The organism is Pseudomonas typographi (assembly GCF_014694385.1).
Classification (GTDB): domain Bacteria; phylum Pseudomonadota; class Gammaproteobacteria; order Pseudomonadales; family Pseudomonadaceae; genus Aquipseudomonas; species Aquipseudomonas typographi.
Genome location: NZ_JAAOCA010000026.1, coordinates 52,255 through 92,964 on the forward strand (window position 1 = coordinate 52,255; position 40,710 = coordinate 92,964).

At 63.6% G+C, this 40,710-nt stretch carries 36 protein-coding genes (1 of these 36 only partly in view); 15 read left to right on the forward strand and 21 right to left on the reverse strand.

The features are described from left to right. The 3 genes from uvrC to HAQ05_RS19630 form a co-directional block, all read right to left on the reverse strand. Positions 1–112 carry the beginning of an excinuclease ABC subunit UvrC gene (gene uvrC, locus HAQ05_RS19620; protein WP_190423621.1) on the reverse strand. The gene continues 1,712 nt to the left of window position 1, outside the view, so only the first 112 of its 1,824 coding nucleotides appear in the window; the start codon lies at positions 110–112; its stop codon lies off the left edge, out of view. Between the two features lies 1 nt (position 113). Beyond that, the gene (gacA, locus tag HAQ05_RS19625) at positions 114–758 is read right to left on the reverse strand and encodes a response regulator transcription factor GacA (protein WP_190423623.1); all 645 of its coding nucleotides are present in this window, start codon (positions 756–758) and stop codon (positions 114–116) included. Positions 759–822: 64 nt separating this feature from the next. Continuing rightward, the gene (locus HAQ05_RS19630) at positions 823–1,149 is read right to left on the reverse strand and encodes a helix-turn-helix domain-containing protein (protein ID WP_190423625.1); all 327 of its coding nucleotides are present in this window, start codon (positions 1,147–1,149) and stop codon (positions 823–825) included. Positions 1,150–1,230: 81 nt separating this feature from the next. Here HAQ05_RS19630 and HAQ05_RS19635 point away from each other — a divergent pair, with 81 nt between their 5' ends. After that, on the forward strand, positions 1,231–1,446 hold the full coding sequence (locus HAQ05_RS19635; protein ID WP_190423627.1) for a DNA-binding protein: 216 nt from the start codon (positions 1,231–1,233) through the stop codon (positions 1,444–1,446). A 148-nt stretch (positions 1,447–1,594) separates the two neighbouring features. Here HAQ05_RS19635 and HAQ05_RS19640 read toward each other — a convergent pair whose 3' ends face one another. Both HAQ05_RS19640 and HAQ05_RS28770 read right to left on the reverse strand, forming a co-directional pair. Continuing rightward, a complete protein-coding gene (locus HAQ05_RS19640) occupies positions 1,595–1,876 on the reverse strand; it encodes a GNAT family N-acetyltransferase (RefSeq protein ID WP_338050266.1) in 282 nt (93 codons plus the stop codon). Continuing rightward, positions 1,858–2,043: a hypothetical protein gene (locus HAQ05_RS28770; protein WP_238936551.1), complete on the reverse strand. Its 186-nt coding sequence runs from the start codon at positions 2,041–2,043 to the stop codon at positions 1,858–1,860. The genes HAQ05_RS19640 and HAQ05_RS28770 overlap by 19 nt, the downstream gene beginning before the upstream one ends. 330 nt (positions 2,044–2,373) lie before the next feature. Here HAQ05_RS28770 and HAQ05_RS19645 point away from each other — a divergent pair, with 330 nt between their 5' ends. The 3 genes from HAQ05_RS19645 to zapE all read left to right on the forward strand — a co-directional run bounded on the left by HAQ05_RS19645 (position 2,374) and on the right by zapE (position 4,970). Next, positions 2,374–2,532 carry a hypothetical protein gene (locus HAQ05_RS19645; RefSeq protein WP_190423629.1) on the forward strand — a complete coding sequence of 53 codons (159 nt, stop codon included), beginning with the start codon at positions 2,374–2,376 and terminating at the stop codon, positions 2,530–2,532. 30 nt (positions 2,533–2,562) lie between these two features. Continuing rightward, positions 2,563–3,648 (forward strand): 3-deoxy-7-phosphoheptulonate synthase, encoded by a 1,086-nt coding sequence (locus tag HAQ05_RS19650; RefSeq protein WP_190423630.1) that lies wholly within the window; start codon positions 2,563–2,565, stop codon positions 3,646–3,648. Between the two features lie 281 nt (positions 3,649–3,929). After that, complete coding sequence (gene zapE / locus HAQ05_RS19655) at positions 3,930–4,970, forward strand: cell division protein ZapE (RefSeq protein WP_190423633.1); 1,041 nt, start codon at positions 3,930–3,932, stop codon at positions 4,968–4,970. A gap of 87 nt (positions 4,971–5,057) precedes the next feature. Here zapE and HAQ05_RS19660 read toward each other — a convergent pair whose 3' ends face one another. From HAQ05_RS19660 to tpx, 8 genes are all read right to left on the reverse strand, one after another. Continuing rightward, entirely contained in the window at positions 5,058–7,430 is a 2,373-nt protein-coding gene (locus tag HAQ05_RS19660; RefSeq protein ID WP_190423635.1) for a DNA polymerase II, read from the reverse strand. Between the two features lie 73 nt (positions 7,431–7,503). After that, positions 7,504–9,381: a glycoside hydrolase gene (locus HAQ05_RS19665; protein WP_190423637.1), complete on the reverse strand. Its 1,878-nt coding sequence runs from the start codon at positions 9,379–9,381 to the stop codon at positions 7,504–7,506. Between the two features lie 102 nt (positions 9,382–9,483). Continuing rightward, positions 9,484–9,606 (reverse strand): hypothetical protein, encoded by a 123-nt coding sequence (locus HAQ05_RS29090; protein ID WP_274601991.1) that lies wholly within the window; start codon positions 9,604–9,606, stop codon positions 9,484–9,486. Between the two features lie 114 nt (positions 9,607–9,720). After that, positions 9,721–11,160, reverse strand: coding sequence for an efflux transporter outer membrane subunit (locus HAQ05_RS19670; RefSeq protein WP_190423639.1), 1,440 nt, complete (start codon positions 11,158–11,160; stop codon positions 9,721–9,723). Further along, complete coding sequence (locus HAQ05_RS19675; RefSeq protein WP_190423641.1) at positions 11,157–14,264, reverse strand: efflux RND transporter permease subunit; 3,108 nt, start codon at positions 14,262–14,264, stop codon at positions 11,157–11,159. The genes HAQ05_RS19670 and HAQ05_RS19675 overlap by 4 nt, the downstream gene beginning before the upstream one ends. A gap of 88 nt (positions 14,265–14,352) precedes the next feature. After that, complete coding sequence (locus tag HAQ05_RS19680; protein ID WP_190423643.1) at positions 14,353–17,550, reverse strand: efflux RND transporter permease subunit; 3,198 nt, start codon at positions 17,548–17,550, stop codon at positions 14,353–14,355. Next, the gene (locus HAQ05_RS19685) at positions 17,547–18,845 is read right to left on the reverse strand and encodes an MdtA/MuxA family multidrug efflux RND transporter periplasmic adaptor subunit (RefSeq protein ID WP_190423645.1); all 1,299 of its coding nucleotides are present in this window, start codon (positions 18,843–18,845) and stop codon (positions 17,547–17,549) included. Before HAQ05_RS19685 ends, HAQ05_RS19680 begins: the two co-directional genes overlap by 4 nt. Positions 18,846–19,264: 419 nt before the next feature. Next, complete coding sequence (gene tpx, locus HAQ05_RS19690; protein ID WP_190423647.1) at positions 19,265–19,765, reverse strand: thiol peroxidase; 501 nt, start codon at positions 19,763–19,765, stop codon at positions 19,265–19,267. 154 nt (positions 19,766–19,919) lie between these two features. Between tpx and HAQ05_RS19695 the strand changes: the two genes are divergently transcribed. From HAQ05_RS19695 to moaA, 3 genes are all read left to right on the forward strand, one after another. Continuing rightward, entirely contained in the window at positions 19,920–21,449 is a 1,530-nt protein-coding gene (locus HAQ05_RS19695) for an FAD-dependent oxidoreductase (protein ID WP_190423649.1), read from the forward strand. Positions 21,450–21,710: 261 nt separating this feature from the next. Further along, positions 21,711–22,511, forward strand: coding sequence for a formate/nitrite transporter family protein (locus HAQ05_RS19700; protein WP_190423651.1), 801 nt, complete (start codon positions 21,711–21,713; stop codon positions 22,509–22,511). Further along, entirely contained in the window at positions 22,512–23,510 is a 999-nt protein-coding gene (gene moaA, locus HAQ05_RS19705; RefSeq protein ID WP_190423653.1) for a GTP 3',8-cyclase MoaA, read from the forward strand. It abuts the gene before it with no gap. A gap of 13 nt (positions 23,511–23,523) precedes the next feature. Here moaA and ligD read toward each other — a convergent pair whose 3' ends face one another. Continuing rightward, positions 23,524–26,145, reverse strand: coding sequence for a DNA ligase D (gene ligD / locus HAQ05_RS19710; RefSeq protein WP_190423655.1), 2,622 nt, complete (start codon positions 26,143–26,145; stop codon positions 23,524–23,526). Between the two features lie 192 nt (positions 26,146–26,337). Between ligD and HAQ05_RS19715 the strand changes: the two genes are divergently transcribed. From HAQ05_RS19715 to HAQ05_RS19725, 3 genes are all read left to right on the forward strand, one after another. Beyond that, a complete protein-coding gene (locus tag HAQ05_RS19715) occupies positions 26,338–26,967 on the forward strand; it encodes a 2Fe-2S iron-sulfur cluster-binding protein (protein WP_190423657.1) in 630 nt (209 codons plus the stop codon). Between the two features lie 79 nt (positions 26,968–27,046). After that, complete coding sequence (locus tag HAQ05_RS19720) at positions 27,047–28,030, forward strand: FAD binding domain-containing protein (protein ID WP_190423659.1); 984 nt, start codon at positions 27,047–27,049, stop codon at positions 28,028–28,030. A gap of 13 nt (positions 28,031–28,043) precedes the next feature. Next, positions 28,044–30,269, forward strand: coding sequence for a xanthine dehydrogenase family protein molybdopterin-binding subunit (locus tag HAQ05_RS19725; protein ID WP_190423661.1), 2,226 nt, complete (start codon positions 28,044–28,046; stop codon positions 30,267–30,269). Positions 30,270–30,323: 54 nt separating this feature from the next. Here the strand turns inward: HAQ05_RS19725 and HAQ05_RS19730 are convergent, their stop codons facing one another. Continuing rightward, complete coding sequence (locus HAQ05_RS19730; RefSeq protein ID WP_190423663.1) at positions 30,324–31,589, reverse strand: 3-phosphoshikimate 1-carboxyvinyltransferase; 1,266 nt, start codon at positions 31,587–31,589, stop codon at positions 30,324–30,326. A 457-nt stretch (positions 31,590–32,046) separates the two neighbouring features. Between HAQ05_RS19730 and HAQ05_RS19735 the strand changes: the two genes are divergently transcribed. Together HAQ05_RS19735 and HAQ05_RS19740 are read left to right on the forward strand one after the other, a co-directional pair. Then, on the forward strand, positions 32,047–32,703 hold the full coding sequence (locus HAQ05_RS19735) for a glycosyltransferase family 2 protein (RefSeq protein ID WP_190423664.1): 657 nt from the start codon (positions 32,047–32,049) through the stop codon (positions 32,701–32,703). Then, positions 32,700–33,545: a galactosyltransferase-related protein gene (locus HAQ05_RS19740; RefSeq protein ID WP_190423667.1), complete on the forward strand. Its 846-nt coding sequence runs from the start codon at positions 32,700–32,702 to the stop codon at positions 33,543–33,545. The genes HAQ05_RS19735 and HAQ05_RS19740 overlap by 4 nt, the downstream gene beginning before the upstream one ends. 18 nt (positions 33,546–33,563) lie before the next feature. Here the strand turns inward: HAQ05_RS19740 and HAQ05_RS19745 are convergent, their stop codons facing one another. From HAQ05_RS19745 to HAQ05_RS19755, 3 genes are all read right to left on the reverse strand, one after another. Continuing rightward, positions 33,564–34,268, reverse strand: coding sequence for a YebC/PmpR family DNA-binding transcriptional regulator (locus HAQ05_RS19745; RefSeq protein ID WP_190423669.1), 705 nt, complete (start codon positions 34,266–34,268; stop codon positions 33,564–33,566). Between the two features lie 99 nt (positions 34,269–34,367). Then, a complete protein-coding gene (locus tag HAQ05_RS19750; RefSeq protein WP_190423685.1) occupies positions 34,368–35,222 on the reverse strand; it encodes a LysR substrate-binding domain-containing protein in 855 nt (284 codons plus the stop codon). 180 nt (positions 35,223–35,402) lie between these two features. Then, the gene (locus tag HAQ05_RS19755; RefSeq protein ID WP_190423671.1) at positions 35,403–36,707 is read right to left on the reverse strand and encodes an MFS transporter; all 1,305 of its coding nucleotides are present in this window, start codon (positions 36,705–36,707) and stop codon (positions 35,403–35,405) included. A 726-nt stretch (positions 36,708–37,433) separates the two neighbouring features. On the opposite strand from HAQ05_RS19755, the gene HAQ05_RS19760 reads away from it, so the two are divergent. Further along, positions 37,434–37,895 (forward strand): LEA/WHy family protein, encoded by a 462-nt coding sequence (locus HAQ05_RS19760; RefSeq protein ID WP_190423673.1) that lies wholly within the window; start codon positions 37,434–37,436, stop codon positions 37,893–37,895. Between the two features lie 4 nt (positions 37,896–37,899). Here the strand turns inward: HAQ05_RS19760 and HAQ05_RS19765 are convergent, their stop codons facing one another. Beyond that, positions 37,900–38,154 (reverse strand): hypothetical protein, encoded by a 255-nt coding sequence (locus HAQ05_RS19765; protein ID WP_190423675.1) that lies wholly within the window; start codon positions 38,152–38,154, stop codon positions 37,900–37,902. A 114-nt stretch (positions 38,155–38,268) separates the two neighbouring features. Between HAQ05_RS19765 and HAQ05_RS19770 the strand changes: the two genes are divergently transcribed. Beyond that, positions 38,269–38,586 (forward strand): ElaB/YgaM/YqjD family protein, encoded by a 318-nt coding sequence (locus HAQ05_RS19770; protein ID WP_190423677.1) that lies wholly within the window; start codon positions 38,269–38,271, stop codon positions 38,584–38,586. A gap of 148 nt (positions 38,587–38,734) precedes the next feature. On the opposite strand, the gene HAQ05_RS19775 is transcribed toward HAQ05_RS19770, so the two are convergent. Then, the gene (locus HAQ05_RS19775) at positions 38,735–39,739 is read right to left on the reverse strand and encodes an Ldh family oxidoreductase (protein WP_190423679.1); all 1,005 of its coding nucleotides are present in this window, start codon (positions 39,737–39,739) and stop codon (positions 38,735–38,737) included. 189 nt (positions 39,740–39,928) lie between these two features. On the opposite strand from HAQ05_RS19775, the gene HAQ05_RS19780 reads away from it, so the two are divergent. Next, positions 39,929–40,291 (forward strand): fe2+ zn2+ uptake regulation protein, encoded by a 363-nt coding sequence (locus tag HAQ05_RS19780; protein ID WP_190423681.1) that lies wholly within the window; start codon positions 39,929–39,931, stop codon positions 40,289–40,291. A gap of 3 nt (positions 40,292–40,294) precedes the next feature. Here the strand turns inward: HAQ05_RS19780 and HAQ05_RS19785 are convergent, their stop codons facing one another. Then, positions 40,295–40,483: a hypothetical protein gene (locus HAQ05_RS19785; protein ID WP_190423683.1), complete on the reverse strand. Its 189-nt coding sequence runs from the start codon at positions 40,481–40,483 to the stop codon at positions 40,295–40,297. Between the last annotated feature and the right edge of the window lie 227 nt (positions 40,484–40,710).

Sequence of the window (40,710 nt, forward strand, 5' to 3'; positions counted from 1 at the left end):
TCTTGGCCTTGCCCACATACAGCAGGCGCGCGCCCTCGTCGAACATGCGGTATACGCCGGGGCGCCCGCTGCAGGTGGCGAGAAACGCCGCCGGGTCGAAAAGGTCGCTCATATCAAGAAGTGGCGTCGACCATGCCGTGGCGGACGGCCAGTAGGGCAAGCTCGACGTCGCTGGTAATGGAAAGCTTCTCGAATATCCGGTAACGGTAGGTGTTCACCGTTTTGGGCGACAGGCACAAGGTGTCGGAAATGTGCTGCACCTTTTGGCAGCCGACGATCATCAGGGCGATCTGGATCTCACGCTCGGACAACAGGTCGAACGGCGAGCCGCTGGTTTGCGGCTGGAATGATTTGAGCGCCATTTGCTGGGCGATCTGCGGGCTGATGTAACGCTGCCCGGCAAAGACCAGGCGAATCGCCTGGACCATTTCTTCAAGCCCCGCGCCTTTGGTGAGATACCCGGCCGCACCGGCTTGCAGCAGGCGGGTCGGGAATGGGTCTTCTTCGTGTACCGTGACCACCACCACCTTGATCTCGGGGAAACTGCGCTGCAGTTTACGCGTCGCTTCAAGGCCGCCGATACCGGGCATTTTAACGTCCATCAGGATCACGTCGGGCCTTAGGTCGCGGGCGCATTGCAGCGCCTGTTCGCCCGATTGAGCCGCACCGATCACCTGGAAGCCGTCGATGTCCTCCAGCATGCGGGTAATGCCGGTGCGCACCAGATCGTGGTCGTCGACCACCAAGACCTTAATCAAGCGGACACCTCTCGTTACGCATTTGCCATCGGATGGCTACATTAACAAACATCCCGGCGCGAACCTAGCTACCACTGGCCCTTAGCGCCTGCGCCACCCGCAGCACCACGGCCTGGTCGGCCGGCGCCAGGGCGCGGTAGTCCACCAGCAAGCCGTTTTCGTCGGAGGCCAGTTGGTCCGAGGGTTGCGGGGTACGTTTGCCGGCCAACACGTACAGCACATCCACCCCCGCCTGGGCCACCGCTTCCAGATAATCGGCCTTGGGAAAGCGTTCGCCGCTTTCGTATTTACCCTGCGCGTTCGGTTCGACCCCACCGATTTCACCAAATCGGCGCTGGGTCATCGCCAACCGCTCACGTTCTTTTCGAAGACGTAAACCTATTGATTCCATTTGAATATGTGATCCATACTATGAACCCTCAAAAAGGTGATACCTAACACTTAAATGAGTCACTCGACACGGATTTGAACTATGCACGGGATACGGACCGCCGCACAAGCCAGAGCTTGGTTGGAGCGCCAAGGCAAATCGGTACAGCAATTTGCCCGCGAACATGGAGTAGACCCCGCCACCACCTACCAGGTGCTGTCGGGGCGGAAAAAAGGCCGCCGCGGCGAAGCCCATAAGGTCGCAGTACTGTTGGGGATGAAAGACGGCATTATCCTCGATTCACCACCATTAACCTAGCGTGGGGCCCCAGAAGTTGACCACCGCATTTTGACGGTAGCTTTTGTTGTTGCCGGGCGCGGCGCTACAGCCCAACTATGACGTGTCTCGTCACGGCCGTGCCCGGTAACGCTATAAGGCGCCAATGCATATGCGAACTTCCGAGGTATCACACTGGGACCGGGCACTCCATTTGCCAGAAGCACCCCTCCTCGCCTACCGTCGCAAAGCCCGAACGGGCATAGAGGCGCTGGGCGGGGTTGTTCTTGAACACCGTCAGGCGTACCGCCGCGAGGTGCCGCCGGCGCGCCTCGGCAAACACGGCGCGGAGGATACAACCACCATGGCCGCGGCCACGGGCGCCCTCAAGCAAATGCAATTCACGCACATAGAGCGCGAGGCCATCTTGGCTAACGCTGAGGCTAAGGAACCCTACCTGTTGGCCAGCCACATATAAGCCGTAGTTTTCTCGCAGTGCCAGCCGGCATCGAAGTCTTCGTCCCGCCACATCAAGCCATGGTGGGTGTAATACGGCTCCATCGTGCGGCGCGCCAGCCCCCTGGCGAATACCAGGTCGCCCACCCCGCTTGCCGGCGACCATTGTACTTCGGTCGGCATGTTCACTCCAAAAGCAAAAGGCCATTGCCAGCGCCGCCGCGGCTGAAGTAAGCTCGGCCCCACTGGTCAAGAGACATTATCATGTCGCACACCCTTCGCGCCCGCCACCCCAACGCCGCTGCCTGCCGTTTGCCGGTTGCAGTTGCGCGCGCGCACGCGGCTGCAGCTTATTTTTATTATGGGTACTGGTTTAGCCACTGGCGCGCCTAACCCCGAGCAGGCGCCCAGTTCCAGGGTCGCCGCCACAGTTTTTCTCGAAACCCCCGGTCGGCCTCCCGACCGGGGGTTTTGTTTTTTGGCCCTTTCAACCCACTGCACAGGAGCATCACCATGTATCACACCTACTACCGCGACTACCGCCGCTATGCCTGGCGATTTACCGCCCTGAGCTCGGGCCCGCGCGCCATCTCCGAGTGCTCCCATACCGATGGCGAACCCTATTCCATGGCCTTGTGCCGAACATCATCATTACCCCGCCTGCGCGGCTAAGCCGCAGCGGGGGTATTAAGGACACCCCCAATGAACGCTTCACTCAACACGGCCACCTTGGCCCCGGCCACACCCTCCGCACAGCCCCGTATCGTCAGCGGCCAACGCCTGCCCACGGCTTACGCCCTCAAGCAACAATTGCCCCTGCCTACCCGCCTCGCCGTCCAGGTTCAGGCTGACCGCCAGGCCGTTCGGGGCATCCTTCATGGCCATGACCCACGCCTGCTAGTAATCGCCGGCCCCTGCTCGCTGCATGACCCGCAAGCCGCCCTCGACTACGCCAAGCGCCTGAGCGCCTTGGCCCGGGAAACGGCCGACCAGTTGTTGATCGTGATGCGTGCCTATGTGGAAAAACCCCGCACCACCGTGGGCTGGAAGGGCCTCGCCTACGACCCACACCTGGACGGCAGCGACGACATGCTCACCGGCCTTGCGCTGTCTCGCGAGTTGATGTTGGGCATCCTCGCCACCGGCCTGCCGCTGGCCACGGAGCTGCTACAACCGATGGCCGCAGGCTACTTCGACGACTTGCTGGCCTGGGCAGCGGTAGGCGCGCGCACCACCGAATCGCAGATCCACCGGGAAATGGCCAGCGGCCTGGCCTTGCCGGTTGGCTTCAAGAACGGCACCGATGGCTCGACGGGGGTTGCCTGCGATGCGATCCGTAGCGCCGCGCACGGCCATCGCCATTTCGGCCTCGATGCCCATGGTCACCCGGCGATCGTCTGCACGCAGGGCAACCCTGATGGCCACCTGGTGCTACGCGGTGGGCATCGGGGCCCGAACTATGACCCTGCCAGCGTGGCAGCCGCCCGCGCGCAACTGCAAAAAGCCGGCATACTGCCGCGGATGGTGGTCGATTGCAGCCACGCCAACAGCGGCAAAGACCCGCTGCGCCAGCCTGCGGTGTTGCGCGAAGTGTTGGCCCTGCGCCGCCAGGGCGAGTGCAGCGTGGTCGGGATAATGCTCGAAAGCAACCTGTTCGAAGGCTGCCAAGCCGTGGGCCCGAATTTGCGCTATGGGGTGTCGATCACCGACGGCTGCCTGGGTTGGGAGGCGACCGAGGCGGTATTAAGGGAAGCTGCGAACAGTGAACAACGACGCGTGTGCGACTAGTGGGCGTTTCGTCGTCGGGCAAGGCGCCGTTGCGGGCCATAGCAGGGCTATGGTGAGGCGGGGCAACGGCGCCCGGCAACAAACAGCACCGCCAACATTATGCAGCCAACGTTTTGAAATACCCTGCCACAAAGCGTTGCCGCTGTTTGCCCCCGGTTTGCGGCCTATAATCGTGGGCCCCGATGAACGAGACGCCCGACGTGCCCTTCAAGCTTCCATGGCGCGGCAAAACTCGCCCTGCCCCATTGCCTCCCGTGCCAGCCGATGGCCCGGGGCGGGCGATGATCGTACATTTCGAGCGCAAGGCCGCGCAGCAACACTACACCCTAAGTAGCGGCCAATGGCAGGTGATCGATGCCCTGGCCCGGCGCACCGGCCCTTTGCTGGAGGCGGTCGCGGGCAAGGTCGGTGTGCCGCAAAGCCTGTACCTGTACGGCAAGGTAGGCCGCGGTAAAAGCTGGTTGCTCGATACCTTCTTTCAGGCCGTACCCATCGCGGCCAAGCGGCGGGTGCACTTCCACGTGTTTTTCAACCAATTGCACCAGGGCATGTTCCGCCACCGCGAAAGCCGAGATGCCTTGGGCGCCACCCTGAACGAGCTGCTGCAGGGCTGCAGGTTACTGTGCTTCGATGAGTTCCATGTGCATGATATCGGCGATGCCATGCTCATGACGCGCTTGTTCAAGGCGCTGTTCGAGCGTGGCGTGCTGCTGATCGTGACATCCAACTATCCACCGCTGGGTTTGCTGCCCAACCCGCTGTACCACGAACGGTTCTTGCCGGTGATCCGCCTGATCAACAGCGACATGCAGGTTCAGGAAGTCGGTGGCGAACAGGATTACCGCGCGCTGCCTAGTGTAGGCAGCGGCCAGCGATTCACCCAGGGCCGCTACGTATGGCCAGGCGATGCCGCCCAGCGCCAGGCATTGGGTGTGCCGGCGAGCGGCCCGGGCCAGGTGCTGCAGGTGGGCCAACGGCGGTTGCGGGTGCAGGCGGCGAGCCAAGGGTTCGTTCGCTTTACCTTCAGTGAGCTGTTCGAGCAAGCCACGGCGGTGATGGACTACCTGGCCTTATGCGACACCTACGATGACTGGACCATCGACCAATTGCCGCTGCTCGACGATTGCACCGTCGCCGTGCAACAACGCTTTATCAACTTGGTCGATGTGCTTTATGACCAAGACAAACGCCTCACCCTCATCAGTGCATACCCGTTAGCCCAGGCCCTGCAGGCCAAGGCCATCGACTTGATGCGCAGCCAAAGCAGGCTCAGCCAACTGCAACCCTACGGCCCGTTGGAGTCGCCCCGGCAGGGTGCTTGAGACAGTGGCTGCGCAATTTCAACGCTGCCTTTTGCTACCCCGCGCCTTACCGAACCACAACACTCAGCCGTCGGTGCTTGTGCTACTTCAAAAAGACCACACCAGTTGAGTACCCATGAATTCGTCGAAGCGCCGGCCTAGAAACGGCAGGATGGCATCGGCCACCGGCCGTAGCTGGCGGTTAAGGTAGTGCTCGTAGTCCAGCGGCGACTGCCGCGCCTCAAGCGGCTCGGGGCCGTGGGTGGCAATCACATAGCTGATCCAACCGCCACGTTGGTACTGCCGGGGGCGGCCGAGGCGATCGTTGTGCTCATCGGCCAACCGCGCCGCGCGCACATGTGGCGGCACGTTGCGTTGGTAGTCGGCCAACGGCCGGCGCAGCCGTTTACGCAGCACCAGCCACTCGTCCAACTCACCGGCCAGCGTCTGGCGCACATAATCGCGAATGTAGTCGTCGAAGGGCTCACCGAGGAACACCCGCCGGTACAGCTCTTGCTGAAACCGCTGGGCCAGCGGCGACCAGTCGCTGCGCACGGTTTCCAGGCCCTTGAACACCAGCCTGGGTTCGCTGCCGCCGACCCAGCCAGCATAGCGCTTCTTGCTGCCTTCTTCGGTGCCCCGAATGGTCGGCATCAAAAACCGCTGGTAATGGGTTTCGAACTGCAATTCCAAGGCGCTGGTGAGTTGCTGCCCGGCCCATAGCTGCTCGCGCCAACGGGCATTGATCGTGGCCGCCAACTGGCGGCCGATCGCACAAGCCTGTTCATGGTCGTGGGCCGCACCCAGCCACACGAAGGTCGAGTCGGTGTCGCCGTAAATAACCTGATGGCCTTGTTCCTCGAGCCATGCCCGCGTTTGCGCCATGATCTGGTGCCCACGCAAGGTGATCGAAGACGCCAGGCGCGTGTCGAAAAAACGACAACCGCTGGAACCCAACACACCGTAGAACGCGTTCATGATGATTTTCAGCGCCTGCGATAATGCCGCGTTGCCTACCTGTTTGGCGGCTTCACGGGCCTGCCATACCCGCTCGACGATCGCCGGCAAGCAATGGCGAGTGCGGGAAAACCACGCGTCGCGAAAGCCCGCCACGCTGTGCGCATCATCCGGCGCCGCCAGCCCTTCGATCAAACCGACCGGGTCGATGAGAAAGGTACGAATAATCGACGGGTACAGGCTTTTGTAGTCAAGCACCAGTACCGAATCGTAAAGCCCGGGGCGCGAATCCATTACGAAGCCACCAGGGCTGGCTTGGGGCATTTTCTCGCCCAGGTTGGGTGCCACGTAACCGAGCCTGTGCATCGGTGGCAAGTATAAATGGGTGAAGGCCGCTACCGAACCACCGCTGCGGTCGGCGGCAAGGCCAGTGACCGCAGCCCGCTCAAGCAAAAAAGCCATCAATTCGGTGTGCTCGAAAATCCGTGTGACCAGCTCGCAATCCTTGAGGTTATAGGTGGCCAGCGCCGGTTTATCCTCGGCGAACATCCGGTTGATTTCGTCCATACGCTGGTAAGGCGTGGCAACCGCTTTACCCTCGCCCAGCAGTTGCTGCGCGACGTGCTCCAGGCTGAACGAACTGAAGCTCCAGGTGGCCGAACGCAATGCTTCGATACCGTCGATTACCCAGCGCCCGGCGATTTCGGCGAAGTAGTGCTGGCCATTAGGGTGCTCGCGCCAGCGAATGGCGGCCCCATCGCGCCCCAGTTGCAGCGCAACCCCCAGGCGCTGGGCGTGTTCGTGAAGCACCCGCAGGTCGAATTGCACCAGGTTCCAGCCAATCAGCACGTCGGGGTCGTAGTCGGCGAACCATTGGTTCAGGCGCTGCAGCAGCTGCGCAGGGGTTTGGCAATAGGCCAGGTCGAAATCCACCGTGGCGGCCACCGGCGGGGGCTCGCCAAGCATGAACACCTGCCGTTGCCCACAACCGTGCAGCCCGATGCTGTACAGCGCGCCACGCTCGCTGGTTTCGATATCCAGCGACACCCAGCGAAGGCGCGGCCGGTACGCTTCAGCTGCACGCAATTGGGCCCGGTCGAAATGCCCCGGCACACCTTCCTCGCCGGTAAACTGCACGGCCGCGGTGATGAACCGTTCCATCAGGTAACGCTCCGGCGGGCGGATGTCGGCCTCGTAAACGTCTACACCACCCTGGCGCAGGCGTTTTTCCATGGCCAGCAACTGCCGGTACTGGTCGCAATAGAGCCCCACCACTGGGCGCTGGCGAAAATCCTTGAGCGCCAGTTCTCGCCATTGCACACCAGGCTCATCGGCCAGCAAGGCTTGCGCGCGTGGCCATTGCGCGACCGGCACGAAGGCCACCTGCGGCTGGGCGGGTAGCGTTACGTGGCAGGGGCCGGCATCGGTCGCCAGCCAGCACTGCACGTGGCAACCGGCTTCGCTGTCATGCCAATGGCGGGTCAGCAGAAAACCGTGCCGATGCGGTGGGCAATGATCGATCATTGCGCGATTATACGGCACTCGGGGCGGCCATAACCGCACAAGCCCGCGGTGGCCGCCCGCTGGGCCACCTGTGCTAAATGCCGGGTGAGCTGAAGCGCAAGCGGGCGCCACCGGGTAAATACGCCACTACGCTGAGCGGTGGCACGCCCTCCAGCGAAGGCTGCTCGCCGAAATTGGCCACCAGGCGGGTGCCATCGGCGAAGCGGGTTTGCTGCACCTGCCCGACGGCGTCCAGCCAGCGGAAATCCACCAATGCCTGATCGTTCAGGCGCTGATGCAGGGGCCGGAAGAAGCCGTCCAGCGCCGCCAGGTAAGGTACCCGTTTGGCTGCCGTGGCGGCGCTTAGGTTAAGCAGCGGCGGCACGTTGTACAGCTGCGCCAGCAATTCGCTGGTGGCGCGTACCGCGGGGAACTTGAGGGTGTCTAGTGTCCAGTGGTGGGTAGTGATCAGGCTGTCGTGGTAGGCCGCCTGGAATAAAGGCAGCCGCGACGCCGGGTTGAAGTACAGCGCTTGATATTCGGCCTTGAGCGCTACCGGCTTGAAGAACACGGCCGGTTGCTCGTCGGGCCACCAGGGGCCGAGGTAGTACCGGGAGCGGCGTTCCTGGCGCATCTGCGCATCGCCCCAGCCGAAGCCGGAGGTCTGCATGCCGTGGGCAAAAGCGGCCGGCGTATTGGCCACCGCGCCGCCGACCTCCGAGCCCACTGCCAGGTGTTTTTCCTGGCTGACCCAGGCCATGCTGGCCATGCGATTGATGGCGTCCTGGCGTTGGCTGGTGGGCTTGGCCGGGTCGAAATCGTTGAACAGCATACCGGTGGCGGCCACGTCGATGAACCAACTGTTGAACGGCGCGCCGGCCAGAAGCCGGGTGACCCGTGCCTGCAACTGCGGCAGCACGCAGCGGCTGTTGGTGTACACCCCTTCCCCACCGAAACCGGGCTGGCGGCGGCCATCGGCACCCACGATGGCGCAACGGCGGTAGGCGTGTTCACCCAATTGGGCGGTCAGCCAGGTGGGCCGTTGGTTGACCGGCGGCAGCGCGGTGTCGTAAGAGTCGTAGGGGCCGATCAGGTAGCCAGCCTGCACGGCGGCGGCTACCGCCTGGGGCGCGGCCAGGCCTTGAGCCCACTGTGGCAGGCCCAGCCACAGGCGCGGCAGGCCCGCTTGGCGGAGCGCATCGAGCGCCTGCGGCCAGCCGTCCCCCCACAGGTACAGGTGCGAGGCGCCGATCAACCGCTCGCCCGCGTTCACCGCCGCAAGCTTGCCAGCCAGCGGCACGAACTGGCCCTGCTGCTTGAGCCAAGCGCGCCACGCCTTGGTGGGTGCGAGCAGGTCCTGTTCGCCGAGCACGATGCGCACCTGGTAGCGGCGCTGCGGCTCCAGCGCGGTGAACTGGTGGGTCAGTGCCAGGCCTATGCCCTGCGGCTGCACATCGAAGGCCAGCGTATTGTCGAAAGGTGTAGTGAACAGCCAACTCAACGTGTGCGTGCCGTCTTCCAGGCCGAACGCCGGTAGGCTCAAGTCTTCCGTGGTATTGATCCGGGCGTATTCCTGCGTCAACGCCTGGCGCCAAACCCGGTCATCGGCGCGGATGTAATGGCCTTCTTTCAATGGCAATAGCAGTCCGCGGCGGCTGGGCGGCAAACGCGGCCAGGTCAATTCGGTGGGTACGGTAGCGGTGAAGGTCACCTCCAGCTCGGCGCCTTGCAACCGGGCGTGAACCTCGAAGTCGCGATGCCGCCAGCGAGCCTCACCCGGGGTATCCTCGACCGCCCCCACGGCGGCTGGCTCGCCCGGTGCGGCCAGCACCCAAGGGGCGCCGCCCGCCGGGTGGGCGACCATGCCCAGGGTAGCCGGGTCTACCTCCACCCGCCATTGCGAGGTGTGCAGCGCCAAACCATAAGCCCAGGGGCTGAGCAGCCACAATGCCAGGAGCACAACAAAATACATGGGCATTCCTTGCGAACAGGTGCGGCATTGTCCTGTTTTTCCGGCGTGTTCCTATCGGCCAACTATTGCAAAGTATGAGTGCGAAGTACCCACCGCAAACGGTCAGCCGGCGTCGCCGGGCCAGCCTACCGCGTCCGCGCTAGGCAATGCGGCATGAACGCGATCCAGGCCGATCAGCGTGATGATCAGCAACAAGGGCAGCAGCAGGGCTTTGACAATGCGCATGGTCGTTGCTTCCTCAAAGGGGTAACAACACCAAGTCTAGTGCGGTTTTGCGCAAGTGGGCCGCACATGTGGCAGGCAACCGGCCGGCCCCTCCCACCAATGGCCTAGTTGGCCTCACTCCGCCGGTGGTGCTTGCCAACCGCCCCCCAGCGCCACGATCAGGTTCACGCTCGCCACCAAACGGCCCTGCAGCACGTTCAACGCGCTGCGCTCGTTCGACAGCGCCGTGGCTTGGGTGGTGACCACATCGAGGTAGCCGATCAGCCCGGCGCGGTACTGGTTGGTGGTCAGGCGCAACGACTCGCGGGCCGCGGCCAAGGCCTGCTCGCGCACCACGGCTTCGTCTTGGTAGGTCTTGAGTTGGGCCAGGTAGTCTTCCACTTCGCGCAGGCCATCGAGCACCGTTTGCCGATACTGGGCCACGGTCTGGTCGTAAACGGCCACGTTGCGCTGCACCTCGGCGCTGCGTTGGCCGGCATCGAACAGGGTCATGGCCAAGCTCGGCCCCACCGACCAGTAACGGTTCGGCAAGCTGACCCAATTGGCGAAGCTGCTGGAGCTGTAGCCGCCGCTCATGCTCAGCGAAAGGTCTGGAAAGTACGCCGCCTTGGCCACGCCAATGCCAGCGTTGGCGGCCATCACAGAGCGCTCGGCCGCGGCGATGTCTGGGCGGCGCTCCAACAACTGCGAGGGCAAACCCACCGGGATGCTCGGCAAACCGGGGATGGCTTGGCTTTCGGCCAGGCTGAAGTCGGCCGGCGCCTTGCCCATCAATACAGCAATGGCGTTTTCGAACTGCGCGCGCTGCCAGGTAAGGTCGATCAAATCGGCCTGGGTACTTTTAAGCTGGGTTTGCGCCTGCGCCACCGCATCCGGGCCGGAAACCCCCGCACGGTATTGGTTCTGGGTCAGCGTGAGCGAGCGCTGGTAGGTATCGACAGTAGCCTGCAGCAAGCGTTTTTGCTCGTCCAGCACCCGCAGTTGCAGGTAGTTTTGCACTAACTGCGACTGCAACGACAGGCGCATGTTGGCCCAATCGGCAAGGCTCGCCTGGGCGCTGCCCTGGTTGGCTTCCAAGGTGCGGCGCAGCCGGCCCCACAGGTCGAGTTCCCAACTTACGCCCAATTGCGTGTTATAGGTGTCACGGATGCCGCTGCTTGCCGAACTCAGGCTCGAACCACTGCTGCCGGAGCCTTGCGCAGCGCGGTTTTTGCTGGCTGAGAAATCCACGCTGGGGAACAGCGCGCCTCGGCTGCTGCGCACCAGCGCCAGGGCCTGGCGGTACTGCGCCTCGTATTGCGCCACGGTCTGGTTCGAGCGGTTCAGTTCATCGACCAAGGCGTCGAGCTGTGGGTCTCCATACGACGTCCACCAGTCGCCCTTGCTCCGGGTATCGGCCGGCGTGGCGGCGGACCAGCCTTCGGCCTGCTTGAACTGTGCAGGCGTTGCCATGCTCGGCCGCTGGTAGTCCGGGCCTACCGCGCAGGCAGCGAGCAAGCCACAACCCAGGGCAACAGCAAGGGGGGCCAGGCGTGAACGAGAAGCGCGAATCATAACGGTGTGTCCAGGGCAGCGTCGGTGCGTACGCCGCGCCAGCGATTGAAGCGATGGCGTGCGCGGTCCAGGGAAAGGTAAACCACCGGGGTGGTGTAAAGCGTGAGCAATTGGCTGAGCACCAGCCCGCCGATGATCGCCACGCCCAACGGGGTGCGCATCTCGGCGCCATCACCGCGGCTGATCAGCAACGGCAAGGCGCCAAGGATCGCGGCCACGGTGGTCATCAGAATCGGCCGCAGGCGCAACAGGCAAGCCCGGCGTATCGATTCCAGCGGGGCCATGTGCTGCTCGCGCTCCAGTTGCAAGGCAAGGTCGATCATCATGATGGCATTTTTTTTGACCACGCCGATCAGCAAGAACAGCCCCAGCAAGGAAATCAGGCTGAACGCCCCGCCGGTGAGGTAAATCGCCAGCAACGCGCCCACCCCGGCCGACGGCAAGGTGGAGAGAATGGTCAATGGGTGGATGTAACTCTCGTACAGGATACCCAGCACCAGGTACACCAGCACCAAGGCACCGAGGATCATCCAGGGCTGGCCCTTTTGCGCTTCAAGAAAGGCGTTGGCGTTGCCGCCCACCTTCACGATCAACCCGTCCGGCAGGCCCAGGCGGGCCAATTCCTGCTCCACCGCCGTGGTGGCTTGCTCCACTGTGAAGCCTTCAGCCACGTCGAAAGAAATGGTCTCCGAAGCAAATTGCCCTTCGTGGTTTACTCGCTCGTCGGCCAGGCTGTTGCGGTAGCGGGCGATCGTCGACAGAGGCACCCTGGCGCCGCTGGCGGTAATCACGTGGACCTGCTCCAGGGTAACCGGGTCCCAGGCGTACTGGGGGTTGATCTCCATCACCACCTGGTATTGGTTCAAGGGGTCGTAGATGGTCGACACCTGGCGTTGGCTGTAGGCATTGTTGAGCACTGCCATCACCGTGCTCATGTCGATGCCCAACCGCTTGGCCTGGTCGCGGTCCACTTCCAGGGTGACCTGCGCCGTGCCGCGCCCTTCCCGAGCGTCGATCGAGGTGATCGCCTTGATGCCGTGGAACGCCCGCAACACCTTTGGGAACCACGTGCGCAGCGTCGCCAGGTCGTCGCTTTGCACCGTGTATTGGTATTGCGAAGCGCTGTTGTCGCGCGCCCCCCCGAATTGCAAGTCTTGGTCGGCGTAGAGGAACATGCGCCCACCGGGTACGTTCGGCATGTTCTTGTTCAGCCGCGCGATCACCTGTTGCGCGGACACCTTGCGCTGCTTGAGCGGCTTGAGCCGCACCAGCACGGTGGCGTTGCTGGTGCCGTTATTGCCCCCCAGCGTGGCGGCGACGCTTGCCACCGCCGGGTCGGCGAGAATCGCATCACGGTACTGGCGCATCTTTGGCTGCATCACGCTGAAGGACAAGCCGTCATCGCCGCGGATAAAACCCATCAGCTGGCCAGTGTCCTGCTGCGGCATGAAGGTCTTGGGCACAACCACGTACAGGGCGATGTTCACGCCGATGGTGATCAGCAGCGTCAGCAAGATCAGGCGCGGGTGCGCGAGCACCCACCCCAGGGTGCGGTCATAGGCGGCCACCATCCGTGCATTGGCGCGGTCGCTCAGCATTTGTAGCCGTGTACGCCGGGCCGGGTCGTGGGGTTTGAGCCAACGCGCGCATAGCATGGGGGTCAATGTCAGCGATACCAGCAGCGACACCAGGATGGCGGCGGCCAACGTGATGGAAAACTCCCGAAACAGGTTGGACACGATGCCGCCCATGAACAGGATCGAGAGGAACACCGCCACCAACGATGCATTCATTGCCAGCAGCGTAAAGCCCACTTCACGAGCGCCCTGGTAGGCCGCCTGTAACGGCGGCATACCGTCGTCGATATGCCGGGCGATGTTTTCCAGCACCACGATGGCGTCGTCCACCACCAGCCCGGTGGCCAGGATCAACGCCATCAGCGACAGGTTGTTTAGCGAGAAGCCGTACAAATACATGATGGCAAAGGTACCGATCAACGACACCGGCACGGCCAAGGTGGGGATCAACGATGCCCGTGCGCTGCCTAGGAACAGATACACCACCAGCACCACCAGTATCACGGCGATCAGCAGGGTCAATTCCGCTTCGTGCAGGGTGGCTTTGATCACCGAAGTACGGTCCATCGCCACGGTGAGTTTAACGCTGGCCGGCATCAACGATTCCAGCGCCGGTAACTGGTCACGGATGCTACGGGTGGTTTCGATGATGTTGGCCCCTGTCTGGCGGTTGATCACCAGCAGCACGGCATCCTCGCGGTTGAAAAAGCCGCTGTTGTAACGGTCTTCCACCGCATCGCTAACCTTGGCGACGTCGGCCAGCCGCACCACCGCGCCATTGTGGGCGCGGATGATCAGCGGCCGGTAGTCTTCGGCTTTTTCAAGTTGGTCGCTGGCCTGCACGTGCCAACTGCGCTGGGCATCCTCCACAAAGCCTTTGGGCCGGCGCACGTTGGCGGTGGTGATAGCGGTGCGCACGTCGTCCAGGGCAATGCCGTATTGGTCGAGCAAGCGTGGCTCCAGCTCGACGCGCACAGCCGGCAAAGAACTGCCGCCGATCTGCACCTCGCCCACGCCGTTCACCTGTGACAAAGTTTGCGACAGAATGGTCGACGCCAGGTCGTACAACTGGCCCTTCTGCAACACCGTGCTGGTCAGGGCCAGAACCATGATCGGCGCCTGTGACGGGTTGATTTTCTTATAGGTCGGCAGCGACTTCATGCCACTGGGCAGCAACGACCGCGAGGCATTGATCGCCGCCTGTACGTCACGCGCCGCACCATCGATGTCGCGGCCCTGCTCGAACTGCAAAATCACCCGCGTCGAACCTTGGCTGGAGCGGCTGTTCATGCTGGTGACCCCGGCAATGCTGCCGAACGAACGCTCCAATGGCGTCGCCACGGTAGAAGCCATCACCTCAGGGCTGGCCCCGGCCAGGTTGGCGCTGACCACGATGACCGGGAAGTCCATCTGCGGCAGCGGCGCCACCGGCAGCAGGCCAAAACTTACCGCGCCAAGCAGCATTACCGCCAGGCTCAGCAACAGCGTGGCGACCGGGCGGCGGATGAACGGGCCAGAGAGGTTCATCGCGCGGTACACCCTGTGGCGCGCGGCAAGTGGCAAGCCGGCCGGGTTCGTATGGCCATTGATAACCCGGTCAGGATCCGCTTGCCGTTCATTGCGTTTGCTCGGCTGAACGGCGCCGGCGCAAATGCCGCGACAGCCGGTCAAAGTACAGATAGACCACCGGGGTGGTGAACAATGTCAGCACCTGGCTCACCGCCAGCCCGCCCACCATCACTAGGCCCAGTGGCTGGCGAAGCTCCGCGCCGGAGCCAGTGGCGAACATCAATGGCAGGGCCCCGAACAACGCCGCCAAGGTGGTCATTAATATTGGCCGAAAGCGCAGCAGCGCCGCCTCGCGAATCGCCAGCGAGGGGGTGACGCCACGGCTGCGCTCGGCCTCCAGGGCGAAATCGATCATCATGATGGCGTTCTTCTTGACGATGCCGATCAGCAGGATGATGCCGATGATGCCGATCATCCCCAGGTCGTTGCCCGACAACAGCAGCGCCAGCAATGCGCCCACCGCGGCCGACGGCAGCGTCGAAAGGATCGTGACCGGGTGAATATAGCTCTCGTACAGCACCCCCAGCACGATGTACATGGTCACCACCGCAGCCAGGATCAACAGCAAGGTACTGGACAGCGACGCTTGGAAGGCTTCGGCTGCGCCTTGAAATTGCGTTTGCACGCCAATCGGCATACCGATGCGCTGCTGGGTTTGCTCGATGACCTTCACCGCCTCGCCCAGGGATACACCCGGTGCCAGGTTGAACGACATCATCACCGCCGGGAACTGGCCAATATGGGCAATCGCCAGTTGCGCCTGGCGCTGCTCGATGCGCGCCAGGCTAGACAACCGCACTTGCCCGCCACCTTCGCTGCTGGCCAGCGTGGTGCCGGTGCTGTTGGCGCCATTGGCGGTGTTGTTGACGTTGCCGCTGCCCGTGGTATTGGTGCCGACGCTGCTGTTGCTGGTCGCCGCCTTCACGTAAAGCTGGTCCAGCGCCTCGGGGCCGAGGCTACCGCCATCGGCCGCCTGTAGCACCACGCGGTATTGGCTGGCCTGGGTATAAATGGTTGAGATCTGCCGCTGGCCGAAGGCGTCGTACAGCGCGTTGGTAATGTCTGAAACATTCACCCCCAAGCGCTTGGCGCTGTCGCGGTCGATGTCCAGGTACACCTGCAGCCCTTTTTCTTGCAGGTCGCTGGCCACATCGCGCAGTTCCGGGCGCTGGCGCAGGGCATCCACCAGCTTGCCGCTCCACTCGCTGAGCAGTGGCGCATCTGGCGACGACAAGCTGAACTGGTACTGGGTACGGCTCACCCGGTCTTCGATGGTAAGGTCTTGCACCGGTTGCATGAACAGGCGCATGCCCACCAACTGATCGACCTGCGGCTGCAGGCGCGCGATCACTTCGCTGGCGCTTGCGTCGCGTTGCTCGCGCGGCTTGAGGTTGATCTGCAGGCGCCCGCTGTTGAGGGTGGCGTTATCGCCGTCGACGCCAATGTAGGACGACAAACTCTCAACCGCCGGGTCACGCAGGATAATCTCGCCCAGTTGCTGCTGGCGTTGCGCCATAGCCTTGAACGAAATAGCCTGCGGCCCCTCGGAGATACCCTGGATGAAACCGGTATCTTGCACCGGAAAAAACCCCTTGGGCACCAGCAGGTACAGCACCACGGTCAACGCCAGGGTCGCCAACGCCACCAGCAGGGTCAGCGGCTGATGTTCGAGCACCCAACCCAGTGCCCGGTCGTACCGCGCCACCAGCCAGTCGAGCCAAGCACCGCTGGCACGATAGAAACGCCCTTGCTGTTCGGGCGCGGGCTCGCGCTTGAGCAGCCGCGCGCACATCATCGGCGTGAGCGTCAGCGAAACCACCAACGAAATCAGAATGGCCACCGCCAGGGTAATGGCAAATTCCCGAAACAACCGGCCGACGACATCGGCCATGAACAACAGCGGGATCAACACGGCAATCAACGAGAACGTCAGCGACACCAGGGTGAAACCGATTTGCTGGGCGCCTTTGAGCGCGGCCTGCAACGGTGTTTCACCTTCTTCAATGTGCCGGGCGATGTTCTCCAGCATCACGATGGCATCATCCACCACGAAGCCGGTGGCGATGGTCATCGCCATCAAGGTGAGGTTGTTGATCGAAAAGCCTGCCAGGTACATCACCGCAAAGGTGCCGATCAACGACAGCGGCACCGCGATCGACGGGATGAGCGTCGCGCTGGCCCGGCGCAGGAACAGGAAGGTCACCAATACCACCAGCACGATGGAGAACAGCAGTTCTATCTGTACATCATGCACGGAGGCGCGGATGGTCTGGGTGCGGTCGGCCAGCACGGCCACGTTCAGCCCTGCCGGCAGGTTGGCGGTCAGCGCAGGCAGCGCTTGCCTGATCCGGTCCACCACCTCGATCACGTTGGCGCCCGGCTGGCGCTGGATGTTCACCAATACCGCCTGTTGGCGATTGGCCCAGGCCGCCAAGCGGTCGTTTTCAGCGCCGTCTACGATCTGCGCCACGTCCTTGAGGCGCAGCGGCGCGCCGTTCTGGTAGGCCAAGATCAGGTTGGCGTAGTCCTGTGGCGAGCGCAGTTGGTCGTTGGCGTCGAGCATCGACACCCGCGTGGGGCCATCGAAATTGCCCTTGGGCTGGTTCACATTGGAGTTGCCGATCAGCGTGCGCACATCGGCCAGGTTCAGGCCGTTGGCCGCTAAGGCCTGGGGGTTGACCTTGATCCGCACCGCCTGGCGCTGGCCGCCGGCCAGCGTTACCATCCCTACCCCGCCGATCTGCGAGAGTTTCTGGGCCATGCGCGTCTCGACCAGGTCGTTGAGCTTGGGCAGTGGCAGGGTTTTGGAACTGATGGCAATGGTCACCACGGGGGTGTCCGCCGGGTTGACCTTGTTATATACCGGCGGCGCCGGCAAGTCGCTGGGCAGCAGGTTATTCGCAGCGTTGATGGCGGCTTGTACTTCCTGCTCGGCCACGTCCATCGACAGCGCCAGGCTAAAGCGCAGGGTGATCACCGAGGCGCCGCCGGAGCTGGTCGAGGCCATTTGGTCCAGCCCAGGCATTTGCCCGAACTGGCGTTCCAGCGGCGCGGTCACCGCGCTGGTCATCACCTGGGGGCTGGCCCCGGGGTAGAGCGTCATTACCCGGATGGTCGGGTAATCCACCTGCGGCAACGCCGACACCGGCATCAGCTTGTAGCCGATCAAGCCGGCGAGCACAATCGCCAGCATGGTCAGCGTGGTGGCGACCGGGCGCAGGATGAACAGCCGGGAGATGTTCATGCCGCGGGCTTGCTCGCGTGCTTGCCAGCCGTCGAGGGCGCGGGCTGGCCTTGCAAGTGCTCGCCGGGGGTGCTTGGCACCGTTTGTTCAGGGTCGCTGACCACCTGCACCTGGCTGCCGTCACGCAGCCGATCAGTGCCCTCGAGCACGACCCGGTCGCCCTGGGCCAGGCCCTGTTCGATCACCGTGGAGCTGCCATCGCTCGGCCCCAGCTTAAGCTGGCGCACGCGCACCGTGTCGGCGCCGTCCATCACGTAAACGAACGAGCCGTCGTTGCCATACTGGATGGCCGCCGTGGGTGCCAGCACCACCTGCTTGAGCGTGTTGACCAGCAAACGCACGTTTACGAACTGGTTGGGGAACAGGGCTTCGTCCCTGTTCTCGAACGCAGCCTTGAACTTCAGCGTGCCAGTGGTGATGTCGATTTGGTTGTCGGGGCTTTGCAGCACACCGCTGGCTTGCAGCTTGCTGTCGCCACGGTCCCAGGCTTCGACCGCCAGCCGTGCACCGTTACGGTAGCGCTCCAATACGGGGTCCAGTTGGGTTTCGGGCAGGGTGAAGGTCACGCTGATCGGCTGCAGTTGGGTGACCACCGCCACCGCAGTGCTATCGTTGGCCGCGAGCAGGTTGCCCACATCGAGCTGTCGCAAACCCACACGCCCGGAGATGGGCGAGCGGATGTCGGTGAACGCCAGGTTCAACTGCGCGTCGTTGATCGCCGCCTGATTGGTCTTGAGGGTGCCTTCGTACTGGGCCACCAGCGACTGCTGGGTATCGAGCGTTTGCCGGGCAATGCTGTCCTGGGCGAACAGGTCTTGGTAACGCTTAAGGTCGAGCTGGGCGTTCTTGAGCAACGCTTGGTTCTGCGCGAACGTGCCTTCGGCCTGCTGCAGGGCGATGCGGTAGCTGCGCGGGTCGATTTGTGCCAGGAGGTCCCCGGCCTTGACCAACTGCCCTTCGCGAAACGCCACTTTAACCAGTTCGCCCGCCACCCGCGTACGCACGTTCACCGTGTTCAGCGCGGTGACGGTGCCCAGCGCCTTGTAGTACACAGGAAAATCGCCCAGCGCCACGCTGGCCACGCGCACTGGCGTGGGCCCTTCGGCAGCGCCGAACCCCGGGCGCATCGGGTTGCCGCCGCTACGGCGGGTGTGGCTGGGCGCATGGTCAGTGCCGGCGGGCGCGCCACTCGCGCCGCGGTGGTGCCAATACCACCAGGCGGCGACCGCGACAACCAAGAGCACCAACAGGCCAAGCAGCCAGCGGCGAGTACGACGGGAACCAGACGATTGCATGGAGGAGAAGGCCCTTGTTGTATCAGCTTCCTTTCAGGAGGCTGAACGATAAGCACAAGTGCGGTTTTAGCAAAGTGCCTTTACCCCTCATTTACGTATTGACTGGGGGTGAACTGAAACAATGGGCTTTTTTTGACAGGGCAATGGCAACGCGCAAATGCGGGGGTGGCACGCCAACCATCGGCCCGGCGGCCAGGCCAGGGCCCGCTCCGGTAGCCGCGCCACCCGCTAGTGTGGAGTTTCAGAAGCTGGCTGCACCATTTTGACGGTGCCTTTTGCCGCCGGGCAGCGTTGCCGCTTCTCCCATAGCCCTGCTATGGCTCATCACGGCGCCTTGCCCGACAGCAACGTTCGCGGCAATGCTCGTGCGAACTTCTGACACACCCCACTAAGCTTTTTTTGTTTGCAAGAGGTTACAACTACTTCAATACCGCCAGGGCGGCGGCGTAGTCCGGCTCGTGTTTGATATCCGATACCAACTCGGCGTGCAGAACGGTATCGTGCTCGTCGAGGACTACCACCGCACGCGCGGTCAGCCCACTGAGCGGGCCGGTGGCGATCGCCACCCCGTAATTTTCGTGGAATTCACGGCCGCGTAGGGTCGACAGGTTTACCACGTTTTCAAGGCCCTCGGCCCCGCAAAAGCGCTTTTGCGCAAAAGGCAGGTCGGCGGAGATGCACAGCACCACCGTGTTGGCCACCTCATTGGCCTGGGCATTGAATTTGCGCACCGAGGTGGCGCAGGTCGGCGTGTCGATGCTCGGGAAAATATTGAGCACCTTGCGCTTGCCAGCGTAATCAGCCAGCGTTTTGTCGGCGAGGTCGCCACCCACCAGGCTAAAGGCTGGGGCCTTGGCGCCTGTTTGCGGGAACTGGCCTTTGACCTCGATCGGGTTGCCGCCTTGTGTCACTTGAGCCATCGAAACAGTCCTTCTGTAAGGGGTGTAAAAGAGCACCGAGTTAACCACGAATCGCCCCCCGCCACCATGCCGGCAACCGCCGGGCAAGTTCGCTGAACCCCTGCGGGCCGCTGCCCTCCGAAACCTGTGAATATTGATCGCACAGGAGGCGCCCATGACGCTGCACGCCGTTGCTCACTTGCCTGAACTACCCGAAGGCCAAGGGTGGCACGCCCAAGCGCAAGATCACCAATGGCTGCTGGTTCGCAATGGCAGCCGGGTAGATGCCTACCAGGCCCATTGCCCCCATGCCGGCGCACCACTGGCCGACGGCGCCGTTTGTGAGGGCAAGTTGGTCTGCCCCTGGCACAAAGCCGTGTTCGATCTGGTCGATGGGCGCCTATGCGAGCCGCCAGCGCTCGATGGGCTCAAACGCTACCCGGTGTGGCTCGATGGCGACCGTGTGCTGGTCGACGATAGGCCCCTGGAGCCTGCGCAGCGATCAACCGCCGCCGGCGACCGGCGCACGTTCGCCATTATCGGCGGTGGCGCAGCGGGTACAGCCGCCGCTGCGGCCCTGCGCGAATACGGTTTCGGCGGGCGCATTCTGCTGGTCGACGAACAGTTCGAACCTGGCTACGACCGCACGGCGCTGAGCAAATTCGTGCTCGCCGGGCAAATGGCCGCCGAAGACACCTCGCCGCTGCGTGACACCGGCTTCTATGACAGCCAACGCATCGAGCGGATCCAGGCTGGGGTGGTGCGCATCGACCACCCGGCACGTCGCCTCGAACTGTCTGACGGCACCACCCTGCCTTACCATGCCGTGCTCCTGGCCACCGGGGGCGTACCTCAGCGCTTGGGTGTGGAAGGCGAAGCACTGGCGAACATCCATGCCTTGCGCTCGCGCGAAGACGCCCGCCAATTCATGACACACACCCAGGCTGGCACCCGGGTGGTGATCGTTGGCGAGGGTTTCATTGGCCTGGAAGCGGCCAGCGCGCTACGTGAGCGAGGCATGGCGGTGAGCGTCGCCGGGCGCCACCCAACACCGTTTGCCGCCCAGTTCGGCGAGGCGGTGGGGCGGCGCCTGCGGCAATTGCACGAAGCCCATGGGGTGGTGTTCCATGTGGCTGGCGTGCAGGCATTCGAAGGCCAAACCCAGGTTCACACGGTGATGCTCGACAACGGCGAACAACTGCCGGCCGAAGCGGTGCTGGTGGCAGCCGGTGTCGCGCCGGCAACAGCCATGCTCGATGGGCGCTGGCTGGGTGAAGACGGCGCGGTCATCGTCGATGCCGGTTTGCAAGCCAGCGAAGGGCTGTGGGCGGCCGGGGACATCGCGCGTTTTCCGTTGGCCGGCGAAGCTACCCGCATCGAGCATTGGCGGCTGGCCGAGCAACATGGCCGGTTGGCGGCGGCCAACATGCTCGGTGCACAGCAGGCTTACGAAGGTGTGCCGTTTTTTTGGACGTACCACTTCGGCAAGCGCCTCGATTACGTAGGCAATGCCCACGACTGGGACAGCGAACACCGCATGGGCGACCTGCAGGCATTGAATTTCATCCAGTTGCTGTGCCAGCGAGGCGAGGTCAAGGCGGCGGTGGCTTGCGAGCGAGAAGCGGCCTGTGCGTGGCTGGCCGAACGGCTCAAACGCCCGTTACCGCTGGCTGAGGCGCTAGCACAGATAAAGGCGATGGGGTAGCCATGACCTGCGCCGGCAGCAACGCCCAAAGACGCGCTACCATCCGGCTGGCGGCCCCATGCCGGGCAGCCGATAGATGAGGTCAATCGCCCCATCGGAACAAGCGATTAGACGGCAAGGCACCGCGCCAGTACCGTTGTACCAGGTCAACGCTGCTAATTGTCGCAGGTTGGCCACCCCGCCAGGTTCACGTAGCAGGACGCTCGCCCGAAACGCCATAAGGCCGACAGTGACCTGTTACCCACGAACCCCGAGTGCCCCATGTCGCTGAATACCCCCCAGCAAATCGCCGAACTCGCCATCGAAACCGGCGCGAAGAAAGCCCACCTGCCCACCCGCACCCTCCTCACGCTGGGCTTTTTGGCCGGCGCGTTCATTGCCATGGGTTTTTTGCTCGACCTGCATGTCAGTACCATGATCCCCGCCGATTGGGCATCGTTCGGCAACCTGCTGGGTGCTGCGGTGTTTCCGCTGGGGCTGATCCTGGTGGTATTGGGCGGCGGTGAGCTACTGACCGGTAACATGATGACCTTGCCGATGGCGTTGTTTTCTCGCCGTGCCGGGCTGGGCGCAGTGCTGCGCAATTGGGGCTGGGTCACCTTGGCCAACCTGCTGGGTGCGTTGTTCATCGCGTATTTCTTCGGCCACATGCTGGGGCTTACCGAAGGGCCGTTCCTGGCCAAGACCCTGGCGATCGCCAAGGCTAAGGCCAGTGCAGACTTCCTCCATGCGTTCATCTCTGGCATCGGTTGCAACTGGCTGGTATGCCTGGCGGTATGGTTGTCGTATGCCAGCAAGGATGTGCCGGGCAAAATCCTCGGTATGTGGTTCCCGGTCATGGCCTTCGTCGCCATTGGCTTCCAGCACGTGGTGGCGAACATGTTCATTCTGCCGGCGGCCATTTTTGCCGGTGCCCTGGACTGGACTACTTGCTTGACCAACCTGGTACCGGTATTTCTCGGTAACGCTGTCGGGGGTGCCGTTTTCGTTGGGCTGGCGTACTCTGTATCTTACGTTGCCCCTTCCACCGCGCTGGCCAACCCCCAACGAAGCGAGGCCTGAATGCTGCACCCACCGCTGGCCGACAGTTTCGCCCGCAAGGTCGATTATCTGCGGATTTCGGTCACCGACCGCTGTGATTTCCGCTGCGTGTACTGCATGGCCGAAACCATGCAGTTCCTGCCGCGCCAGCGTGTGCTAACCCTCGAAGAAATCCACGAAATGGCCCGAGCGTTCGTCGCCCTGGGCACACGTAAAATCCGCCTGACCGGTGGCGAGCCATTGGTGCGCAAGGGTGTGGTCGAGTTGTGCCGCAACATTGCCGCGCTACCGGGCCTGCAAGAGCTGTGCATGACCAGCAACGGCTCGCAGTTGGGCAAGCTGGCCGCGCCACTGTTCGACGCTGGGCTCAAGCGCTTGAACATCAGCCTCGACAGCCTCAACCCCGCGCGCTTTCGCGAGCTCACTCGCACCGGCGACTTGGTCACCGTGATCGCTGGCATCGACGCCGCCCGCCGCGCGGGCTTCACACACACCAAGCTCAATTGTGTGGTGATGAAGGGCCGCAACGACGACGAAATCCTCGACCTGGTGCAGTTCGCCATCGACCGCGAGCTGGACATCAGTTTTATCGAAGAGATGCCCCTGGGGGCGATCAGCGAGCACAGCCGCGCCGAGACGTTTTGCTCCAGCGCCCAGGTGCGCGAACGGATCGCCGAGCGCTTCACCCTGCTGGCGTCGGCCGAGTCCACCCAGGGCCCGTCGCGCTATTGGCGCCTGGCAGAAGCGCCGAACATCCGCGTGGGGTTCATCTCACCCCATAGCCACAACTTTTGCGCCACCTGCAACCGCGTGCGGCTGACCGTCGAGGGGCGCCTGCTGCTGTGCTTGGGCAATGAGCATTCGGCGGACCTCAAAGCCGTGCTGCGCGCCCACCCGGGGCAGCCGCAAAAGCTGGAAAAGGCCATCGTCGAGGCTATGCGGCTGAAGCCTTGGCGGCATGACTTCCAACTCAACGATGACGTACAGGTGGTGCGGTTCATGAATATGACCGGGGGGTAACACCCCCGGCGGCTCACCGCGCCTTGATGCCCAGCCGCTGGCGCATGGCTTGGGTAATACCCTGGCGCACTTTGCCATACCCCGCCCAGGGGTCGTCCCCACTCAGTTCCGCCAGGCGCTCGCCTAGGGTGTGGATGTTCCACCGCGCCGCTGTTTTCAAGCCGGCTACTTCTTCAGGCGCCACCGGCACCGACACGGGCAAACCTTCCCGCGCCCGGGCACCATAGGCGCAGGCGGTGGTAGCCCCTTCGCCATTGCGCAAGTAGTCGATGAAAATCTTGCCGACGCGGTTTTTTGGCCCGGACTTGTCCGAAAAGCGATCTGGCATCAGCTTGGCCATATGGCTGACCAGCGCATGGGCGAAATCCTTGACCTGGTCCCAGTCATCCTTCGGCCGCAACGGCACCACAATGTGCATGCCCTTGCCGCCGCTGGTCTTCAAAAAACTCTTCAAGCCCAATTCGCCCAGCGCCGCGAGTACCAATTCGGTGGCCTCGGCCATGGCCTTCCACGGCAGCGCCGGGTCCGGGTCGAGGTCCAGCACAAAGCGGTCGGGGTGGCGGCCGTTTTGGCCGGTGGCGTTCCAGGTGTGAAACTCGACCGTGCCCATCTGCACCGCGCCGATCAGCGCTTGCGGGGTGTCGACGATCATCACCGGTTGGTTGGAGAAGGCTTTGTCCAGGCCCTTGATACCGGGGATGTGCAAGTGCTCGGCGTTTTTCTGGAAGAACAACTCGCCCTCGATGCCCTCCGGGGCACGTACCAGCGCCACCGGGCGGTCGGCCAGTTGCGGGAGGATCCACTGCGCCACTTGGGTGTAGTACCGCGCCAGGTCCAGCTTGGTGGCGCCGGTAGTTTTATCGATTATGCGGTCTGGGTGGGTGATCCGCACGTTGCTAGGTAAGTCTTCGGCGGCGGCGTGCTTCACGTTTTTTTTCCCGGTGGTGGCCTGCCGGGCCTGGACTTGGGCAGGCTTTTCTTCATTGATGGCCTCGGCCGGTTTGTCATCGCGCAGGCCATGGAACACCGCGTGGCGCACCGCGCCTTCACGGGTCATCTCGGCGTAGGCCACCTCGGCCAGTAATTGCGGTTTAAGCCAATGCACGCCGCGCAGTTGGGCGCCGCTGGGCGCATTGGCCAGCGGCGGACGCTTTGGCACTTGCAAGGGCTGCAGTTGCGCCAGGATCGTTTTGAGGGTTTGCTCGCTAAAACCGGTGCCCACTTTGCCGGCGTAGCGCAACCCGCCGCTGTCTGGGTCGTGCAAGCCCAGCAATAGCGCGCCAAAATCGCTGCGGCTGCCCTTGGGCTCGGTATAACCCACCACCACGAATTCCTGACGGTGCTGACATTTAAGCTTGATCCAGTCGGCATTGCGGGTGCTGTGGTATAGGCTGCCGGCGCGCTTGCCGATCAGCCCCTCCATGTGCATTTGGCAGGCCGTGCCCAGCAGGTGCTCGGCGTCTTCGGCGAAGTCATCGCTGTAGCGCAGCCATTGGCTGGGCGCATGGCCCACGATCTCGGCCAGCGCCGCGCGGCGTTGCTCCAGCGGCACGCCGGTCAGGTCCATGCCATTGAGGTAGAGCACGTCGAATAGGTAATAAACGATTTCGCCGCTGCGCTCGGTTTCGAAGGCATTCTGCAGCGCCTGGAAGTCCGGCACCCCTTGCTCGTTGGCCACCACCACCTCGCCATCCAGCCAGGCCTGCTCCAGCCCCAGCGCCTCCAGCGCCTTGGCCTGCTGGGGCATGCGTGCGGTCCAGTCATGGCCATTGCGGGTGAACAACTTGGCCTTGCCCTGCTCGATACGGGCGAGGATCCGGTAGCCATCGAACTTGATCTCGTAGCGCCAATCTCCCGGCGGTGCGCTGTCTACCAGGGTGGCCAACTGCGGCTTGAATGCGGCGGGCAAAGGCGCCTGCCGCGCGCCTTCCAACGCGGTGCCACGCTTGGCTCGGGCCTTGGCCGGTTTTTTCCCGATGGGTTTGGCCTCAACCCCCGCCTCCTGGCCCGCTTTGGCGTTGGCGTTGGCGTTGGCCTTGACCTTGGCGGCAGCCTTGCCATGGGGCTTGGGCACTAGGGCGCGGTCGCTGAGCACGCTGCCGGGTTGGTCTTCGAGGATGTCGTAATCCTCACGCGCGCGTGCCTGCTCATCGTGGGACTTGATCAGGAACCACTGTTCTTTTTTACCGGCCATGCGGGTTTTGACCAGGTTCCACGTACCGGCGAGCTTCTCACCTTGTAGGCGAAACTTCAGCCTGCCCTTGGCATAGGCTTCATGGGGCTCACCTTCTGGCTCCCAAGTACCACGGTCCCAAACGATCACGTCACCGCCGCCGTAATGCCCCTCTGGGATGTGGCCCTCGAAGCTGGCGTAATCGAGGGGATGGTCCTCCACGTGGATGGCCAGCCGTTCGTCCGCGGGGTCCAACGACGGGCCCTTGGGCACGGCCCAGCTTTTTAGGGTGCCGTCCAGCTCCAGGCGAAAATCGTAGTGCAAGTGGCTGGCATCGTGCTTCTGGATGCAGAACTGCAAGGCCTGTTCCCCCTTGCGCGGCTTGCGCCGGCCGTCGCCGCGCGGTTCGGGCGTTTGCTCGAAATGGCGCTTGCGTTCGTATTCTGTCAGGGACTCAACCATGGCGTGCACCTCTCCAATCGACCTCTATGCACGTGTGAAGCGCTGAGGCCACCGCAAGTTCCGCGCCGGTGCTGACAGGCGGCCCGGTGAAACGATTGAACGAACGCGCTGCCCTGCCGGCCCAACCCAGATAGCCGCCAGTGCCCGCCAGAGGCACGGCGTTGACCGCGTGCCTGCCCGGAGGGCCTTGCCATGGCCAAGCAAAAGTTGCAGTTCAGCCCCGACAACCCGCCGCTATTACCCCTCTCGCGCCGCTCCGTGCTCCAGGCCCTGGGCATCAGCAGCACCGCCGCGGTGCTGGGCAGCGGCCTGGCACAAGCGGCCGGCAGTGCCGCGGCCGCCCCTGGCGACGCCGCCGAGCCCGGCGCACAAATCCTGAACATGACAGTGAATGGCGAACCGCACAGCCTGAAGATTGACCCGCGCACCACCTTGCTCGACGCCCTGCGCGAACGGCTGCAACTGACCGGCACGAAAAAAGGCTGCGACCATGGCCAATGTGGTGCCTGTACCGTGCAAGTGAATGGCCGACGGGTCAATTCATGCCTGAGCTTGGCGCTGATGCACGAAGGCGATGCCATTTCTACCATCGAAGGCTTGGGTACGCCGGAGCAGTTGCACCCCATGCAGGCGGCTTTCGTTGAACACGACGCGTACCAATGCGGTTACTGCACCAGCGGGCAAATCATGTCAGCGGTGGCGCTGGCCAACGAGCCCTACGGCACCAGCGACAGTGACATCAAAGAAGCCATGAGCGGCAACATCTGCCGGTGTGGTGCGTATTCGCACATCCTCAAGGCCATAAAACAGGCCCGCGGTTGAACTACAGCCAGTGGCACCCTTGCGCCCGGTTTAAAACGGGCCGCGTGAGGTTCGCCTTCGATTCGGAGAATCGTTCACTATGCATCCTTTTACCTTCAACCGGGCCAGCAGCACCGACCAAGCGGTGAAATGGGGCGCAGCGCCGAATGTGCGTTTTATCGCGGGCGGCACCACCCTCACTGACCTGATGAAATTAGGCGTGGAACACCCCACTCAGGTGGTCGACATCAACCGCCTGCCCTTGGCCGAAGTGGAACGCACCCCCGAGGGGGGCCTGAAGGTCGGCGCCTTGGTACGCAATAGCGACCTGGCCTGGCACCTGGCCGTTAAGCAGGGTTACCCGGTGCTGTCCGAAGCCCTGCTGGCCGGCGCGTCCGGCCAACTGCGCAACATGGCCACCACCGGCGGCAACCTCTTGCAACGCACCCGGTGCATGTATTTTCGCGACAACTTAAGCCCCTGCAACAAACGCGAGCCCGGGACCGGTTGCGCGGCCATTGGCGGGGCCAACCGCACCCTGGCGATCTTCGGCACCAGCGAACACTGCATCGCCACTAATCCGTCAGACATGAACGTGGCGCTGGTGGCCCTGGGCGCGCAAGTGCATATCCAAGGTAACCATGGCAGCCGAGTAGTGCCGGTGGGTGAGTTTTTTCTGCTGCCCGGCAGCACCCCGCAGGTAGAAACCGTGCTGCAACCCGGCGAGTTGATTACCCATGTGGCGTTACCGCCGCCGCTCGAAGGGGCGAAATCTGGGTATTTGAAACTGCGCGACCGTGCTTCGTATGAGTTCGCCCTGGCCTCGGCCGCGGTGGTTCTGCAAATCGATGGTGGCCGCGTTCGCCAAGCGCGGGTAGCCCTGGGCGGTGTGGGCACGTTGCCATGGCGCTCACCGGCCGCTGAACAGGCGCTGGTCGGCGCGCCCGCCTCGGCCGCCACGTGGCGCGCGGCGGCCGAGGCGGCTGTGCGCGGCGCCAAGGCGCAAAGTGAGAACGGCTTCAAGATCGAATTGGCCAAGCGCTGCGTCGCCCAGCAATTGGCCACCGTTGCCGCACGGGTTTGAGGAGGAACATCACATGGCCCCGTCCACCAGCGTGACCGTGATCGGCCAAGGCCTGCCACGCATCGACGGCCCCAAGAAAGTCTCGGGGCTAGCCCAATACACGTCCGACCACCACTTCCCGGGGTTGCTGTATGCGGTGCCGGTCACCTCCACGGTTGCCAAGGGCCGCATCACCGCACTCGATCCACGGGCGGCCTTGGCCATGCCCGGCGTGGTCGAGGTGTTTCACCAAGGCAACTTCGCCGGCAAGCTGTTCCGTAAACAGGCCAGCAAGGGCAAGGTCGACGAAAACCGGCCGCCGCTGTCGGATAACACCGTAAGTTACTATGGCCAATATGTAGCGCTGGTGATTGCGCGCACGTTCGAGCAAGCGACCGAAGCGGCACGCGCAGTGAAGGTCGAGTACGCCAGCGAGCCGCCGAACGTGAGCATGCGCTTGGCCGCGGAGGAGAAAACCTCGGTGGACACCGAGCGCGGCGATGTGGACCAGGCTTTCACCAGCGCACCGGTCAAAATCGACCAGGTGTATACCACCCCGGTACAAACCCATAACCCGATCGAACTGCATGCCAGCGTGGCAGTGTGGAATGGTGAGCAGTTCACCTTGTTCGAAACCAGCCAAGCCGTGATGAACCACCAGATGGTCATGGCGCAAATGCTCGGGGTACAGCCGCAGCAGGTGCGCATTATCACCGAGTACCTGGGCTCCGGTTTCGGCGGCAAGCTTTGGCCTTGGACCCATGCCACCCTGGCGGCCGCGGCAGCGCGGGAGTTGGGCGCACCGATCAAGCTGGTGGTGGACCGCGCCATGATGTTCCAAACGGTGGGGCACCGCACCAACACCCAACAACGCATCCGGCTAGGCGCTACGGCCGATGGCAAGTTGAACTGCGTCAGCCACGACTACCTGTTCCATAACGCGCGGTTGGACACCTACAAGGAAAACTGCGGTGAAGCCACCGGTTTTTTGTACAGCACGCCCAACTTGCGTGCGGCCTGGTCGTTCGCCCGCCGTGACATCGCCCCGCCCACGTCGATGCGCGGCCCGGGGGCGGTGCCGGGGTTGTACGCGCTTGAGTCGGGCATGAACGAGTTGGCGGTGGCGCTGAAGATGGACCCGCTGCAACTGCGCCTGGCTAACCAGCCGGAACGGGACGAGAGCCTCGACCTGCCGTTCTCTTCCAGGCATCTAACCGAGTGCCTACACACCGGTGCCGAGCGCTTCGGCTGGGCACGCCGCGACCCGCGCCCCGGCAGCATGCGCAATGAGGCCGGTGCCGTGGTCGGTTGGGGCATGGCCGCCTGCTCGTGGATGGCCAAAGCGTTGCCAGCCAAGGCGACCGTGCAGCTAGCGGCCAATGGCCGTGCGCGGGTGATGTGTGGCACCCAAGACATCGGCACCGGCACCTATACGGTAGTGGCGCAAATGGTGGCAGCGTTGACGGGTTTACCCCTGGCGCGTATCGATGTGGTAATTGGCGACTCCAGCCTCCCACCAGGGCCGATGTCCGGTGGCTCCATGGCCACCGGCTCGTTGGTGCCTGCGGTTCAGGCGGCGACCCAGGCCGCCATCGATGAAGCATTGCAAGCTGCGATCGAGCATGACCCGCGCTTTGCTGGCAAAGCGCCCGGCGCTCTGGCTTTCGACCAAATGCAGGTGAGCATCAAAGGCGAGCAAGGTAAGGCCGTTCTCTTGCAGGACATCCTCCAGGCGGCACACATGGACCACGTCAGTGGCGAGGGCGAAGGCGCCGGCAGCGCCGAGGCGCAGAAGCATTATTCCCAGCATTCATATGGTGCGCATTTCGTCGAGGTGGTCTGGCAACCTGAAATCGCCCGCCTGCGAGTGGACCGTGTGGTCACGGTGATCGATGCCGGTAAGGTGATCAACCCGCAAACCGGCCGTAACCAGATCGAGGGGGCGATCATGATGGGAGTGGGCATGGCGCTGTTCGAGGAAACCGAATACGACCCCCGCACTGGCGCGCCACTGAATGCAAACCTTGCCGACTACATCGTCACCACCCATGCCGATGCGCCGGAGGTGGACATTACCTTCCTCGACTACCCGGATATGACCCTCAACCCCTTGGGCGCGCGGGGCATCGGCGAGATCGGCCTGGCCGGCATTGCGGCGGCCATCACCGATGCGGTGCGCCATGCCACGGGGGTTCAAGTGCGGGATTTGCCGGTGCGGATCGAAGATTTGCTCGATGCGCCGGTGGGCTTGGCGTCATGAGAGGGTGAGCTGGCCGGCGCTGATGCTAACCGCCGGCACGCTTCGCATGGGTGCCTAGGCGCCTGTGAACCGTGTTTGCACACCCAGCGACGCCAACGCGTTCCAATAGTCGGGGTAGGTCTTACCCACGCAAGCCGGGTCTTGGATATGAATGCCGGCGACCTTCAGCCCGGCCAGCGCAAAGCACATGGCCATGCGGTGGTCCGAATGGGTATCGATGCTGGCCTGCACCTCGGTCCCGGCCAGAGAGGGATCGGCATGTACGATCAAGTCATCGCCTTCCACCGTGGCCAACCCGGGCCTGATGGCATTGAGCCCATCGTACAGCGCTTGTACCCGGTCACATTCCTTGACGCGCAAGTTTGCCAGTTGGGTAAAACGCACCGGCGCCTGATTGAACGCGGCCAATACAGCCAGGGTGGGGATAGCATCTTGCATTTGCGAGCCGTCGATCTCGGCGGCCATGCGCGGGAACTGAGCAATGAATTGCCGGGCATGGGCGTCGGGCTGGGTAAAGGCATCGTTGGCCACGCCCAGGTCGATGCGCCCAACGGTCAGGGCTTCGGCGGCCCAAAGGTAAGTCGCCGCGGAAGCGTCTGGCTCGATCAAGTAATCCGTGGCCTGGTAGCCCGTGGGCGCTACCCGCCAAGTGACATCGTCGAGCATCTGCACCTGGGCACCGAAGGCGCGCATGCAGGCCAGCGTGAGGTCAACATAACCGCGCGCGCCGATGTCCTTGCCCGTCAGGGCGACGTCAATGGGCCCCTGGCCACAGGCGGCCAGCATCAGCAAGGCCGACACGTACTGGCTCGACAGCCCACCGTCGATCTCGAAGCGGCCGCCCGGTAGGAGGCCACTGCCCTGCACGGTGACCGGCGGGCAGCCGGTGGCACTGCTGGCTTGTACCCCACCCGCGCGCAGGGCCCGCAGCAACGGCTCGATAGGTCGTTTATGCATGTAATGGTCACCGTCGAGCACTACCGTACCGGCCACCGTGCTCACCGCAGCGGTGAGAAAACGCACCGCCGTGCCAGCGTTGCCGAGGAACAATGCTTCGGCCGGGGCCTGCAACTGACCGCTGCTGGTTACCACGAAGGTGGTGGCATCGGGTTCTTCGACTGTCACGCCCATCAAGCGTAGGGCACCGGACATGTATCGGGTGTCATCGCTCTTGAGTGCACCGCTCAGGCGGCTGGTGCCCTTGGCCAACGCAGCCAACAGCAGCGCCCGGTTGGTGATGGACTTCGAACCCGGCGGCGCTACCCTACCCTGCAGGGCCTGGGTAGGCGGAACGACGGTAACGGTGGCGGGCGCGCTCATGAATCGGTACTCCGGGAATGTCAGCTCAGGCGAAGGGCCGCCATGATGCCACAGTTATCCCGTAGCCGGGGCCGCCCCAGCGATTGACAGGCCCGGCACACTCGACTCGCCAGGCGTAAGCGCTCACCCAAAAAGGCTGCCGCGGAACAACAAGGTGGAGAAGGCCCGCGCAGCACCAGCGAGGCCAGGCCCGGTGGCATGCCAGGCCCCACCTTGATCACCACGACGTCAGGCCCCAAGCCACGATTACCATCGCCAGCCATACATCCCCGGGGCGGCATGCCTGCCCCTTATACACCTTAGTAATAGTTAACCCGACACTTGGTCGGAAAAGCGAAACCTGTGTCGCCAGCACCGGGTCGACTGTTCAGGCCGGCCGCGAAGGGTGGATGCTACGACGTCCAATCGCAGGCCGCCAACTATTGCATAAGGTTATTCCCGCCCGCGAGGATCGCTCATGATTGGTGTAGTAATACCTGCTCACAACGAGGAACGTTGGTTGGAGCAATGCCTGCTTAGCGTTTTGGCCGCCGCTGAACATCCGTGGCTGGCGGGCGAGCCCGTACAAATAATGGTGGTACTGGACAGTTGCACTGACGCGTCCAAAGCCATCTGCCAGCGCTCCCCGATACAGGTGCTGGAGGTGGCTGCCCGTAACGTAGGCACGGCCCGCGCGGCGGGGGCCCATGCCCTGATCGAGGCCGGCGCCCGCTGGCTGGCCTGCACCGACGCCGACAGCACCGTCCCAAGCGATTGGCTGGCCGCACAGTTGGCGCACCAGGCCGACGCTGTGTGTGGGGTGGTCGAGATAGACGACTGGAGCCCTTACCATCTGCAGGTGCGTGACCGTTACGAGGCGGCTTACCATGACCAGGACGGGCACGACCATATCCACGGGGCAAACCTGGGCGTCACCAGTGCGGCGTACCTGCTGGCCGGCGGTTTCCCGGCACTGCCCTGCCATGAAGATGTTCACCTGGTACGTGCCCTGGAGGCAACGGGCGCACGCATTGCCTGGAGCCGCTCGGTGCGTGTGCGCACCAGCGCACGGCTGGATTTTCGTGCCCAGGGCGGTTTTGGTAGCTACCTGCAATCGCTGAGCGAGCCGGCGTGAATGTGATCACGCTCGTGCAGGGCCGCACGGCCCAGTTGCACAACGTAATACGCGGGCTGGAGCAATCGGCGTTGGCACCCGAGGCACTGTGGGTGGTGCACATGAACGAGCCAGCCGGGCAGTACACCTGCCCGCGGTTTCCTATTTACACCCGCCGCGTCGACGGCCACGGTGGCGCGCTGCCGCTGGCGGCCGCGCGCAATCAGGCGCTGGCGATCGACGCGGCGGCGGCCTGGGTATTCCTGGATGTAGACTGCATACCGGAGCGCCACTTGCTTGGCCATTATCGCGATGCATTGCTGGCCCACCCCGGCGCGCTGCATCTGGGGCAAGTGCGTTACTTGCCCGATGGCGCCTTACCTGCGCACTGGAACACCGATGCGCTGCTAGCCAACGCCGTGGCCCACCCGCTGGCCGTACACCGGCCAGGCCCGGGGCTGGCAGTGGCCTACCCGCTGTTCTGGTCGCTGAACTTTGCCTGCATGGCGCCAGTGTTCGAGCGCGTCGGCGGTTTCGACGAGGCCTACCAAGGCTATGGCGGTGAAGATACCGACTTCGCTTTTCGCGCTCGTGAACGGCAGGTGCCGTTACTCGACTGCCCAGCCTTGGCTGTGCACCAGTACCACCCCACCTTCGCCCCCCCACTGAACCACTTCGACGCCATCGTCGATAACGCCCGCACCTTTTACCGGCGCTGGCGGGCATGGCCCATGGAAGGCTGGTTGGCGGCGTTCGCCGAACGGGGGTTGATCGACTGGGCCGGCGACGCGATCCAGGTGCGCCGGCGGCCGACCCAGGCCGAGGTCAGCGCCGCGCGAGATGCCAGCGGGCGGGGCTTTTGATCGCACCCGCCGGGTAAATCAGCCAGCCAAGCCCACGTACACGTTCTGCACATCGTCGTGGCCGTCGATGGCCTCGAGAAATGCCTCGACCTCGGCGAGTTTGTCGGCGTTGTCCAGGGCCACCGGGTTCTTCGGCAGGTAGCCCAGTTTCGCTGATACCACCGTGAAGCCCTGCTCTGGCAACGCCTTTTGCACCGCATCCAGGTCGCTGGCGTCGGTGATGAACAGCGTGGCGCCCTCCTCGGCCGGCTCAAAATCCTGGGCGCCGGCCTCGATGGCGGCCAGTTCCGGGTCCGCGTCGGCAGAGGCCGGGGCCGCTTCGATAAGCCCAACGTGGCTGAAATCCCAAGCCACCGAACCTTCAGCACCCAATTGGCCTTTGCGGAACAGTACACGGATTTCCGCCACGGTACGGTTCACGTTGTCGGTCAGGCACTCGACGATCAGCGGCACTTGATGTGGGGCGAAGCCTTCGTATTTGACCAGGGTGTATTGCACGGTTTCGCCGCTCAAGCCCGCGCCTTTCTTGATCGCGCGGTCGAGCGTGTCACGCGGCATCGACGCTTTTTTGGCTTGTTCCACCACCAGCCGCAAGCGGGGGTTCATCTCCGGGTCAGCCCCGGCGCGTGCTGCGATCTGCAGCTCCTTGGCCAGCTTGCCGAAGATACGCCCCTTGGCGTTGGCTGCTGCCTCTTTGTGTTTAGCTTTCCACTGTGCGCCCATGGCCGTTTCTCTGTGTTGCGTACTCGGGGGGCCGGCCCGTGTGGCCGGCGTGGTGGCGAAAGTCTATACGGCCTTGGGCTGGCAATCGACCCCAACGCATCAACCCGCCAGTTCGAACACCGTGCGGATCAGCTTCAGTTCGCGGCGCCGGGCCAAACACGCCAGCATGTGTGGCTGCTCCAGGCCCTCCCCCAGCAGCGGCACGGTGCACAGCCGCGGGTCTGGGCTCAACTCGCCAGAAAGCACCACGCCCAGCCCGAGCCCCGCGGCCACTGCCTCACCCACCGCTTCGCGGCTGCCAACGACCAGCATCACCTGCGGTTTCGCCGCCGCGTGCTGGCAGGCGGTTTCAAGCGTTTGCCGGGTCATCGAGCCGGGCTCGCGCAGCACCATCCCTTGGCCCTCCAATTGCGCCACGCGCACCGCCGGGCATCCGGCCCAGGGGTGGCCAATCGGTAACAGTAACAATAATCGCGATGCCGCCAACGGCTGCAAGTGCAAGCCATGGCGCGGCGCCGCGGTGGTGATGAGGGCCACATCGACCTGCTCGGCCAACAGCGCGTCGAGCGTACTCTGTGCGTTACCCAGGGTAAGCTGCACCACCACGCCCGGGTGATGTTCGCGCAGCCGCGCCAGCAGCGGCATTACCTGCTGCGGGCTGTCGGCGGCGATGGCCAACTGGCCGCTGAGCACCTCGCGGCGGGCCTCGAGCCAGGCGTGGGCTTCATCGGCGAGGCCGAACAGCGCGTGGGTGATGCTGGCCAGTTGCTTACCTTCGGGGGTCAAACTCACCGTGCGGGCACCCCGGCGCAGCAACAGCACGTGGTAATGCGCTTCCAGCGCCTTCACGTGCCCGGTCACCGCCGGTTGGCTGATGAACAGCCGCTCGGCAGCGCGAGTAAAACTGCCCTCTTTAGCCACGGCATCGAAGGCGCGCAACTGGAATAAATTCAACAAGGATAGCTCTGATGTGGTGTCTCAGGCATTCATATACGCCTGGGCGCGTGATCTCGCTGCCGGGCAGCCCGCCGCGGGCAGTTATAGCAGGGCTTGGCGAGGCCGCCCAAGCCCCACTGCCATTGCGCACAGTCAACCGCCGAGGCACCGCTCGCGGCAATGCGGCGGCCGGTTGGCTCAACCCCTTGGGTCGCCACACAGCACCGGCGAGCCCAACGCCCCATAGCGCCAGGCGCACAACAGCCCCACGCCGCCCATGACCAGGCAATACCCTACGCACACCCAGGGGCTCCATGGCGTTAGCGCGATCAACGCCAGCGGCGTGATACTCGCCCACAGCGCGTAGGCCAGGTTGTAGGTCAGCGAGATGCCCGAGACGCGTATACGCGCCGGAAACAGCGCCACCATCAGCGACGGCACCACGCCGACCACACCGCAACTGAGCCCGGCCAGCGCGTACGTGGTGCCGGGCCACCCCCAGCCGCCGATGAGGTTGGCGTACAGCGCGCCGATACCGACCGGCAACAACACGCTATACAGCGCCATCGCGCGCCAGGCGCCGATACGGTCGACCAATAGCCCGGCCAGTACGCAACCAAGGTTGAGGAACACGATGCCCAGGCTGCTCAAAGCGAAGGTTTGGCCGGCCGGTAGGGCAAAGCGCTGCTGCATCAAGGTGGGGGTGAGCACCACCAGCACCACCACCGCGCTGGTGAGCACGCAGGTGAGCAACGCCGCCGGCAGCAGCGCCGGGCGATGCTCGCGCAGCACCTGGGCGACCGGCAAGCCGCCCACCGCTTCGCGCCGCTGGCGCAGGGCGATGAAAATCGGCGTTTCCGCCAGGTAACGGCGCAACCACACGCCGAACAGCCCGAACACACCCCCCAATAGAAACGGCAAGCGCCAACCATAGTCGAGCAATTGCTCGGGGCTGAACGCCCGCGCCACGCCGCTGGCCACCAGTGCGCCGATCAGGTAACCGAAGGTCAGCCCTGCTTGCAAGAAACCCAGGGCATACCCCCGGCGCCGCCGCGGCACATGCTCGGCTACGAACACCCAGGCGCTGGGGACTTCCCCGCCCACGGCGGCGCCTTGCAGCACCCGTAGCGCCAACAGCACCAGCGGTGCGGCATAGCCGATTTGCGCGTAGGTTGGCATTATCCCGATCAGCAGGCAGGGCAGCGCCATCATCAGGATGCTCAGGCTAAAGACCTTTTTGCGGCCCAGGCGGTCGGCGAAATGCGCCATCAGGATGCCGCCCAAGGGCCGGGCCAAGTAGCCGGTCACGAAAATCCCGAAGCTTTGCAGCAGCCGCAACCATTCCGGCATGTGCGGTGGGAAAAACAGCTGGCTCAGCGTGACCGCGAAAAACACGAAAATAATGAAATCGTAGATTTCCAGTGCGCCACCCAGCGCCGCCAGGCTCAGGGTTTTGTGGTCTGCCCGCGACAACGTCAGCGGGCGTGGGTGCTCGGCAGTCATAAGGTCGGCTCGTATGGGCGCCTGGCAGTGGCGCCTCTAAAAGGGCGCAGCATAGCAAATCGGCCACAGGCTGTACTGGCGCGTAACAGTGCGGCGGCGGGTGTGGGCGCGCGGCCTTATTTACGGCCTTTTAGGCCCCAAGCTTGGCGGCGTAGCCGGCGGCGCCGAGCGGCGGATATTTTCGCCATTACCGATCCCGCCGTTCTGCACGGTAGGTTGCCGTGGTTGCGGTACTCCGACACGGGGTGTAGGCGCCTGTGGCGCCGTGCCTTGCCGGCTATTGGGGTTGGCATTGCGGATAGGGCTGTTGTAAGGGTTATTGGCATTCTGGGCATACAGCGGCGCGGCCATTAACCATGCGAGTACAGCCAAGCCTAGCAGCGGCCGTTTCATCGTTTACCTCTCAGGCCTTTGAGTGATGGCTTGAGCCTACGCGCCTGGGCCGAAGGTTGCACAATGTTACGCCCTGCTAGTCGGGTGCTTCAGAAGCTCAAACGAAAATTGACGCATGACTGTTGCTGTCGAAGGCGCCATCACGAGCCCTAACAGGGCGCGGCGGGGCAACCGGCCCGGCGGCAAAAGCATCGCCAAAAAGGTACGGCCAACAGCGAGCCACCGCACAGGTGCGCACGCCTTTCACGCCGGGCTCGCTTAAAATGGCGGCGCCGCCGAACACACAGTGGCTGGGGCAGTCCGATGCTGTACACACCGCCCGGACCCTTGAGCATGAGAGCACTGTGGCTAATGCTGGGCTGTTGCTGCCTGGCCAGTTGCGCGTTGTTTCGCCCTGCCGACCCTGTGACCGTGGACGTGGTCGGCATTGACCCATTGCCGGGCCAGGACCTGGAAGTACGCATGGCCGTGCGCCTGCGCTTGCAAAATCCCAATGACACGCCCATCGACTATGACGGCGTTGCCCTGAGCTTAACGGTCAACGACCGCCCGTTGGCGGCCGGCGTGAGTGACCAGCATGGCCAGGTGGCCCGCTATGGCGAGGCGCTGATCACCGTGCCGGTGAGCGTTTCGGCGTTTTCCGTATTGCGCCAGGCCATGGGGCTGGCGCAATCCAGCGGCGCCACTAGCGTACCCTATGTGTTACACGGCAAGCTTGGGCGCGGCCCGTGGGCAGCGGCACGCTTCGAAGAACGTGGCAGCCTGGACCTCAACACTTGGGGCGCCGCCTACTGAGGCCTTACTTGGCCGCCGCCATCAGCTTGTTCACTTCGCTACGGACCATGTTGGCGTATTCGGCCGGGGCCATCTGTTCAAGCTCGGCGCGCACCCATTCAGCCCACTTGCCCTTACGCCTGGGCTTCTCGGCGATCAAGCGCGCCGCGTCAGCCTTGGCCTTGCCGATGTTGGCTTTCCAGTTCTCAAAATGCCGGGCTTTTTCCTGTTCGATCGCCTGGCGTTCTTCGAAAGGCTTGCTAGCCAAATTGTAACTCATCGTTACTCCCCTGGGATGACGTTGCCGCGCAGTGTAAACCAACTGCAACTTTCCGGGCGAGGGCCACTCCATTAAGCGAGCCGCCCGGCTCTTTTCCGCACAAGGAGTTACCTCATGGCCCGCAAGTCTTCCGCCGCCTCGGCCGGCGACCAGATCAAGGACCAGGCCTTCAGTGAACTGGCCGCCCTGATCGAAGAATCCGAAAAACTGCTTAAAGACAGCGCCGCGCTAGTGGGCGACGAAGCCGAAACCCTACGCGCGCAAATCACTGAAAAACTACGCAAGGCACTTGAGTCGGTCGACGGCGTGCGCAGCAAAGCACAGCCGGCGCTGGAAGCGACCCAGGACTATATCGGCGGCCACCCTTTGCAAACCGTTGCCATCGCCGCCGGCGTGGGCCTGGTGATCGGCGTGCTTATCGGCAAGCGATGACCGGCCTGTAGGGTAGTTCAGGCGGCCGTCTGCCTGCTGGCACTGCATGGTGTTGGGCGAGCACCCTGGCCGCTCATAGCAAGGCGATGGCTAAGCCGCTGGCAACAAAAGGCAGCGCAAAAACGGTGTAGCGGACGTCCGGGATACCTCACTGCTGTTCTGCCCACTGGCGCAGTTGCGCCAATTGTGGCTCTTCCAGCCAGATACCCTCGCGGGCGGCGCGCTGCCGGTTACGGTAGCGCCGCTCGCCGGAAAATCGCTCCACCCCCGCCGCACGCATGTGCTCCACCAATGTGCGTGCGCGCTCGGCAAAGGGTGCACCTGCCGTTTTGGCCGGGTCGATCACGATGATCAACTGCCCCGTCCAGGGCGTTTGCGCCCCAGGGTGTTGCGACCAGTCAAACTCGAAAGCGAAATGCCCGCCGGTAAGGGCGGCTGACAGCAACTCGACCATCATCGAGAGCGCCGAGCCCTTGTGCCCGCCGAACGGCAACAGCGCGCCACCGTCGAGCACAGCCCGTGGGTCGCAGGTCGGCTGGCCGTGGCGGTCTACGCCACTGCCCGGCGGCAAGCTATGCCCCTCGCGCGCGGCGATCTGCACATCACCATGGGCCAGCGCGCTGGTCGCCATGTCGAACACAATGGGTTCAGCGCCCGCGCACGGCGCGGCAAAAGCCACCGGGTTGGTGCCGAATACCGGGCGCTGGCCGCCTTGTGGCACCACGCAGGTCATGCTGTTAACCACACTCAGCGCCACCAGCCCTTCACGTGCGAAGGGTTCGACGTCTGGCCAAAGCGCGGCGAAATGGTGGGAGTTGCGAATGGCCAACACGGCGATACCGGCGGCACGCGCCTTGCTCACCAACAGCGGCCGCGCGGCTTGCAAGGCAGGCTGCGCGAAACCGCCCGCGGCATCGACCGCGACATAGCCGCTGGCCACATCCTCGACCACCGGCACCGCGCGGCCATCGACCCAGCCGCTGGCCAGTGTTGCCAGATAGCCATTGATGCGAAATACCCCATGGCTAGTGGCGCCGTCTTGTTCGGCGGTGGCGCAATTATGGGCCAGCACCTGTGCCACCTGCGGGGCGACACCGTGGCGCAGGAAAATGGCCTGCAGCAGTGAGGCAAGTTCAGCGAAGGCGATGGGCATCGGCAACTCCAGGGTCAAGGCGAAAAATAATAACTATTTAGGCCATCCGGCGCGGTTCGCTGTCAACGCAAGGGAGGGCTTTACCGGTTATTTACACAAAAAAATTCATGAATGGGCCCATTCGTTCGTCCTAACGTTGAACTGTGCCCGAACCTACCCGTACGCACAGGCGGCGAAAAGGAGAAACCCATGCACCACGCCCGCCCGCAAACGACCCACCCGGTGGCCCGCCAGCAGCGCCCGGCCACAGCACCGCTCGGCGCCGCGCCGGTAGGCAATGAGCGGATCAAAGACATGCTCAAGCATTTTGGCCTGCGCACAAGCCTGATCCGCTTAAAGGTGATCGATACGCTGCTGCAAGCTGAACGCGAGGCGCACAGCATTGGCATGCGCGGTGTGCATGGGCGCCTGGCAAGCCAGGATGTGCCGTTGTCTTTTCTCAGCGTGCGCGAGGTGCTCAAGCGGCTGTGCCAGGAAGGCCTGGTCAGCATGAATGACGATAAAACCTACTGCCTTGAAGCCGCCGTACGTGAATACTTGCAGCGACCATAAGGCTCACACCTTGACCTTGCGGCGCAGGATGCCGTTGAGCACCACCACCAACACCGCAACGGTAATGGCCAGGTATTTGTAAACCTGCTCGGTGATCAGGTTGTGGGTTTGCAACCAGGTCAACCCCAACATAATCACCAGCACAGCCACGGCGATCAGGACGGAATATTTCAAACGTTGTTTCTGGGTCATGGAGGGTCCAAGGTCTAACGACGTATCTGGAATGTAACAGTGATGAAACCAGGCTGTTACTCGACAGGCGCGATAAAAGCACGCCATTAGAGTCTGATGGTACAGCGGCTTCCAGTGTTCGGGGAGCCGTTTCACTGATCGAGGATGTTTACCGATGCTGCGTCGAATCACCTGGCTGATTCCCTTGTTAATGGTGTCGCTGCTGAGCGGCTGTTGGATCTTCATGC

Coding starts and splice junctions, on each gene's coding strand:
- HAQ05_RS19630 (WP_190423625.1), bottom strand. CDS start 1,149: ATGGAATCAATAGGTTTACGTCTTCGAAAAGAACGTGAGCGGTTGGCG.
- HAQ05_RS19635 (WP_190423627.1), top strand. CDS start 1,231: ATGCACGGGATACGGACCGCCGCACAAGCCAGAGCTTGGTTGGAGCGC.
- HAQ05_RS28770 (WP_238936551.1), bottom strand. CDS start 2,043: ATGCCGACCGAAGTACAATGGTCGCCGGCAAGCGGGGTGGGCGACCTG.
- HAQ05_RS19645 (WP_190423629.1), top strand. CDS start 2,374: ATGTATCACACCTACTACCGCGACTACCGCCGCTATGCCTGGCGATTT.
- HAQ05_RS19650 (WP_190423630.1), top strand. CDS start 2,563: ATGAACGCTTCACTCAACACGGCCACCTTGGCCCCGGCCACACCCTCC.
- zapE (WP_190423633.1), top strand. CDS start 3,930: ATGATCGTACATTTCGAGCGCAAGGCCGCGCAGCAACACTACACCCTA.
- HAQ05_RS19660 (WP_190423635.1), bottom strand. CDS start 7,430: ATGATCGATCATTGCCCACCGCATCGGCACGGTTTTCTGCTGACCCGC.
- HAQ05_RS19665 (WP_190423637.1), bottom strand. CDS start 9,381: ATGTATTTTGTTGTGCTCCTGGCATTGTGGCTGCTCAGCCCCTGGGCT.
- HAQ05_RS29090 (WP_274601991.1), bottom strand. CDS start 9,606: ATGCGCATTGTCAAAGCCCTGCTGCTGCCCTTGTTGCTGATCATCACG.
- HAQ05_RS19670 (WP_190423639.1), bottom strand. CDS start 11,160: ATGATTCGCGCTTCTCGTTCACGCCTGGCCCCCCTTGCTGTTGCCCTG.
- HAQ05_RS19675 (WP_190423641.1), bottom strand. CDS start 14,264: ATGAACCTCTCTGGCCCGTTCATCCGCCGCCCGGTCGCCACGCTGTTG.
- HAQ05_RS19680 (WP_190423643.1), bottom strand. CDS start 17,550: ATGAACATCTCCCGGCTGTTCATCCTGCGCCCGGTCGCCACCACGCTG.
- HAQ05_RS19685 (WP_190423645.1), bottom strand. CDS start 18,845: ATGCAATCGTCTGGTTCCCGTCGTACTCGCCGCTGGCTGCTTGGCCTG.
- tpx (WP_190423647.1), bottom strand. CDS start 19,765: ATGGCTCAAGTGACACAAGGCGGCAACCCGATCGAGGTCAAAGGCCAG.
- HAQ05_RS19695 (WP_190423649.1), top strand. CDS start 19,920: ATGACGCTGCACGCCGTTGCTCACTTGCCTGAACTACCCGAAGGCCAA.
- HAQ05_RS19700 (WP_190423651.1), top strand. CDS start 21,711: ATGTCGCTGAATACCCCCCAGCAAATCGCCGAACTCGCCATCGAAACC.
- moaA (WP_190423653.1), top strand. CDS start 22,512: ATGCTGCACCCACCGCTGGCCGACAGTTTCGCCCGCAAGGTCGATTAT.
- ligD (WP_190423655.1), bottom strand. CDS start 26,145: ATGGTTGAGTCCCTGACAGAATACGAACGCAAGCGCCATTTCGAGCAA.
- HAQ05_RS19715 (WP_190423657.1), top strand. CDS start 26,338: ATGGCCAAGCAAAAGTTGCAGTTCAGCCCCGACAACCCGCCGCTATTA.
- HAQ05_RS19720 (WP_190423659.1), top strand. CDS start 27,047: ATGCATCCTTTTACCTTCAACCGGGCCAGCAGCACCGACCAAGCGGTG.
- HAQ05_RS19725 (WP_190423661.1), top strand. CDS start 28,044: ATGGCCCCGTCCACCAGCGTGACCGTGATCGGCCAAGGCCTGCCACGC.
- HAQ05_RS19730 (WP_190423663.1), bottom strand. CDS start 31,589: ATGAGCGCGCCCGCCACCGTTACCGTCGTTCCGCCTACCCAGGCCCTG.
- HAQ05_RS19735 (WP_190423664.1), top strand. CDS start 32,047: ATGATTGGTGTAGTAATACCTGCTCACAACGAGGAACGTTGGTTGGAG.
- HAQ05_RS19745 (WP_190423669.1), bottom strand. CDS start 34,268: ATGGGCGCACAGTGGAAAGCTAAACACAAAGAGGCAGCAGCCAACGCC.
- HAQ05_RS19755 (WP_190423671.1), bottom strand. CDS start 36,707: ATGACTGCCGAGCACCCACGCCCGCTGACGTTGTCGCGGGCAGACCAC.
- HAQ05_RS19760 (WP_190423673.1), top strand. CDS start 37,434: ATGAGAGCACTGTGGCTAATGCTGGGCTGTTGCTGCCTGGCCAGTTGC.
- HAQ05_RS19765 (WP_190423675.1), bottom strand. CDS start 38,154: ATGAGTTACAATTTGGCTAGCAAGCCTTTCGAAGAACGCCAGGCGATC.
- HAQ05_RS19770 (WP_190423677.1), top strand. CDS start 38,269: ATGGCCCGCAAGTCTTCCGCCGCCTCGGCCGGCGACCAGATCAAGGAC.
- HAQ05_RS19775 (WP_190423679.1), bottom strand. CDS start 39,739: ATGCCCATCGCCTTCGCTGAACTTGCCTCACTGCTGCAGGCCATTTTC.
- HAQ05_RS19780 (WP_190423681.1), top strand. CDS start 39,929: ATGCACCACGCCCGCCCGCAAACGACCCACCCGGTGGCCCGCCAGCAG.
- HAQ05_RS19785 (WP_190423683.1), bottom strand. CDS start 40,483: ATGACCCAGAAACAACGTTTGAAATATTCCGTCCTGATCGCCGTGGCT.